We start from the raw sequence: 56,154 nt of genomic DNA, 5'->3' as shown, positions 1-56,154 counted from the left end.
TTGGCGTGGGGGCGGGCTAGTCGACATCGGTGGCTTCTTTCCCCTCATCGTCGGTGTCGTCGCCGTGGTTCAGTCGGGTGGTCGACAGGTCCAGGTATTCGCTGTTGAGGTCGATCCCGACGTAGGTGCGGTGCAGGGAGAGGGCGGCGATGCCGGTCGTGCCCGAGCCGTGGAACGGGTCCAGTACGGTGCCGGCCGGTGGGCAACCGGCGGCGATCGCGCGTAGCGGGATGTCGATCGGGTAGGCCGCGCAGTGGATGTGGCGGGTGGGCCGAGTGGCGATCGACCAGACGGTGCCAGGGTTCTTTCCCTGCGGGTGGCCGTAGGTGTGCCGGCCACCGACGTTGAGGCCGGCATAGCGGTGTGCGTGGGGCAGCTGTGGGTTGCCGGCACGGTATTTGCCGGTCCGTTGGCGTGGTGGTTTGTCGCGGGTCTGGCCGGGGCGCGGGGTGATACCGGCGCTCCGGTGCGGCACTCGGATCGCGTCCAGGTCGAAGTGGTAGTTCTTCGCTCTGGTGAGCAGCAGGACGTATTCGTGGGTGACGGCGAACCGATCGCGAACCGATTCGGGCATCGCGTTGGGTTTGTGCCAGATTGCGGCCGACCGCAACCACCACCCGTCCTCTTGCAGGGCGATCGCCAACCGCCACGGGATCCCGAGAAGGTTCTTCGCCGGTAGGCCGGTGCGGGTGTGGTGACGACGATCGCGGCGTTCGGGTTGGGTGTCGGCGAGGCTGGGATAGTGGCTGGCGGCATCGACGCGACGCGTCCGGTCTCACCGGAGGCGTAGGAGTCGCCGATGACGATCCACACGGTGCCGGTCTCGCGGAGCACCCGCCGGGCTTCGGCGAACACGGCGACCAGGTTCCGCACGTACTGCTGCGGGGTGGGTTCCAGCCCGTACTGCCCGGTGGTGGCGTAGTCACGGAGCCCGTAGTACGGCGGTGAGGTGACGATGCAGTCGACTGACGTGTCCGGTAGGCCGGTGAGGACTTGGGTGGCGTCCCCGGCGTAGAGAGTGACGCCCGGCCGCTGCCAGTACGGCGCCGGTTGGATCGTCACAGTGACACCTCCACGGTGCTCGGCGTTCCTGCCTTCGATGACCCAGGCGCGCTCGGGCTGAGTGGGGCCGGAAAGGGCGTCGAGGAGGATCCGCAGTGCGGTAGCCGCCTGCTGGGGCACGACGCCGTTGCCGAGGACTTTCAGCTGCGCGCTGCGAGGCAAGGCGGTCCCAGTGACATGGCCTTCGGGCAGACCCATCAGCCATTCCACGAAGACCGGATTCAGCCGTGGCCGCCCGGTGGGGCCGATCGAGGTCGGATCCGGCGCGAGCCGCCCGAGGACGTTTTCCCAGCGGCGGATCACGGCTTCGTATGGTCCCCAGTGGGTGCTGGCGTTCGGGTCTGTTTGCCAGGCCGGCAGATTGGCAGCGGCGGTGACGGCTTCTCGGGGCGGGGTGCCGGCGGCGGCGATCTCGATGGCTTGTTCCAAGCGCGGTCCAGAGCCGCTGACCTCGATCGCATTCCGGCTGGTGCGGCCGGCGCCTCTCAAGGGGGTGGGCATGACCCGCATCGCGGCGGCGGACAGGGTGTCGTCGTCGCCGCGGGAGCCGGCTTGTTTCGGGGATCCTTTCGCGCCGTCGGAGGCGCGGGGGGTCGGCCATAGCCGCGCCTTGTGTTGGCGGCAGGTACACGGCTTGATTCCGGCTGCGCGGGCGTTGATCTCGACTCCGGGCGGGGCCAGCTGGCAGCGCCACACGTCGGTCAGGTTGACCTGCTGCCGAGGCTGGTGGGCTCGTCGCTCGCTGACGCATCGGCCGCCGGCGACCACGGCGTCCACGGTCTGCGGTGTGGGCAGCATTTCGTGTCGGGCGAGGTGGTCCAGGCCGGGCCTGACGTGCGCCCCCGGGGTGGGTGAGGCGTTGCTGCCGTACGGGCTGGCGGTCGGTGTGGGCAACATCAACTCGATCGCCGCGGGCAGGTTGTTGGGAATGGGAGTGTCGGGGTAACCGGCTCCCTTGCCGTCACGTGCCAGCGGCGTCGGCAGAAGAATCCTGTCGGCGGGCGGCGAGGATGAACATCCGGTCGCGGTGGTGGGCGGCACCGATGGCAGATGCGCGTAGGCATATCCAGCTCGTGTCATACCCTGCCGCGGCCAGGTCACTCTGCACCCGGTCGAGTCCGCGAACTCGGAGGGCGGCAACGTTTTCCACGAACACGAGGCGGGGGGGTCGAGGACGCGAATGCCGTCGGCGACGGAGATCCAGAGGCCACTGCGGGTGCCTTCCGTGAGGCCGGCGCGGGTGCCGGCGTTGGAGACGTCTTGACAGGGGAAACCAGCGATCAACACGTCCACCGGCGGCACGTCGGCCCAGTCGACGAGCGTGATGTCGCCGAGGTTGGGTACGCCCGGCAACCTGTTGGCCAACACGGTGCCGACGTGCCGGTCGGGGTCGGCGCACCACACGACCTGACCACCCAGAACCTCGACGAGGCCCTGGTCCAGACCGCCGAACCCTGTGCACAACGAACCGATCCGAAGCCGCGGGTTCGGGCGGTGCAACCGGCTTCTCACCCGCGCACCGCAGGCGCCCGGCCGGCCACTGTCGAGCCCGTGGCAGGCGTGCCCGACACGAGAGCCGCCGCATCGGCCCACTGCGGTATCTGCAGGTCTTGGTCCGGCGGATCGGTGATGACGCTGTCCATGTGCGGCAGGCGCCACCAACGCGGCCACCGGTACTGGTCGATGATCGACGCGACCAGAGGCGCCGGCGCGGGCCCGGGCGCGACGTAGGCGTACGAGGATCCGGCGTCGTTGATGGTGGGTACTCGCTGCCACTGCCACCGAGCGGCCCGCAGGGCGGTGTACTGACCGGCGCGAGTGAGGACGCGCGCTGGTAGCCAAGCGCGAACGCGGCCCGTCGAGCGGCGGCGTAGAGCATCTGCGCGGCGTGGTAGTTGTCGCCGATGTAGGTGTCGACCAATTCGAGGGTGACGGCGTCGCACAGGCGTTGCCCGGTGCTGGGCTGGCCGGCGATGGTGGCCGCGATCGGGCGCGCTTCCCACTGGCCGGTGTGGGCCTGGGTGGTGCGCGTGAAGAAGGGCTGGTTGTCGTCCACGTCAAACACGGCCAACGCGAAGCGAGTATCCCGGTCGGGCTCCGAGTGCGGGTAGTACCGGCGACCGGTCGAGGGCACGAGACGCAGGAACGCGCGGGCGTCACGGACGGTCACGGGAACGAGGGCAAGACTCATGGCAGATGTCCCTTCAGGACGACGCCGGGTGACATGCGGGAGCGAGGGTGACGGGGCACCCAGGGGGGGGCGGTCGGTCAGCCGCTGGTGGGCGGTTCGACCACCGGAAGCTGGTTCCGCAGCGCGACCACGATCACAGAGCCGCGGGGCATCGGCGCATGCGGATCAGCTGCCTGCGCAGCGGTGTGCGTGCGTGGCGGGGGGGGGGGGGACCCTGACGGTGGCCAGGTAGCCGCTGGGCCGCAGGACAGCGCGGATCGCCGGCAGCAGTCCTGTGCGGTCGGCGGGGTCGGCGCGGCGGGTGCTGGCGACCACCAGCGTGGCGCGGTCGGTGACCCGGGACATGTCTTCGGTGAGGATCGCCGCGACCTTCTCCGGGCGGACAAAACCGGACCCGCATTATGGCGCGGCGAGTGCCGGGCAGGGCCGACTCGCGTAGGCGGCACAGCGCGTTCAGGTGCGCCTCGGTGGCGGCAATGTTGATGCTCCGCCGGCCGAGCCGGCCGGCCGCCGCGGCCAGCGCGGTGATGCCGTCGAGGTTGACTACCAGGTCGCCGGGCTGGGTGTACTCGGCGATCAGCCGCTCGGCCCAACCGGGATCGGTGGACAGGGTCCGCAACGGTGGTCCCGGGCGGCCAGCGGGCACGGCTTGGCGCGGCAAGACGTCAGGGTCCAGGTCGGTGACGAGGCCGCGGTCCGGCGCTGGACGTCGAACGGGAAGGGCAAGGGGCGGCGGCGCGATGTAGGTCATGGCGGGGCTCCACGGTCGGCGAGGGAGTCGGTGAACTGCTCTCACCTGACCAATGCCTTTTTTGGGGCCCTGACCGAACACCGAAACCCGGAATTCGTCCGCCGCTATGACCGCCAGGCGGGCTGAGCACTCGCCGGATCCCGCGCGCTGTGACCGCGACCGGGACCGCAGAAACACCCACCTCCCATCAGGGGTGACCGGAGTCACATTCGCGGGGATGTGTGGTGCTTCGAGATGTCGGTGCTTGCAGCGACTGCGGCACCCGATGAGTTACCTAGGCATCGTTGCATGACCTTGTACATCCCCGCTGACCAGCGGTTTCGCCGACGGGTGTCCCCGACGGGACGGCGTGGACCAGGCGGCGGCGCGGTTCCGGTGAACAACCTCCGGGACCGAGTAACAGAGCGCGTACCTGGGCGGGTAGCTCACCGAGTACGTCCGCTTCCGGCGCCGCCGGTACCCGCGCTGTCACCCGCCGGGCTACCCGCGGTCGGCGCTTTCTGTGCTGCGTCCCCGCCGCCGTCGGGACGTACCGGCAGCGGCTCCCGCATCGCATTGAGGTGACATCACATGTCCGCATCACCGGCCCACAACGAGGCCGCCGACAGCGCCTACGCGTCGACTGCCGCAGCGCCGCCCGAGTCCACTCCCAGCTCCCCGCGCAGGCCGCGGTCAGGGTCGCCGTCCGGGTCGTTGTTGGACGAGATCGACGCCGCTTTCCGGTTGCTGGTGACCGGTCCTTCGGCGTTGTCGATCGACGGTCGCCAGGTTGGTCTCGGGCTACCGGCGCGCCCGATCCCGCTGTTGGAACTGAAGGCGATGTTGCTGCACCCGTCGTGCTCGCCCCAGACCCGTGACGCGGCGTGGGCGGTACTGGTGACCCGAGCGCAGAGCGGTGACCCGAGTTGGGTTCTCGGCGCGTTCGGGGTCGCGATCCCCGGCCTTCGCAAGATGGGTGCCCGGCTCACGCACGGGCACACCGGCCGCACCGTCGACCTGGACGCCGAACTGGTGGCCTCGTTCCTAGAACACCTCAAAACGATTGACCCGGCAGCCACCGACCTGTGCGGGCGGCTGTGCTGGCACGCCTACAAGGCGGCGGCGAATCTGCGGCGCAGCGAGTCCGAACATGCCGACCGGCGCGCGCCTCACTTCCCGGTTCGTCGGCCCCGCGAGTGCCGTGGGGGCATCCGGACCTGGTGCTCGCCCGCGCTGTCGAGGCGCGGGTGATTACCGCGCAGGAGGCGGATCTGATCAGCCGCACCCGGGTCGGTGACGAGCTGCTCATCGACATCGCCGCGACCTTGGCGACCAGTCCGGACGCGCTGCGGATGCGGCGAAAACGAGCCGAGGCCCGCCTCGCCGCGGCGATCACTGACGGTGATCTTTGAGCGAATTCCGGGGCGCCGTGTTCGGTCGAGGCCTCTTTTTCGGCATTGGTATGGGTGAGGGGAACATTCGCCCACCCGAACCCCGAGCGGATGTCGCCCCCACACACCCCGGAGGCCGGACGAGGCCTGACCCTCCGGCCTCCGGGGACCAACACCCGCACGAAGCCCCCAGCACCGCGACCGCCTTTCTGGGTCGGCGCCGCGCGCCCCGGCACCGCGAACGCGCGGCCGGCCGCGCCACAAGCCACTCTCTCTCTCCTTCTTCCTCGGTAGGTGACCTGTGTCCACCGTTGTCCACGATCGTCGCGCGCTCTGCGACCCTCCACCCGCCTCCGCCTCGTCCGGTCTCACGCCACCACCCCCTCCCTCACCTCCGGTATCGCACTCACCGGTGTCCAACCCCCCGCCGGAGACTCCGTCCGGCGGCGGGCGGGTTCGAAACGCGGTACGCGTGGCGGTGGTCATCGCGGTCGCTGTCGCGGTGCTGGCGTTGGTGGTCTCGCCGCTGCTCGCGGCGACCGTGGCCAACGAGCCGCTCGCCGCAGCAGCGGACATGGCCACGGTTATCGGGCGAGCCAAGACCTGGTTGATCGGCCTGGCCGCCGCGGTCTTCGGAGCGATGTTCGCCTTCGGAACGATCCTCTACATGGCCTCGGGCATCGGCCAGAAAGAGATGGGCAAGAAGACGATGCGCGACGCCTGTGTCGGCATCTGCCTGTCCGGTCTCGCGACGCTGGTGTTGGCCATCCTGCAGAGCTTCGTGGCCTGAGATGACCACGATCCCCACATCCACATCCGGGCCCACTCACGCCGCACGGCGCCGGGCCGGTGGGCCGCGCCGGGCCGTGACGCTAGCGCTCACCGTGGCGATGCTCGCTGGTGGTCTGGTCGGCGCGAGTCTGGTCGTGGGGATCGGACCCGCGCGGCCGGCCGCGGCCGCGCCGTGCGTCGGCGGCGAGCCGGTGATGCCCCCCCGCCCGGGGTTCTTCCCTCGCCGTGGCCGGAGCAGCCTGCGCCACCGCCGGGAGGCTACTGCGCTCCACATCCAACCGCGTCGCCCACTCCGGTGTCGCCCAGCCCACAGCAGAGCTTCCCCGACGCGCCGCCGGAGGTCACAAACCCGGTCACGGGGTGGATCACCGACGCGATCTCCCAGTGGCTGGCCGGCGTCATCGCCTCCGCGATGACACCGGTCCTGACGTTCATGGGCCAGACCGTGCTGATCACTCCGGACCCCACCACACACGGGGGCGTCCTCCTGCAGTTGTGGGAGGCCACCCGGATCGCGGCGAACACCTGCTTCATTCTGCTGATCCTGGTCGGCGGGTTCCTGGTGATGGGCCGCGAGAGCATCCAGACCAGGGTCGGGATCCGCGAGATCGCGCCGCGGATCGCGATCGGGTTCATCGCCGCGAACACCAGCACGATGCTGATCTCCAAAGCCATCGAACTGGCCAACGGGCTGACCGCGGCCATCGCCGGCCAGGGCGTCGACACCGCCGCAGTCAGCGCCTCACTGCAGCAGATGATCACCAACCAACTCAACGGGCTCGGGTTCCTGGGCAGCCTCCTGGAGCTCGCGCTGTTGGTGATGGCGGTCATGGTCATCGTGACCTTCATCGTCCGGATGGCCGCGATGGTTCTGCTGGTTCTGGCCGCGCCGATCGCGCTGTCCTGCCACGCGCTCCCGCAGACCGAACGGATCGCGTTCACTTGGTGGCGAACCTGGTCGCGTGCCTAGGCTCCCAACTCGGACAGGCGCTGTGCCTGGTGGTGTTCCTGCGGGTCTACCTGTCCCCGGCCGGCAGGACAGTGCTCGGGTCCCCGGCCACCGCCGCCGGATGGGTCAACGTCCTGGTCGGTGTCTGCCTGCTGTGGCTGATGGTCAAGATCCCGTTCTGGGCGCGCCGCGCCGCGTTCGGCGGCGGCGGTCATTCCCGCATCGTCGGCATCGTCAAGACCATCATCATCGCCAAAACCCTCGGCGTCCTGGGCGTCGGCCGCCACGCCACCAAAGGCGCCAAGGCCGCGAAGGGCGCTCAGGCCGCAACGACCGCGGCCGGCGCTCACGCCAGCAAAGGAGCACGCGCCACCACGGCCGGATCCCGTGCAGCCGGGAAACGGACCAAGGCGGCCGCGACCGGGGCGGGGCGTCCCACGGGCGCCGCCGCTGCGGCGACCTTCTCGCACGCACCCATCCATCAGGTTCCGCTGGCGTCCCCGAGCGGCACCAGCGGCGCCGCAGCTTTCAGCCACGCTCCCGGTGGCACATCCGCGCGGCAGACCGGTACGCGTCCGGCGCCGCCCACATTCTCCCATCCACCCACACCGGGACGGCCCACCGCGGCGACCGGGAAGCCACCCGCGCCCACCTCTTTCAGCAACTATCCCGGACCTGACCGTGCACGCCGCACACCGCCAGTGGGATCCCTGCGGGCCACGTTCAGTGACCCGCCCGCACCTCACGCAGCACCCAGGCGACCCGGGTACGCGGCGCGACCGGCGTTCTCCGACGACCCCCACCGCACACCGCCGAAGGCACCCGGAAAGCCCGGCGGCGGTACTCCGCCGCGACCGCCACGACGGCGGCCAATCCCACCGACGGGAGGTAAAACGTGAGCGACTACGACCCGTATGGCAGCACCCGGCTGCCCGCCGACGTGGACCGCCCGGACACGCTGATGTTCGGCCTCACCGCCCGGCAGATCCTCGTCGTCGCGGTCGTCGGCGTGGGGCTGTGGGTCGTGTGGATGCTGCTCGCCTCGCCGCACGTGCCGCTGCCGGTGCTGGCCGTGATCACGGTCCCGATCGCGGCCGCCGGGCTCGCGGTCGCGGTCGGTCGCGCGCGACGGACTCCCGCTGGACCGGTGGATCGCCGCCGCGCTGCTGCACCAACAACTGCGCCGCAAACACCTCGCGCCCGCCGGCCGGCACGGCCCGGCCGCCCAGGACCCGGCATGGGTCCGCACCACCGCCAGTCGCCGTGGTGGCCCGGCGCGACCGGCGGCGCCGGGGTTGCTGCGGATGCCGGTGCGCGACATCGCCCGCGGCGGGGTGATTGATCTCGGCCGCGATGGGCACGCCGCGATCGCGGCCTGCACGACGGTGAACTTCGCGCTGCGTACCCCGGACGAGCAGGCCGCGCTGGTCGCCGGGTTCGGGTCCTGGCTCAACGGCCTGGACTCACCCGCGCAGATCGTGGTCCGCACCCACCGCGTCGATCTGACCGGCCTGGCCGACCTGATCACCGACACCGCCCCCGCGCTCGCGCACCCAGCGCTGGAAGCCGCCGCCCGGTCGCACGCCGAGTTCATCCGCGACCTCGCCGACACCCACGAGCTGCTGCTGCTGCATCGCGGTGTCCTGGTCGCCGTGAGGCAACCCGGCACTGGCAGCCACACCGCCGCCCGCGCGGCGCACACCGCCGAACGCACCGCCGCGACGCTGGCGGCCTGCGCGAGGTCAACGCCCGGGTCCTGGACGGTCCAGCGACCCGGCGTGTCATCGCCGACGCCGCCGACCCGTACCGCACCGACCACCCCCAACCCCGACGACGACGACACCGCGTACGCGCCACCGGACGCCGTCATCACCGCCAGCCACAACGCGCCACCGATCTGGCAGCAGCCCTACCCGGACGAGCAGGAGGTGACCCGCTGATGTCCCCACCACGGTCATGGAGCCCGCTCGGTCTGCTGCGGCGCGGCACCCCCCCGGGCGACGACGGCCAACCCGATGCGGCGGTGCGCGGATCGCGCCGGATGGCGTGCAGGTCGCCGCCCGGCATGTCCGGGCCGGGAACGGGTATGCCGCCACCCTCGCCGTCACCGGCTACCCGGCCGAGGTCCCCGCCGGGTGGCTCGAACCGCTGTTGGCCTACCCCGCTCGGCTGGACGTGTCACTGCACATCGAACCGATCCCGACCCTGACCGCCGCTCGGCAGCTCAAGAAGCAACGCGAACGGTTCGAGGCGTCCCGCCGGTACGCCGCCGAGCACGGCAACCTCGACGACCCCGAAGTGGAGGCCGCCGCGTACGACGCCGCTGACCTCGCCGGCCGCCTGGCTCGCGGCCACGACCGGCTGTATCGGGTCGCGCTCTACCTCACCGTGCACGCCGAGACCGAGGACGCGCTGCACCGCGACCTCGCCGAGGTCCAGGCTCTGGCCGACTCGATGCTGCTGCAGGCGACACCGGTGACCTGGCGAGCGCTGCAAGGCTGGTCGGCCACGTTGCCGGTGGCCGTCGACGCGCTCGGGTTGACGCGCACCATGGACACCTCGGCGTTGGCCTCAGCGTTCCCGTTCACCTCCGCTGACCTGCCCGCGCTCGACCCCCGACCCGGCCCGCCCAGGTCGGCGACGGGATCCTGTACGGCACCAACCTCGGCTCGCCGGGGGTGGTGGTCTGGGACCGGTGGGCGTGCGACAACGCCAACATGGTCATCCTCGGCCGCTCCGGCGCGGGGAAGAGCTACCTCACCAAACTCGACCTGCTGCGCAACCTCTACCTCGACGCCGACGCCACCGTCATCGACCCCGAAGACGAGTACGTCGACCTCGCCGCCATGGTCGGCGGCACCACCATCCGCCTCGGCCGCACCGGTGTACGCATCAACCCCTTCGACCTCCCCCAACCCGCCACCCACAACGTCGACATCGACATCGACATCGACATCGACGCGGACCCGGCCGGTGGATCGGACGGCCTGACCGGGCAGGCGCTGTTCATCCACACCCTGCTCGGCGTACTGCTGGAGCAGCCACTATCGGCCGAGCAGGCGGCAGCGGTGGACACCGCGATCATGGCCGCCTACCGCGGCGCGGGCATCACCACCGACCCGCGCACCTGGCGCCGCCCAGCGCCCGTTCTCGCCGACCTCGCCGCCGCGTTACGGCAGCGCGGCCTGGTCGGGACCTCGATCGCCGACCGGCTCGCGCCGTATGTCACCGGAAGCCACCGCGCGATGTTCGACGGCCCCACCACCGTACGAGCCGGCGGGCACCTGACCGTGCACTCACTGCGCGGGCTGCCCGAGGAGTTGCACGCCGCCGGCACCCTGCTCGTCCTGGACTCCGTACGGCGCACCATCACCGACCCGACACGGTCGCGACGCCACCTCGTCTACGTCGACGAAGCCTGGACCCTGCTCCGTGACGGACACGGCGCACGGTTCCTCTACCGGATGGCCAAAAGCATCCGCAAGAACAACGGCGCCCTCACCGTCACCACCCAGGACGTCGACGACGTACTGCACTCCGACCTGGGCCGCGCGGTCCTCAACAACGCCGCCACCCACATCCTGCTCGGACAGTCCCCACAAGCCCTCGGCGCCGTCGCCAACGCATTCACCCTCACCGCCGGCGAACGCACCTTCCTCGCCACGGCCCGACGCGGCCACGCGCTCCTAGCAGGCAGCAACCGCCGGGTTGGCTTTTCTGCCCAAGCCTCGCCCGAAGAACAGCGTGTCATTCGAACAGACCCAGGCTTCACCTCCAGCCCCCACCAGGGCGCGACCCACTAACCAGCACCCAGCGCCACGCCCGACGCCAACCACACGTACCCCGACGCACTTGGTCGGCGGCGACTCAGCTCCGCCATGCCTTCACCGCTCTCCAAGGAGGAAACCATGCACCAGCACCCCTCGACCGGCACCACACCGCACCGCGGCACCGCCCAGGTCCACCACCCGCACAGCGAGCAGCGCCGCGCCACCGGCCTGCCGCTCTTTTCCCACGAGCAGCTGCGCATCGTGGTCGGCCTGTTCGTGCTGACCGGAATCTCGGCAACGTTCGCGATCGGCGTGACCGCCTTTGTCGTCCTGTCCTACCTGCACGCCGCGCTCGCCCCGGCCCTGTACACGCCGTGGCACACCGGCTTCCCGTTCCTTCCGTAGAACACCTGCTGCCCGGCCCGGTGCGTCTACCCGAACGCACCGGGCTGCGCTTGCTCATTCGCCTCTGCCCGCTCATTCGCCGTCGGCGGTGCTGTCGTCGACCGGACCTTCGAGGATCGACATGCGACCGTCATCCGCCCCGCGCGTACCCACATCCGACCGTCCAACGTCCCGCCGGTGGCGCCACCTGCCTGCGACGGCGGCGGTGACCGGGTTCGCGGCCACGGTGGTGGCGGCGAACACGCTCACCGCGCGGATCGGTGTGCTGCCGGTCGGATTCGGTTTGCTCGCTCCGGCCGGTGTATACGCCGCCGGCGCTGCAATGGCCTTGCGCAACACCGTCAGCACACCCTCGGCGCGCGCGCGCGCGCGGGGGCGGCGCTGGCCGCCGGGACCGTGCTGTCCTACCTCACCGCCAATGGGCACGTCGCGACCAGCAGCGCGATCGCGTTCGGCGCCAGCGAAACCGTCGCGATCGCCTTCTACGGCGCCCTCGCACAGTGTCGCGTTCGGGGGCTGCTGGCCAACGTCGCAGGGATCGCGGTGGACAGCGTCGTATTCGTCTGGCTCGCGTTCGCGACCCTCGCCTTCGTCCCCGGGCAACTGGTGGGTAAAGCGTGCGGGCTGCTGATCGCGCCGCTACTCATCTCCTGCTGCCGGTGCCTGCCTGACCCCCGCCGCGCCGGTGCCGGCCCCGTGAGGTTCTTCCTCGGCACCCACCACCCGCACTGGCTGCGGCATTTGACCGTGCCGCTGTTCGTGTCCGACCGCACCCTGCGCCGCTATCGAACCCTGCCGGTCGCGACCTGCCCGTGGGCGCTGGACTCGGGCGGATTCACCGAACTGTCCACCCACGGCAGCTGGGCACACGGCCCCAGTCCGCGCGCCTACGCCGACCGGGTGCGCCGGTACCGCGACCAGATCGGCAACCAGATCGGCAACCTGGCCTGGGCGGCGCCGCAGGACTGGATGTGCGAACCGTTCATCACCGCGATCACCGGCCTGTCGGTCGCCGAGCACCAACGACGCACCGTGCAGAACTACCTCACGTTGACCACCATCGCCCCGGATCTGCCGTTCATCCCTGTGTTGCAAGGGTTCGCTCCGCCCGACTACGGGGCATGTGTACGCAGGTATCAGGACGCCGGGGTGGACTTGACGACCTGCCCGGTGGTTGGGGTCGGGTCGGTATGTCGCCGGCAAGGCACCGCCGAGGCGGCCGAGGTCATCGCGACGATCCGGGACGCCGTTCCCGGTGTGCGGTTGCACGGATTCGGAGTGAAGTCCACCGGGCTACGTCGGTACGGGCATGAACTTTCCAGCAGTGACAGCCTTGCCTGGTCGATGGCGGCCAGCGAGAGGCACCGCTACCGGGCTGCGATCGGCATGCCAGTTGCGCGAACTGTCCCCGGTACGCGCTGCGCTGGCGCGACAACTTGCTCTCCTCCCTGTCTCCCAATACCGCCGGCCCCACGGTCCCCGTCCGGTCCGAGTCGAGAATTCCGACTGTCCGCGCACCGAAGCAGCGCCCGAGGTCGCCGCTGCATGGTTCCTCGCAGGTGCGACACGCACTGCGGTGAGTGGACACGTGGCCCGGTCTTTCTCTTCCATTCCTAGAAACCGTGGGGTGCTCTCATGTGGACCATCACAGCTCCGGCGGGTGCCATCGAGCCAGCTATCGGAGCCACCGCCCACACTGACGTGTCCGGCTGCGGGCGGGCGCTGTGGACCGGAGTGCTGACCGGCGACTGGCGTACGCCCCGCAGATGGCCGCTGGCGACACCGTCGCCGGGCGTCGTTCTGGCCGTGGCCGCGGCCGTGGTCGCGATGGTGGCGTTGTGGTGGGTCGCTCGGGTTGGTGGCGACCCACCGCGCACGGCAGCGTGCGTGCTGGTTGGAGATCGCTGTTCCGGACGGGTTGGGTGCGCGGCAGATCGCGGGTTTGTGGCGGTTGGTCGCGGGGATCCTGCCCGCTGCCCGGTGGTGGCGGCTGACGCCGAGGCACGTCAGCTTCGAGGTGCACGCGACCCGGGACGGGCTGCGGTGCGGGTTGTGGCTACCGCCCTCGGTGCATGCCGACCCGACCAGCCGGGCGATCACCCGGGCCTGGCCGGGCGCCCACGTCACCCACACCATGACGCCGCAGTTGCCGGTCGATCGGCCGGTGGTGGGACGGAGGCTGCGGTACCGGCGCACCGCATGGGACCCGATCCGGGACGAGACCACCCTGGACCCGCATCGCGCCGGGCAGCCAGGGTGGGCGCCGTCCAGGAATGAGGAGACCCACGCGGTCTTCGACGCTCTGATGGCCGCGGGAGAGGCCGGCTGCGGCCTGCTGCAGATCGCGATCATCAGTCGACCGAGCACCAGCCAGCTCGCCGTCCTGCGACGTGCCGCCGACCCCACCGCTCCGACCGGCCTCAGCCACTGCGTCGCGCGACTGCCGCTGACCATCGTGCGCGTCGCAGTGGGCACCATGCTGGACATTTTCGGGCCGGACAGCCCCCGCTCCGCCGGCCCCCTACGGTGTGGCCGGCGACACTGAGCCGCGGCCGATGGACGTGGTCGCCGCGCGAGCCGCGCGGGCGAAGCTCGCGGCGGCGCCGCACTATGTCGTCGAGGTCCGGGCCGCTGTGTCCAGCCGTGGCCGTCGCGGCGCGTCCGCAGTGGCCGCGGACATCGTTCGCGGGTACGCGCTGCTGACCAACGCGCTGATCCCCGCACCCTGGTGGCCGGTACGCCGCTCCGTGTCCACCCGCCGCGCGCCGGGCCGGCACGCCGTTCTCACCACTGCCAGCGAGGCCGGCGCGCTCACTCCTATACCGACCGAACCGGCGCTCTACCGGATGGCCACAGGCCCCAGCCGCCACCGCCCGGCCACGGCCGACCTGTGGACTCCGGAAGCCGGCACTTGGAGCGAACCCGCCGCCGACCAGCGGCTACCGTCTCGGCCCTTTCCTACCACCGACGAGGATCCCCGACGTGCCCACTCCCGCACCGCGCGCCCGACCGCCCGCCACCGCGCCCGACACCACGGATAAACACGCGCCCCGTCGAGGGCTGCGTCTCGTCGCAGCCGGCGACCGAACTGGACCGGCCGGCAAGGTGCTCGGACACACCACCATCGGCCGCCGTACACCGGCCGGGATCTCCCTGGCCGACGCACGTCAGCACCTGCAGGTACTGGGGCCGACCGGAACCGGAAAATCCACCCTGCTGACCCACATGGCCGTCGAAGAGGCCAAGGCGGGGCGCGGGATCGCTGTGCTGGACCCGAAAGGTGACTTGGTGCGGGGAATCCTGGACCAGTTGCCCGCTGACTGCGGCGACCGGCTGGTGCTCATCGATCCCGACGACGAGGAGGCGTGGCCGGCGATCAACCTGCTCGACCTCACCGCCTCCCCGCCCAACAGCGGCGCGGCGTACCGGGCGGCCGGATCAGCAACAGCCGTCATGGGGCAGCTGTGGGCAAGATGGTGGGGACACCGTTCCGCGGACATCGCCTACCACGCGGCACTCACCCTCGCCCATGACCCGAACGGCACGCTCGGTCAGATGTCCCGGCTGCTCACTGACCACCCGTGGCGCCGCGGCGTCGTCGCCGGGGTCCGGTCCCGGCTCGGTCCGCTGCGAGAGGGCACGCTGGGTGAGTTCTGGGGAACGTGGGACCAGATGCCCAGCGGCGCCCGGTTGGCGGTCGCCGCGCCGTTGCTGGCCAAGCTGCGCGCGGTCCTGGGGCACCCGCTGCCGGCCGGCCTTTTCGGACTGCCGCGTACGACTTTCCGGTTCGAGCAGATCCTGGATGGTGGCATCCTGCTGGCGAGGTTGCCGAAGGACGACATTGGTCTGGACACACCGCGCGGCTGGTCGGCTCGATGCTCACCACCGGCCTCATCCACGCCGCGGGGGCACGAGCCAGGCAACCTGAATCCGCCCGGCTGGACGCGACCGTCATCCTGGACGAGGCGCACAACTTCCTGCATCTGCCGATCGGCGTCGACGACGCGCTCGCCGAATTACGCGGATTCCACGTGTCCCTGGTACTGGCTCATCAATACGTCAACCAGCTCACCAAACCCATGCAGGACGCGGTGGACGGCAACGCGCGGAACAAGATATTCTTCAACCTGGGTCCGCGGGATGCCAAGGAGATGGTGGGGCACGTTCATCCGTACCTGGATGAGCAGGATCTGCGGCGGCTGGGCGCGTACACCATCGTCCTACGGGCGATCGCCGACTCCCGCCCCATCCCACCGGTCACCCTGCACACGTTCCCGCGCTCACCGGTCATCCCCGGCCGAGCCGACGCACTGCGCCGCGCGGCGCGCGCCAACACCGGCATCCCCGCCTCGATACGGGAAAAACTGTACGTCCCGCCCGCCGTCGCCGACCTCCTCGCCCTTGACGACACCCTCGATCAAACCGACGAACCGCTGGCACCGTCAGCACTGTTCTCGGCCGACGGGCCGCCCTACGGCGACACCGTCACGAACCCATCCACGGCTTGGGACAGTGACACGGAACCCTGGTAATCCAGGGGACAGCCGGTGGCTCAACGGGTGGCTCACTGGGTGGCTCATTGGGTAGCCCAAGAGAAAGCCACTAACGAAAGGGCATCCGCGCAGGTCACGAAGAGCGCGCGGCGTGCGGGATGTTCCTGACTGGTCTACGACCAGGGAGTGAACGGCTGAAGGCGCGGACAAGGAGCCTTCCATGGGCAGGCTCCAAGCCCGCGCCTTCAGCCGTTCACTCCCTGGTCGCACGTTTGCGTTCGTCCGGCGCGAAGGCCGATGGCCAGATCCCGACAGGCGCGCCTCGACAGCGCGTGGAACGTGCCGGAAGGCGAAACGCGCGTGCGGCGCAGCGGCAGCTCGCAATCGCGCGCCAGCGACCCGGATAGACGGTGCGTGTAGGTAGACATGAGTGCGACCCTCCTTTGGGGGTGAATTCGCGTGCGAGCTGTGGGCACCGCACGACGTTTCACGTCTAATTCTAGCGAGCCACATGCACGGTGCCAAGAGACGCACGTTCCGTGTTTTCCTTACTGTGAGCCAAGAGTGGTGGCACATAATTACGTCACCTCAGGTCTTGGCAACTGTGGGGTGAGTCGGTAGCTTTTCATTAGTCGGAGCGAACGGGGAACCGCAAACCTCGTTCGCACCGATTCCCACGAACCAACCGAATGAAGGATGTGGCGCGACATGTCCACAGATCTGTACTGCCCGGATGTCGACAGGTACTGCATAGCTGTCGACAGCGGCCAGACTGTCCGAGAGGTGCTCGACGCATTCGAGACCGACTCCGACTCGAGTGCGGCATTTACCGAGGTTCTGGAATGCTTCCCCCAGTCCGAATCCGCGCTGTACTTGGTTCCTCTGCTGCACAGGATCCACGTGGACGACTTCGAGCCGAGGGGCGACGATCTCCCGTCGGTCGGCCGGTACGCCGAGCGTGGGTCGAGACTGTACGAACTGGAAAAACTCGGCATCATCACGGACGTCCGTACCGAGTGGACCGAAACCTCGAGCGGCGCGTACCTGTCCGACGGTCGCGCGCTGACCACCCTACACGTCCCGAAGACCGTGATCCCTGTCGAGGTGCGCTACCGTTTCCCGGACCGCTGGGACAGTTACAGCCACAGCTACGCGTCACACTGGGAAGTCACCGACCAACTCGACCCCGTACCGGCCGGCTGGTATCTGATCGGCGAAACGGGCGACTACACCGCGAAAAAACTGTCGGTGTCGCCTACCTCGGGGATTCATTCGGAATGAGTGACGATTTCATGTGTCACGTTGCCGAGGTAGAAGGTTTCACAGCTTCACGATGCGAGGCGCAATGCGATGCCTGCGAAACGCGATGGTTCGCCGAATCCGGCTCGTGGAGGTTTCAGCCCGAATACGGATTCGATGCCGACCCGTGGAATTTTGACGACGCTGCAGGGTTCGAGACCGACAATCGAGTCTCCTGCCCACAATGCGGCACGGGGCGCGTCGGATTCATGGTCATCTGAAGGCTTCAGAGGCTAGTACTCAGATGTGGATTCGGTAGACCCCAAGGGATTCTCAACCGTCCGAGAGAGCGCCACCTCGGTCCGCTGACCCCACGCCGACGACTGCGACCGACGCACGTCGTCACCCTTTCAGGCATATGCCACATGAACCTTTCATCAGAGTACGGAGTTTGTCATGCGAACCATGGTTTTCCGCAACAAAAAGGATGAGTGGCCGGTACTGGCGCGGTTCCTTAGCGACGGGTGCGACTTCCGGAACAGCAACGGATCCATGCGCGGAAGCGCCCATCCACACAATGAAGCGGCCGGTTGGGGCAGTGGCACGGGGAGATTGTGCCAGCGCTGGCGCGAGGTTTTCCTCACCTTGCTGCGAAGTGGTGGCCCGCAGGACGCGATGGTTTACGTCGTTTACTCCTATCGGACCCCTATCGCGTGGTACACGCCTACGCAGGGCTGGACAGTACCTGCCGAGCACTACTCCCAAACCACCACCGGACACCAGAATCTTGTGCGCCTCGCTGTCGATACCTACCGGGACCGACTCCACACGAAACGGCACCAACCATCGCAATCCTGATCGCTTCCTGAGCGAGCCACCCCGTTCATCTGATCAACAAACATGCTTACGCCTGAATACGTCTGGAGTGCGCCTGATGTCCACGAAACTCACCTGGCCACAGCTCGGCGCCGAATGCCTACACCTCGACAGCCATCGGTCCATCCAATCCCTCATGAGCGCACTGGACACGAATCCTCAGAACACTGAGGCATTGCGAGACGTACTCGGATATATACCGGACACCAATCTCTTCTTTTCCGGGTTGGCGGATCCTGACCTCGTTCAGTTCGATATCGCCAACCCGAACGACTGCGAACCGTACTCAACATCCCAAGACTCCGGCACCGACTGGGAATACAACCTTACGCGTCTCGGAGTCGTGACCAACGCGCGGACCGAATGGTACGACGCACCAGAGGACGCCTACGTCAGCGGTTGGCGTTGCCTGACGAGCGTACTCGTTCCCATCTCTGTCCGACCTACAGAGATAGCCGTCTATCAAATGGAAGACTCCGGATGGTGGCAGGGGCAGGTCGGGCGCCGATTCGACCCGATCCCAGCAGGCTGGTATCTCGTCGGCAGCAGCGGAAATGATAGAAACGATGGAGACGTCCAGTACACTTGTTGTTACCTCGGCGATGGCGGCCGGCGCGATCTTGTCGACAGCATTCGGCAGCGTATCAACGACATTACCGCCTTCCACGCTTCGCGCTGCGACATTGAGTGTTCCAGCTGCGGATCCCATTGGTACGCCGACAGCGGATCCAGGGATTTTCAGCAGCCAACGACCATCGCAGATCCACTGCATTTCGGGGAAATCGAATTCGAGCGGCCGTACTCCCTATACGGCGACGGCAGAGCACGTTGTCCGCGCTGCGACCAGTGGACCCTGACCTTCGCAGTTTCCGCCACCCCACCCGTTACTCCCCCGCAAACCGGCATCCCCTGCGACGCCACCCCGACAGAGAGCGCTTCCTCTTAGAGAACGCCAACCAATCGTCACCCAATACAGCACTCGATCTGGCCAGACGTCCCGCGCGCGGCCCGAGAGAGCGCCACCACATCAAACCTACTTCCCCTCTGAAAGAGAGTAGCCAAACTCATGAATCGACAGGTCGCAGAACCGGAGGACGGCGAGAATGTTGTGGTCCGCACCGACCACGACGAACCCGAGAAATTTCCGGCTCTTATTTACATAGACGACGCTGGTCAGTACCGGGCGGATTTCAGACCAGAAATCGCGTCAGCGATCGTTGAGTGGATTAATGGCGAATATTACGAAACGCGGAACAGGGCAACATGCTGAGTGGGATGGGGACGCGATCGTCGTGCAGTCCACCTGGCCTGGTTACGATTTCAGTCCCGAGCGCTACGAACCGCGAGACGATGGCCGATACAGCCTCGGTCACCGCTACTGGGACTGGGTGCCGGTACCCACACCCGCAGACGACGCCAAACACCCGTGGTCGATCCCTGAGTCACACAAAGGCGAACTACCGGTAACCATGTTTTTTCATCACGATGGAACCGATCCCGCCTTCCCCGCGCTCATAGCGGATGGAGCCTCCGGCGCCGCTTTCCGGCCTGAGGTAGTACAGGTAGTCATGGATTGGATCAACGCGGAGAACGCGGCCAGACCCGACATTGTGCGTGAACGCGCGCGCTGGGACGGCAACGCCGTCGTGACGACGGACAACTCAGGTCAGGAAACAGAGCGCTACGAGCTGGGATCCGACGAGGACGGTCGATACGCTCTCAGGGTGCTCGGCTGGGGCTGGGAGAGCTGGGATCCGCAACCCCAGTCCCGTAAGTCGGATTGAGAGAGCCACCCATTCATCCAGAGCCGACCCCAAAATAGGAGCCGACATGGCACAGGGAATGGTGCGCTACGCAGGGTTATCTGGTCGCCTCGGCTTGGACCGCAACGGTCAGTCGCCAAAGGGAGACCCACATGCTTGACGACGGCGGTACGAAACAGGGTTTATCCATTCCGGAAGCACAGGATGGCGAATTCGCGCTCACGATCCGGTTTCGTAACGACGGAACCGATCCACTTTTCCCGACACTCGTGGAGTGGATCAATAGTACACAAAGTCAGGCGCAACCAGGCGTCGTCGGTATGCGCGCACGGTGGGACGGTGAGGTGCTGGTGCTGACCGACAGCCACGGACACGAGCGGGAACGATGCGCAGCTGACACCGAAGCCGAGAATCGTTACCACCTCACGCAGCTGCGCGGTTGGGAATGGCGGCGGCGGCAAGATGGAAGCCCCACCGGTACCCGCGATTAATCCCTGCAATGTTTCTGAGAAAGCCCCCTCCCAAAGGGGCCGGCGCAGCCCATTCCAGGCCGACGGGCTTGTAGCCGGCATGAAACGACACGCATACACGCACCCGGGTGCCCCCTCGTACAGGGCCGCCGGGTGCGCGGCCTGACGTCTGCGTCCACCCCTGCCACCCTCGTTCGTGGCGGAGATTTTGGCTGTGTTCAAGCAAGGGAGACAACAGGATGCCCGACACATGCACGACCACGACCCGGAGTGTTGCCGACGAATTGGTGCGGATCACACCCCGGGATCTGTGGCTATTGGAGCTGCTAAGAGAGCACCGCACCCTCACCACCGAACATCTCACGACCCTCGGTTTCCTCAGCGGCCATCGAGCCCGTAAACGGCTGCTGCTGTTGCATCGCAGGGACGTGCTGGACCGGTGGCGGTATCACGTACGGCCAGGTTCACAGTCGTGGCGGTGGACGTTGGGTCCTCTAGGCGCCGCTATTCTCGCTTCCCGAGACGGCCGCCCCGTCCCGCGGCCGGCGTCGGTGCGCGCGGCGACCGATCGGCTGGCGGGTTCTGGCGCGATCCACCACCTGTTGGGCTGCAACGGGTTTTTCGTCGCACTGGCCTTTTACGCCCGCGCGCATCGGGGGGGTACGAGCTGGGTCGGTGGTGGTCGGAGAAGCGGGCGACCGCCGCGCTGCATCGCGTGGCGCGGCCCGATGGGCACGGTGTGTGGGTATCCGGTGATACGAGGGTGCCGTGGTGGTTGGAGTTCGATACGGGCTCGGAGGGACTGCGACAGGTGACGGAGAAGCTGACCGGCTATGCCCCGCTGGTCGGGACACAGTGGAACTTCCCGATCCTGTTCTGGTTCCCGACGCCGGCCCGCGAGCGAGCGGTGCGGCATGCACTGCACCGCCGGGTGCCGCCTGGTCTGGTGGTCGCGACCGCCTCCGGCCGGCCTGAGACCAGCAACCCGGCCGGCGCGGTATGGCGTGTAGTCGGCGATGAGGGCGCCGTCCGCACGCTCGCGGATATCCCAGTCGCGGATGAGCCAACGTCCACGATCGGTGCCCGTCCGGGCCTGCTGGGGGCCGCGGTGGACCGCGAGGGGATGGGGACTGAGACCGCGTCTATGTCGTCATCCACCGAGCCGGAGTGGCATCACCAGATGCCGGTAGGCAGCAGAGGCGCGGATACCGTTGGGCTCGTCAGTCAGCAGGATCGGTTTGATCGGTGAGGTGACGTGCAGGACGACCGTGTCGCCTTCAAAGCATCGCAGTGCGTCGACGAGGTAGGCCGCGCGGAACGCGATCGGCTTCTGGAGCTCACCGTCGATCCGCGCCGGCTGCGCCGGCCCCGTCGCGCTGTTGGCGTGCTGGTCGAGCATCGGGAAAACCGTCAGTGTGTCAGTGGCGAGCGTGAGCCTGAGTTGTTGGGTTTTGTCTACCTTGGCGACGCAGATCGCTGCCGCGCGCTGCACATCGGCCAGCAGTCGGGCGCGGTCGGCGACCACGGTCACCGTCGCTGTGTCGGGAAACAGTGTGTCGATCCTCGGGTAGTCGGCGTCGATCAGCACGTTCGTCACAATGGTCACGAGCCCGCAGGTGAACCCGACTGGGAAACCGTCACGATCATCCATCCCGATCCGCACGTGGTCGCCGGTCAAGCGCGTCGGCAGCATGGAGAGCACATGACCGGGTACCAACGCTTGGGTTCTGCGGGGCAGGTCCAGCGGTGTGGTGATCGCCGGGACGGTCGCGAGCGCCAACCGGTATCGGTCGGTGGCGGCGAGAGTTGCGCGACCGGCCCGGACTTGCATGCGTACGCCGGTCAGCATCGGCAGGGTGTCGTCGTCGCCGACCGCCGGCAGCACACGTGAGAGTCCGTTGGCGAATAGGTCGCGATCGACCCGCGCGACCAGCCGCGGCGCGGTGGCCGCGGTGGGGTACTCGTGGTGCGGGTAGGTGGTGACGGGTACTCGGTATCCGGCGAGATTGATCGTCGCATCGCCTGTCGCGTTCGTGGAGAGGGTGACCGGTTGCGCATCGGCGTCGCGTTTGCGGGCGCCTTTGGTCATCGCTGCCAGTAACCGGGTCAGCTCGCCGTGGTCGACCAGCAGCCGCCCGCAGGAGGTGGCCGCGCCCGGCACGCGTACGCGGATGCTGGTCTCGTAGTCGAAAGCGCTCACCGTCAGCTCACCATTGGGCGCGCCCTCAAGGAGGACACCGCTGAGCAGCGGGACCGGCGGACGGTTCGCTACCGCCGGCGAGACGACGCGCAACGCCTCGACCAGTGTCGCGCGGTCGGTCGCTACCGACAACAACACGGAAACGTCGGCCGCGTGGCCTTGGCCGCCCCGGTTGCTGTCGATTTCGTTAGCATGGATGGTGATTGCGGACATAGTCATGACACTTTCTCCTTACCTGATTTGGTTTCTTTCGGTGGGGGGGCGATTTGCGGAATCGCGTCGCACCCGATGAATGAAAAGCTACCGACTCGATATATTGCGCCGCCAAGAGCCTGCCGCCGGTAATTATGTGCCACGACCCATGGCGCACCGTGAACCACAGAATCATCCCCCATAACTGGCTTTTCCGTCGTCACGGTGCGCCAAGGGTCGTGGCACATAATTACCGCCGGAAAAGTCTTGGCGGCGCGCAGTGCGGTCGGTACCTTTTCAATCAGTCGGCCACCGGGAACCGCAAACCCGCCGCCGGACTATCCACGAAACCAACCCGAACGAAGGTGAACCGGATGCCCGCCAGACACCATTCCTCCCCCCGCCGCCATAGCGCCGGAACCGACGCCTACACGAAGACAGCGGCAACCGATGAGCGAGCGCGAGAGCGCCACCTCAGGCCCGGAACTTCGTCGAGCGAGGTGCGCTCTTCATCAGCGCGCAAGAGTTTCGTTGTGGCCGGAGACACAGACCGGCGGTGGCCTGACTGCGAGGGGGAGACAGGCCGCCGCCACCTTTGCACAACCTGGTCTTCTCGGTCGTCAGACGGAAATACGAACGCGGAGGAGAAATACGCATGTCCACGTCGATTCAGCCGCGTCCGCCGCTGCACGCTACGTGCTGGAAGACAACGCCAGCCGCGGACATACGCCGCCTTTGACCGCCTCAAGTGGGCGGAGGCAGAGCTCGACACGGTGCGCGGCGCCGCCATCTGGCCGCACTGCCCCGACCGCTCCTCATCATCTTTGTCCTATGAGTGAAGAGAAAGTAGACACCGCCGTGAGCAACACCGAACTGCCACCGGTCATCGCAGGTGGTACGGATCATCTAACCGGTCTCAATGGACTGGCCGGCCGGGCGATCCAGGCGGCTATGGTCGCCCGGGCGACGGATCCGGGTTTCGCGCGTCGCAGGGAGAACTGGCAGCTGTGGCAGCAGCGCACGGCCATCGCGCGGCAGGTGGCCGTGGCGTTCGATACGCCGGTCGCCGCCATCGTCGTGATCGATGACCCCGACCGCCGATATGGATGGACTGTCCGGTCAATCCGGGCACGCTGGTCGTGCTCACCGATCCGGTCGCCGGCAAGGAATGGCGGTTCATTCCCTCCAGCTCCGCGCCTTTGACGGCATGGTGCCTCCTGCAGGAGTGCCCGCAATGTGCCGGCGTGGTGCCGGTGGCGGACGTGGCCAGTTTCGCTGATCTCGGCGACTATCTCGACCGCCCCGACCCTGTCCTGCGCCCGTTCGAATTCAACGGCGACCCCGCCCACCACTACGACTGCCCGAACGGAACCACAAGGCAATAGACGAAAGCGAAGATCCAAATCCCGCTGTCCGGTCGATCCGGACCCCAACTTCGCTACAGAGAAAGGCCATCCGCCATGACCACCCTGCAGGACAAGGTCCGCGACTCGCCACGAACCGACACCGTAGAGAGCGCCACCCCCCTTCCTCCAGACATCGCCGATCCGCCGTCCAGGCTGGTCGAGGACCGCCCACCACGACGCGGCCGAGCAGACAACGGGCCGACGACACATATCCCGACGCACGCTGCCGCGGTAAACGGCGACCCGGGCTTCGAATCAGTCGGACACAGCAATTTCTGGACTAACGTTGGAATCCTGACTGTCGGCCTGACTTCCGGCACGATCTCCTGGACAGCCTGGTCGCACATGGCCGAGATCGTCGGCATGACCGGCTCCCTCAACCTGTTCGGTCTGCATGTCCAGCTGGCGTGGCTGCTGCCTATCGCTGTCGACGTTTTCCTGGTCACGACCACTGGTGTATGGCAGTCCCGGAGCCCACGAGCCGATCCGGACATGGACTGGATGGCCGACGAGGACGGTAACGAATATCCCAGCAAGTTCGCGGACGACTGGGAAAAGGTGGATCGGGAACAGACCGACCCAATTTTGACGTTCGCCCGCCGCTGCGCGCTCGGCGCGATGGCCGCATCCGTCGGCGCGAACGCCGCCTATCACCAGCTGACCCTCACCGCCGGCGTCAACGGTGTCTGGTCGTGGATCGCGATGGCAGCCGCCGCGCTCCCACCGGTGATGTTGGCGCTGGTCGCGCATCTACGGGCGCTGCTGACCGCCGACCGCCGCCATACCGACCAGCGCCGGGCCGCTCATCGCCGCGCCGTTTTGCGTTGGCATGCTGAACAGATGCGGTCGGTGCCGCAGGATGCCGGTCCGGACGAGGATGCCAGCGAGCTGGACGACACGGATCCAGACTGCGAGGAGAGAACGGTCAAGGCCGACCTGATGCGGGCGTACTTCCGCGCACATGTCGCCCACGGGCACATCCCGACCGGGCAGGAAATGGCCGACCATGCCCACGCTTCGGGCAGCCATGCCCGCACTGTCCGTCGAGACCTGCTCGAAACCCTGTCACCCGACCGACCGATGACCACGCGCGCGTCAACACCAGGCGGCCCTCCGTCCGCATCTTGAGCGAGCCAGCCCTGCCTCACCTGGCGTCGGTCTCGAACCCAGTTGTCACCAACGGCCGCCCAGGCAATCCCGCCGACACCCGATCTAAGGCAACTGGCGCTACGGACGGCGACACCACCGTATTGCGGCCGGTCCCCGTCGGCTGACCTCTCGCACCTCAGGCCAGCTCGGGAGTTCGTGATGGACGGTGGCCGGGGCGGAACGCCCTCAAAAGGGCGCCGCAAACCGCCTCGGCCACCTCACCCACGCGCTCCCACGCGGCCCAACGCGAACGCGAAAGCCGACAAAGCACGAAAGGCGTGCTGTCGATCTTACGGACACAGGGCACATGCGGAAGCACCCCGTACGTACTAACCATTTCCACGTCAGGAGACGGACATGGCCCAAAGAACGGTCGCCGGCCGGCTGCTGTTGGACCGTGACGGTGTAGCTGAACGCCTCGGCGTCTCCCCAGGCACCGTGTCCTACTGGCGCTACCGCCGTAGCCACACCCATTTCCCCATGCACCTCCCGGTCGATGACCGCTCGCACTGGTGGGACGCCGAGGACATCCGCGTCTGGTGGCACGCCCACCAGGCAGCCAAACGCGCTCGCCTGACCCCGGTCGATCGCACCGGCGACCCCGATGACCTCATCGAATCCACCGAACTCGCCCGTGTCCTGGGCTACCACGGCCCACGCAGCATCCAACCGGACCTGCTGATGCTCGCTGACGACTGCGAACCGACCTCCAACGGCGGATCACGCCGCCGCTGGCTACGCAAAACAGCCTGGCACTACGCCGACACCCGAGCCACCACCCACAGCACCGGCCGCCCGCGATCGCCCGTCCCTCACGAACGCAACGCCGACGACCCAACATCCTCCCGCGATCAAACAGAACGGTGAAACCCCATGCCCGACCACTGCGGCAGCAGCCGCCACGACACCCCGCCGCCAGACCACCACAACCCCCACCCCGATCCACCCGTCATCCAGATCACCCATTCGCACGCGACCGGAACCCGAGTCGAGGGCTCCGGTAAGGGAGACGGAGTATGGGAAATCGCACGCGAGCAAGGGTTTCGCTACAGCCGCGATGTCGGAATCTACCTGCGGCTCAGCCGGGACAAGAACGCCAACGAACCGAAGATCAACGCGCTCAAGTACGCGCTCGAACGAGCCGGGTTCGCCGTTCAGGTCGACATCGACAACACGTGGCGCGCGGCTGCGGACCGCGAGGCTGACCGCGGCGAACGCATCGCCGCCCATGCCGACCGGCTCCGCGATCGCGCCGACCGCGCCACCGCGCGCAGCTCACGCGCCGAGGACCGCGCTCAGCGAATCACAGACCTCATTCCGCTCGGCCAGCCGATCTTGGTTGGGCATCACAGCGAAACCCGCGCTCGCCGCGACCAGGCGCATATCGATGCCGCGATGACCACCGCCAGCAGCGAAGCCGAATACGCCTCCAAACTGGCTGCTCGCGCACACGGCGCCGCGGCCAACGAAGCCGCCAAACACGCCGGCCCGGCGATCATGCGACGAATCCAACAGCTCGAATCCAACAAACGCATCCTGGAACGCCACCTCGCCCTGCAGAGCGCCAGCGGCGACGCGCGCCAGCGTACGCAGGACAAGATCGATCGACTGGCCGACGACATCACGCATCAACACACCGTGCTTGGCGCGATGGCCGACGCCGGAGTGTTCGTCGCATGGACGACGGCCGACTTCCAGCCCGGCGACCAGGTGTGTGTGCGCGGCTGGGAGTGGCGCTCGGTGTCCCGGGTCAACAAGAAAACGGTCCGCGTGGACAACCGCGACCAATGCCAGCTGGTAGAGATGGACCGCATCACCGGTCTACGCCGGGATGGCCAGCAATGGGACACCCCGCACGGCCAACCGTGGCCGGTCGAACTTGCCGTGCGCGTCGCCCGGTGGGAGCACCTGCTCGCCGCGGCGTCGGTACCGTCCAACGCATACTCCGACACGACGCGCCACGTCCGATGGGCACAGCGCCTCGTCCACGGCCTCGACTTGGACGCCGCCGACGCCGAACTCGCCGCGTTCCACCCTGAACGCGCCACCCTCGACGTACGCCGCGCCGCGGCCCTCGCCTCCACATACCTGGGCGCCTACAAACGCCTCACCGCAGGGGAACCCATCCCTGACGTCACTGAGTCCCTGCCGGCTGTCGACCTCACACCGGACTGGCGGCTCCCTGACACCCCGGCGGTGGACCGGCGCGTCGACCAGCTGCGATCCGGTGACCTCATCAAAGGCATCTGGGACCTCACTGGCAACGCACGCATACTCCACAGACGGTTCGCCGGCCCCGTCGACTCCATCAGCGATCCCCTCAACCGCCACGAAAGCGGCACCTGGATCGGCGTCCGACTGCGGGACGGCGAAGAGGAATGGCTGCAAACGCACCGGTGGCTGTCCACCTACCCGCAAGCCGCACAGGATCCGCCGTCTTCACCGGCAACGTCACCGTGCCGTTCTGGACGAAACGGTTCCTCAAAGCAAACGATAAGACCGTAAATCCCGGAACCAAGCTCACCCAGCAAGCGCGCATCCATTACGCCCGCGATGTCACCGCATGGGCGCGCGCGCAATGTCTGCGGATGAGATCAGCGTCCAACAGTTCCCGGTTCCGGATGACCCCAACGATCGGAAAGTTTGGGATGGAACGGAGGTCGGTCGGGACCCGTACGAGATCCGAATCTGGTGGGACTAACAAATCGACGGACAGCCAGGGCTCGTTCGTGACCGGCCGCGCCGCGGCTGTTCGTGACTGGCGATTGTTCGTGGCCAAGACGACGCTCACCGCGGTTCGGCGATTACTTGCTGCGGCGGTTGGCTTGGCGCGGGAAGAGCTAGCGTCATTATCGATGAGTTGGCACGGGGTTTGCGGCGTCGGCGTAGAGGTTGTCGGCGAGGGCGATGCTCTCGCGGGACGGAACAACGCCAAGATCGTTCATCCTGGCGGTCAGCAGGTCGCGCACGCCGCGAAGTGCTGCCGGTTTGCCGGCGTGGGCGCGCAGGAGCAGTTGATAGAGGGATTCGTTTTCTGGCGTGACGTCGATCAGTGTTCGGGCGATGGCTGCAGCGAGGTCGTGGTCAGCGGCCAGGTATCGCTCGGCGAGCCGTCCGAACTGGCCGACGAGGGTGGAAGTGAGGTGCTGGTCGAGTTCGGGTAACCATTCTGGACTGGTGTCACCGGTGTCCAAGCGGCCACGGTAGAGCTGCAGGGCGCGGTTGGCGGCATCAGCGTTGTTGGTACTCGCAGCGGCGTCGGCGAGCAGCCGGTGAATCTCCCACAGGTCGACCGCCCACAGCTGGGAGTCGAGCCGGTAGCCGAGTTCGCTGTGGACGATGCCTGTTCCGGCCGCTGCGTCGTCGCCGCATCCAGACGCGGGCGTGGAGAGTTGGCGGCGGGTGCGTCGCAGCAATGTGGACAGGTTGTTGCGGGCGCTGTTGCGTGGGTGGTCGGGCCAGAGGGTTGTGAGCAGGTCGCCGAGCCGCACGCCGTCGGGATAGACGGCGAGCAGGACGAGCAGTTCGGCGGCTTTACCAGTGACAAATACCGGCTCCCCGGTGGTGTCGCGGACATCGAGCCGACCTAGGACACGTAGACGCAACGCGGTTGGCGGGTCCGCAGATGGCCGTTCGTCCGTCGCGGTCGCGTCGTGTTCGAGCGTCGATGCCGTACCTGACGGGTTCGAAAGGGGAGTTGGCGCGACAATCTGTGCGGCGACGTTCGATGGCGTAGTTTTGGCCATGCTCGGCCGATCGATGTCGGGAGATGTCGTCGATCGCAACACAGGCGGGGGGGCTTTTATTGGTAAGTCCGGCAACTCGGCGGAGATCACGTCCAGGTCATGGTCGTGGTGTGCCTCTTTCTGCGTTGCGTTCGTGGTGAGCTGAGTCGACAGCGGCGGTGCCGATCGTGAAGGAGAGTGGCTGCCGGCAGCCTTGCTTGCTTGGTCTTGCGCGGAGTCGTTGCCTGCCGGCCGCGGATGCTGGCTGGACTGATCGCCGGCGAGATCTGGGGTACGGGGAAAAGCCGGACAGGCCGGGATGTTGGTTTGGACGGCGCCGTCTTGTTGTTCCGCCGAGACTGGCGTATCAGTGAGTTGGTGGAGCAGGTCGGCCAGATGCTGGGGTGGCAGTGTGCTGGCCCGGGCGCCGTCGAGCAGGGTGGGGCCGTTGGCGGTGATAGTGAGGTTGCCGTCGGAGTCGACGTGGCAGGCGCGCGGATCCGGGTGGTCGTCGAGGAGGACTCCGATGATGCCCAGGTCGCGGCGGGCGGATTCGCGCAGAATGGCCGCGAGCCGCGGATCGCGGGTGGTGGGTGTGTCGACGAGAGCGATCAGGTAGCGCGTTGTCCGCGAGGTTACTGCTGTTGGCGCCGTTGTAGGGGTGGAGAACGTTGTGCGGCGGCGGGTGATTAGCACTTCTTCTAGCCAGTCCACGAGCTGCTCAGCGGTCGGCCAGAGTCTCATGTCACCGATGCCCAGACGGACACTCTCGGCGCGGTCGTTCCAGGCGTCAGCGAGATTGGGGGCAAAGAGGTCAGTCAAGGTCGCGTTGGTCAGTGCGAGGTCCGCGCCGCCGGAGGAGTCATGGGGGTTACCGGTCGCGGCGGTGATGGCAATGATCGCTCGCGCGGCGGCCCGAGCACCTGGACCGCGAAGCTGTAGTACAGGGGTGTACTCGAGACCGACGAGCTGGCCGCTCGCGCGGACCGCGAACGGAAGAGCGGGTTGAGCCGCTGCCGCGGGTTTGGGTTGGTGTGCGGGTGATGTGGGCGCGGACCAGCGCAGCGTCCCCGCTGGGTTTGGTGCAGTGCCCGGACAAGCGGGGTCGTGGCTTCGCCGGTGGTGGTGTCGACGTTGCGGTAGTGCACCGATCGGCGGCGGCGGCGGTAGGCGAGGGCGAGTGCCGCGCTGAGCGCGCCGGCTGCGGCGAGGGTGAGCCACCCGCCACCGGGCAGGTCGACCATGCCCGTGTCGGCCGGTCGATTGGCTGCCGGTGTCGCGGGATGAGGCGGTGAATCGTGGCTGCCGGTGGATTCCTGCGGTGCCGACGCGGGGGGGGCGTGTGGCGACGCCGCGCCGCGTAGCGACGTGCTCGCTGAGGGTTTGGTCGCGGGTGAGTGGTCTGTTGTGGGCGGCAGCGCAGGGAGGGCCGCGACGCCGGGCTGTCCGGATGTCGCCGCCTTGGCAGTGCGACCGGGGATCCAGAGTCGCCAGTGCGGCTCGATGTGGTTGGGGTTCAGGAAGACGTTGCCTTCTGGTTGCCGGTGTCCCCGGTTCGCCTGCCAGATTTTGGTCCAGAGCCGGGGTTTCCCGTATCTTTTCTTCGCGATTTTCGAGAGGTTGTCGCCTTTGTGAACCTCGTACCACCCACCATTAGTGCTGTCTGCCTGGTCCTGTGGTGCGGCCGTCGCGGCGGCGGCGTTGACGGGTCCGCGGCCCGTGTTCGTTGGGGCGGGCGGCGCGGTCACTGCTGGTCGGTCGCGCAGCAACTCGACAGTGGCGCTCGGGTCTGAGGCGAGAGCGGCGCGGGTCATCAGCCCGGCGATGATGAGGCCGACCAGGCCGGAGATCGCGGCCCGTAGTGGGCCGCCGGTGTTGCCGCGTGGGCTGTGGTCGTGAGTCCGAATCGCGCGGAGTTGGTCAGCGCCGTCGCGGATGGAGGTCGCGATGATGTAGCTGGCGAGGGCAGCCCAGCTGACCCAGCCTATGCAGGTGGCGGCTCGCAGGACGAGGGTGGAGACGGACAGGTAGCTGTTCCACGCCACGATGTCGTCCCAGCCGATCGCGTGGTCGGGGAGGGGAACACTAGTCAGGGTCAGCAGGAGCCACGGCGGGGCGATGACCAGCGTGATCAGGACCGCGGCGGCGAGGATCGCCCGCACAACGCGTCCCAGTCCGGTGAGGAAAGTCGGCTCCCACTGCCTCTGCGTCATTACCCTGCGCCTCCCGGAAGGGGGACGACGTAGGGGCGGGCTGTCGCGGTGGCCGTGATGGCGTCGCCGACCAGTCCGGTGAACTGCAGGAACCGGGTGTGGGTGGTCACCACCACGGTGACCGACACCTGCGAGGTCGTGGCGGTCACGGTTCCCTGTGCGTTGGAGCTGCGGAGGAATTGGTATGCGGCGGTGCGCGCGCGGCGGTCGGGTCGAGGGTCAGGACGCGGTTGCCGCCGCGCAGCTTCGCCAGCGAGATCTGCTGGGCGCCGGCGCGGGCGGCGGATTCGGCGACGCCCAGGGCGCGGTCCTGGGCGTTGATGGTGATCGAGGACTCCCAGAGGAAGCCGATGAAGATGATGATGCCGAGGGAAAGAACGGCGATCAGCGGGCTGATCTGTCCGTCGTCCTGTGCCCACAGCGCACGGTTGTGGACGCCTATGCCAGGAAGGTTGGGGGCGTTGTTAACGGCGAGCTCGGGTCGCTTGGATCGGGCCCGGGCCGCCCCACGACGTGCCAGCGAGGAGTTGGGCTTCATCCGACTGTCCTGAACACGTCAACGCCGCTGACGGAGCTGGCCTGGAATGTGGCCGTGCCTGGGACGCCGGGCAGGCTCAGGTCGGCCAGCTGGATGGTGCAAGAGATGCGGACGCGGACCGTGCCGCCTGGGCGGAAGTTGGCCAGGTCGACCTGCACCTGCCTGCTCGCGCACAGTTTTCCGCGTTGGTTCAGGGTTTGGTCAGCGAGCGCGGTGGCTTGGCCGCGGGCGGCGGAAACTGTACGGGTCAAGGTCGCGGCGGGGGCGGCAGCTTGGGCGGCGGACTGCACGACGTGTCCGGCGGACCCGGCGCGGCCGACGGCGAGGACCGCTCCGAGGAGCACGACGACGAACACCAGCATCAGTACGGCCATCTCGGCGGCGGCCGAGCCGTCCTCCGAGCTGGAGCCGTCCTTGCCTGCGTGGTGGGCGCGTAGCTGGGCGGGTTGGGTGGCCATCAATGCGCTATCTGCAGAGTGGGACTGGCCGCGACGTACCGTTCGCGGGGTCCGACGGCTTGCGCCCGCACAATGGCGAGGGGACCGGGTAGCAGGGCGAGGACACGGGCCTGCACGGTGACGTTCACGGTGTCGGCGTTTTGGGTAATGGTGACCCGTACGTCGCGCACTGAACCGCCGCCGATCTGCGTAGCCGCGGCGTTTCCGGCCGCGATGCCATCGGCCGGGGTGCCACCCAGGAGGCGGGCCGCTACGAGGGCGTGGCTGGCAGTCACGTCCGCGATCTGTTGCCCACGCTGGTAAAGGCCGACCTGGACGATCCCGATCGCGACCAGCAGCGCCAACGGGACGACGATCGCCCACTGCACGACGATCGAACCCTCCTCGCTCGACAAGCCGCGGCCGGCCCACGTCGGCGGGGGCACCGGCTCAGCCTCCGCCGATGGACGGGAACTTCAGGTTGCCGGTGACCCATGCCCTGATGGCCAGTGCGATCAGGAGGGCGGTGCCGGCACCGATGACGGTCAGGATGGCCGTTTGGGTGGTGTCGCCGGCCTCTGGGTCGCGGGCTCGGAGCGTGGTGATCCAGGCCAGCACGGCAGCCTGCGCCCATGCGAGCGCGGCGGCGCATCGCGCCCTGGTTTTCCTCAGAAATGTGGTGGTCATGGCTCAATCCCGTTTCTTCCGCTGTCGCCCGTGGCTGCGCCGATTCGTCGTAGAGCCTGCCTTCGGGCGCCGGACGCGGGCGGTTGGTCGTCACTGGTCATGGTGAGATCCCGGTGGTGGTGAACTGGGTGAGGGCGGGATAGATCGCCAGCGCGAGGACCCAGATGGTCATGATCGAGGCGGGGACCCAGATGCGTTCGGTGGCGGCCGTGACCCGTTCTTTGGCCGCCGCGCGGCGGGTCCGCCGCAGGGTCGCGGCCTGGTCGCGCAGCGCGGTTTGGACGCGGGCGCCGTCGGTGGTTCCCAGTTCGAGGATCGCGGCCACGTCGATGCAGGCCAGGACCCCGGTGCGCTCACCGAGTGCGCGGATCATGCGCCATTGCGCGACGCCTTGGTTGCGGGCTTTGATCACCGCGTCCCGGATCTGGTCGGCCGACTCGCCGCGGATGTGGGCGCTGGCACGCTCGACGGACTGTTCGACACCGGCGGCGCCGCGGGTTGCCATCGCGACCAGATCCAGCCACACCGACAGTGCGTGCCGCAGACCGTCGCGCTGCCCGGTCGCTGCCGCGGTCACCTGGCGGCCGGTCCACCAGACGCCGCCGACCGCGGCGATACCGGCTACCGCGGCGGTGACGAGCAGGGGTGCCGCGGCCAGGACACACAGGACGGCCGCGCCGAGCGCGCACCCGGCAGCCGTCAGCGCGCAGCGGCCCCCAGGTGCGTACGGACAGGCCGCCTCAGCAGTCGTAAGTCCGCTCTCACGGCCGGACCGAGCAGCCGCAGACTGGTGGCGAATCGCGTCAACCAGCCGTCGTCGTCCCACCAGCCGCGGGTCGGTGCGGTAGTGCCGGTCGCCGCGGCGATCACGTCAACCAGCGGCGGACGGCGCCGCCACACACCCCGCACAACCAGCAGGACACCCACCCCGATCAGTGCCCCGTACCCACACGCGACCACGATCGCGGTTGTCGCGGTCGGGACCTGTCCCGCCCACCGCGGCGGCTAGGAGGGGGATAGCTGGGACGCCGAGAGCCTGCGACCAGGCGACCATCGGCGTCACCTCGTCCAGTCGCCGCGCCGCGCGCTGACCGCCGGACCCTGGGGTGGGCCCGCTGACCAGGATGCGTGGCTCGTCGGGGATGTCGGCGACCCGGCGAATCCACCACAGACACGCCGCGTAACCGGCGGCGATCACCACCAACGCCAGCTGTCCGGCAACGCTGCGGTAGGCGGTGAGGTAGCTGGGGAACGCGAACAGCATGATCGCGACCATCGCCGCCGACGAGCCCAACACCACCCGCACCGCTGTGCGGGCGCGGGCCCGGTTCGCGTGGGTGTCCCGGCGCAGGTCGGCGTCATCGCGGGCGACGACACGGATCTCCTCCAGACAGTCCGCCAGCCCGTCGGCGTGCTGAGCTGCCATACCCAGCGCGATCATCACCAGATCACCGGTCGCGTCGTCCAGATCGGTTTGGGCGTGCCGCAGCGCCTCCTGCGTACGTTGACCGGCACGCAGTCGGGCAGCCAGGCGGCGTACGACCGGGGCGATCGCGGCCGGCGCGAGCGGCGCGGACCGCACCAGCGCCTGCTGCAGGCCGCTGGCCGCGCGGACCGAGCCGACCAGGTGTCCCGTCCACGTCGCGATCGCGTCCGACCGTGTGACCCGCTCCTCGTGCTGGCGGGTGCCGCCGACCATCAGCGGCCAGAACCACACGGTCAGTGCCGCCAACGGGCCGGCGACCGGCCAGCCGGTGATCAGCCACCCGGCCACCGCCGCTCCGACCGCCGCGACAACCGACCAGCGGCCCCGCGCTCCCCTACCGGCACCCGGTTGGCCATCGACGGCACCAGGGGCGAGGTCGTCATCGTCGCCGGGCGCTTCGACCGTCTCGCGCGGGCGCCGAGCCAGCGCGACCAACACCAGCAGCGCGCCGATCCCGACGACCGCGCCACAAGCCACCACCAGCCACGTCGTCACCGAACCGGAAAGCTGGTCGCCGCCCATATCCGGTCACCGCCCCGGCACAGCGAGCGTCCGCGGGTCGAACCCGGCCTCGACCAGTTCGTCATAGGTTTGCTGCGACGGCGGGTACGCCGGACAGGCCCGGCGGTCCGGACCGGGAGCGAACAGCTCGTTGGAGACCACCTGTCCGGCCTCGTCCACGCCGGTGACCTCCCTGATGGAGGACACCACCCGCCGCCGAGGGGATCCACTGGTGAACGCCAGGTGCACCACCAACGGCGCCGCGGTACCGGTCAACATCACCGCGGTAGGTGCCATCGCCCCGCCCGCGGGCCCGAGCTGGGCGTAGACCACCAGCCGGGTCAGGGCGTCCTGACTGGTGCGGGCATGGATGGTGCCGATTGATCCGTCCCATCCCTGGCTCATCGCCAGGAGCATCGACACCACCTCAAAACCTCTCGCCTCGCCGACCAGCAGGCGGTCGATGTGCATGCGCAGGCCCCAGCGCAGCAACTCCTGGATCTCGACCGCGGCCACGCCCTCGGCGGTCGAGTCGCGAGCCTGGAACGCGATCGCGTCCGGATGCCGTTCCTCGTCCAGGTCGAGGTCGAGTTCGAAGACGTCCTCGATGACGCCGAGCCGATCGTCCGGCGACATCTCCGCGGTCAGTGCGCGCACGAAGGTTGTCTTGCCGACCGCCTGGCCGCCGGACACGAGAATGTTCTTCCGGCCGCGCACCGCCGCCGCGAGCAGGCTGCGGATACACGCGTCGACAGTGCCCAAAGCTTGCAGGTCCGCCAGAGTGGTGTTCAACAGCCGGAAACACCGGATCGCCACCGATGGACGACGCGCCACCCAGCCGACCGCTTCCAGCCGCTGCCCGGCGGGAAGCTGCAGCCGCAGCTCCGGGGACGAGGGGTCCCAGCGCCGCTCCTCACCGCCGTCGCGGCCAGCTCGTGCCGCCGCCTCCTGTATCAGCGCGATCAGGTCGGCGTCGCTGTCCGCGACTGGCGCCCCGGGCCTTGCTGCCGTCGGCGTACCTGAGCCACACGTTGTCGTAGCCGTTCGCGCTGATGTTCTCCACCCGCGGATCGGCCATGTACTTCTCGAACTCACCCAATCCCAGCAGCCGGTCACGGACCGCGCGCTTGGCCGCCTCCTCCGTTGCGTGGCTCATCGCCGAGGTGCCGGCCCGCATCGCCCGCCGTACTTCCACCTCGCACGCTTGCGGCAACAGCTCAGTGACCAGCTTCAAGCGGTCCTGTTCGGACAACGCCTCTCCGGTCTCGTCCGTGCGCTCGCTGATCCGCTCGGACACCCAGGCCCGCATCCGTCCGGTCACCTCCGGCGGCGCCACCTGAGTAGACGCGCTCAGTGGGACGACGGCGCGGCCGACAGCGCCCGCACGCGGATCTCCGTGCCCGCCGGAGACCTCGGTGACCGCATGCCCGTTGACCGCAGGTTGCTCCCCACCGAACCCCGGTGGGAGCGCGGTCGGGCCAGTCACGGCGTCTTCCACATCAACGGCACCTCACCAGTCGCGCCCGCCACGGACGGCGGCGCCGAAGAAATCGGGATAAAGGGAGCCTGTGCGGTGGGCAGACTATGAACTGGTGGATCCGGATACGGGGATGCATAGGGTGCGTGCGACGGCACAGCGTCCAATGCCGATCCCTGCGGCGCCACCGATGCGACCACCGCACCGGCGGCCTGCGGTTCCCGCGCTGCCGTCGGTTGAACGACGTACTTGGCTGCGAGGTCATCGGAGATGCCACGGACCAACTGGCGTACCGCGCGACCAAGCCGCGTACGCACGAGGGTGTTGGGGCCATTCGGGCGCAGCAGTACCACCCCGCGCGGATCATGCGGGATCATTCCAGCGACAGGGCAGGCGACAGCATCGGCGATCTCCCTCGCCCCGTACGGGCCGTCGTCGATCACCAACAGGCGAAGCCGACTACCGGCCGCGCTGAGAAGGTCTTCTCGCAGTGCGTCGACGTGGCTGAGCGCATCGGCCCGCGCCGCGGTCACCAGCAGGACCAGGTCGGCTTCCCGTAGCAGCTGCCAGGACGACTGGCCGGACTCGACGCCAGCGGCCTGTGGTCGTGTGGTGTCGCGACGGAGGTCCGGAGCCTGGAGACGTCCCAAGTCCGTGATGACCGCCGCATCGCGGGTAAGCGCGAGGACACCGCTGGCCACGGCCGCTCCGACGGCGCTGTGCGCCTCGCGCATCCCGACCGGCGCGGCAACGACCCCGATCAGGCGGCCACCGATCCGCACCGGCTGCGCGTGCGTGGACAGTCCGGCCGTCGCGACGCCGTGCCGCGTGGCTGTGGCGAGGGATGTGATGCCGTGCTCCGGGCGCAGCGTCAATCGCGGTACCAGATCACCACCGGAAGCATCGGCCTCGACCAGCAGTACGTCCTGGTCAGCCGGCCAGAGGGCGGCCACCGCCAGCGCCGCCGAGGTGACTCCCGGCGCGCCCGTCACCGAACAACACACACCACCAGGGCATGCCTCAGCCCCCGTCTCCGGCGACGGCGATCAGCCGAACTCCCGGCGCGGAGGCCACCAGCACCGCGCCGTCCTCGGAGGTCTGCAACTCCACGACCGCACCACCAGCCCGCCGCCGCACCACCCCCACCGTCCTGCCCGGCCGCCGGAGCACCGGGAACGGTGTCCGTCCCCGTCACCGCGATCACAGTCGCGTCGACCCGCTCCCGTGCCTGCGGGCCTGACGCGGCACCGCTCGTTGACCCGCTCGGGCCGGTCGCCGGACTCGACGCTGCAGGATCGACAGAGCCACCAGTCTGCTGCTGCGGGTCCAACAGCACCGCGACGTGATCCCCTGGCGCAATCCCCGATGGGTAGCGGCCCGCCTCGACAGCGACGCCCACCACGCCCTGACGGGCCGCCGGCCACGCGGGGGCACCGATCTGGCGGGTGGTGAACGGTGCGCCCGCCTGTACGGCCACGGCCAGCCGCGAACCGATCACGGTGGCCCGATGGCTCGCAGGAATGAGGGGAACACCGGCGTCGGTGGCGATCTGGATGATCCGCAGGTCCTCCGCCGCGATCGCGTGGCCGGCCGGGAGGTCGCGGGCCGCGGCCAACACCGGCTGCCGTTGGTTGCTCGCGCTGACCAGGATCGCCGTGCCAACCACGCCGAGCGTGATCACCAGCACGCCAACCAGCAGCCATGGCAGCTGCCGCCGCCACCCCGGGCGTCGCGGTGGCCGGCCATTAGCCTGCGGCCCGGCCGTCATCCCGACCGGGCTGTACGTCGGCCCGTCCCGTACCGCCATCGCTACGTCCCCTTCTTCCAGATCTCGACCAACCGGATGCGGCTATCCGTTCAGGACCGGTGCCTCCGACACGACCAGTCGCACCGACGCGTTGGTCGTCAACGGCGGCCCGACTCCCGACAACGTGCCGTCCGAGCTCCTCCACGTCACGCGCCACGAGACTGTCGCGGACGCAATAAAAGCTCCACCAGCGGCGGCGTTCGAGGCGTGTAGATACGTGTGCCCGCACGTAGGCGATGATCGGCGAGGATCGGTCCCCGCCCCCGCCACGGTGTACCCGGACCACGGCATGTCACCGCGACGCCGTCACCCATTCCCCATCGAGCCACCTGTGGCGTCGCGACAGCGGTCACGCTGAACCCCGGCACGGCAGCTGTCGCTGACTGAGACGACCACGACGCGGTTGTGACCCACATCCAGGTAGGTACCGAGACCAGCTGGCGAGCGGCTACCGGCGGGCTCGTCACAATTCCGAGTTTTGGCAGCCGCAGATTCGCCGCCGCCTGTGCACCCAACTGTGCTGCCACTACCGGCAGGGGTACCGGCGTCCCACCGCCTGGTCCGCCCTGACCGGCCATATTCGCCAGGCACACCGGCGGGCCGCCGGCTGCCGGTACGCACCTCACGCCATTCGTCGCACCGCCTGCGGATGATCCTGAGCCGCTGCCTCCCGACGAGCCTTGACCGGTCCGACCTCCGTGCGCCTGATCGCCTGGCGTTCCTGCCGTTACGCGACATCCGGCTGCCCCACTATCGGAACATCCAAGGCCGCCAGACCCACCCGCGTACGCAGCTCCCGACGGCAGCGCAACGAAGAGAGCGCAGATTAGAATGAGGATCGCGCGTTTCAGCATGAGCCGACTTGGTCGTCCAGGGCGAAGCTCGTCACCCGCCAGCCGCCGAGATCCTGGACTACCGCTGTTGTGCGGTGCCGACCGCCAGGTGTGTCGTCGAGTTTCCCAGTGTCCTTCCGGTATCGGAGCCATCGCGTATCGTCAAAACAGTCTCGCAAATCCACCTTCGTCGGTGCAGTCAGAGGAGCAACAGAGGTGACCACCGGGTTGGTGGCATATGTTCCGCGTGTTACCCGTCCAGAGTTCTTATCACTGGCTAATTTTTTGGTGATCACCCCAAGCGCGGGGTCGGCGGCATACTTTGCCAAGGTCGGATCCGCCGCGTTCGACGACAGGCCTGCCGCTGCAATCGCAGCCCACATGTCCCGGTAGGCGGCCAGGGCACTCCTCTCGGCCGCCTGCCGGGCCGTCTCGCGCGGGCTCGCCGGCTTTGGGTGGTCAGGCTGCGCGGGCGAGGCATTGCACCCCACGAGGACGACCACGGCAGCCGCTGCCGTCACCGTTCTGGCCATGATCTGCGCCGCCGTCACCACGCACGCCCCTCTACCGCTCCGCCGCACCCCGGGTTACCGCCTAACGATCTTGATTACACCGGTCACACATGGTGAGACAAGAACATCGGGGTCCGGACCTGCGCGTCCGGACCCCGAGGGCCGTCGGCGGGGTGCACGTGCAGCTACAGTCAGTGACGGAACCGCGCCGCGGCTCAATGCGGCGCCGAGGTGGCTAACCTGCGCGAAGGCCACAGCGCTCCGACAAGGATGCGCGATCAACAATGCGCGCTGTCATATTTTGGAACGCAATGTCGCAGGTACCCACCATGCGTGCGATCAGGAAAAAATCTTGCTGACCAGACCGACGATAATCAAATCTTCAAGAAAACCCAGAGGTCGCGGGAAGACTTTTCTGTAGAGTGGCAGATGTCGGTACAAAGCGGACGAATCTACAGTCGGAGCCGCAGGGGTGGAGCCAATCATGGACCGTGAGCGTGTTCGCGGTGTCGGAGCGATTTTGAATCGCACTTGGGCGCCGGTCATTCTTCGCGCCCTGGACAATGGTCCGCTGACCTTCACGGAGCTGATCGAGGCACTACACGACCGAGCCGAGCCACACATCTCCGAGAGAATGTGCAGCAAGACGTTGCGTGCACTACACCAGGAAGCTCTCATCGAAAGACGGCCCGGACCTGCGGCTCGAGGACATCAGTATGCCCTCACCCCACTGGGTACTGAATTCATCGAAGAGGTGGGTGGGTTCGTTGATGACTGGCTAGCGCGGCACCCGATGTTTCCTCCGTCCGCCTGACCAGCAAACTCCTGCAGTCCGGACGGCTCCGCATTCCAGTGAGATCAGTTCAGTTGCAGCCCTCTGGCTCATTGGAAGGCGACTTCCAGACGTACTCGATCGCGCCTGCCTCGTCGTGGATCACGATAGCGGCCTCCAGAATCGTGCTCACCAACCGGCGGAGTTTGCCAGGATCCGCGCCCGCCCAATGATCTCGGATCCCATCCTCGTCGAGATCGTCCTCGCCAACGGCCTGCCGAATGTCGTCGATCGTGGCCTCCAGCGCCGCTGCGACCACCCGGCCCTCGACTGTGGTGGCGTCGATCCCACCGCGACCCGCCACACAGCCGCAGGCGTACTGGCGAGGGGCCGACCCCACCACCGGAAGGAGACGCTTATCGCAGGATCCACACCGGAGCAGGGCCCAAGCCACCCAGACATTGACTGACCGTTCACCCATGACCGAATTGATTCCCTCCATCCGCTCCACCTCTGAACTTGTGGAAACATGAGCCCATTCCGTCAAAGGTCACTCCACGGCTCGCGCCGCCGCCGTGGGATCGGAGCCGGGAGCTTGCTTTATGTCGCCTTGGTGACACGAGTAGGGCAGAGATTTCAATGACAGAAGCGAGAAACAGCGGCAGTCGGTGATGGTCCAGCCCATTTACTGTGAGCACGTGCACGTCACTTTGGAGTAGCGAATAGCGAAGTACTGATCTCGGGTTCGATCTCGATCTCGATAATGTCGAGGATCGCTTGGAACGCCAGCGCCTTGCCGACGAAGTGATCAACTTTGCGCTGGTCGCCTGAGCGTCGCGCCGCCTCGACAGCTATGGTTGCATCCCTCTTCGCCTGCACAACTTGTTGTCGCACATTGAGCATTGGTCCGCTGTGGCTCGTCATATTCACCTACCTGACTGGCGTCAGCCGTGCGGCTGACGATGCGAGTCCTGCACCGATCTGGTGCCAAACGTCGCGATCCCGGCTACGGGTGATGCTGAGCCGTCCGGCGCAGCCGCGGCCAGTGGCTTTCAAGGCCGTACTTGAGGGCGTGGCTTGGTTGCCGTGGGAGGCGTCCGGCCGTTCATCCGTGCTACTCGCTCGGCGATGGCATCGGCGTCATGTCGAGAATCGCTTCCAGTTGCCGCTGGACGTCGCTGGTCTCGACATCCTCTTCTGTGGATGCCCCGCCGTCACATGGCGACCATTCGATACCGAGCTTCTTAGCTCTCCCGCGCAAATCTGATAACCATTGCCAAAAAGCTATTTGATCGGGCTCAGTGGATGGCAGCGGTGATCGTCCCTTCGCGGCAAGCTGCGTAAATACAGCCCGGACACCCTCGCCGCTCAACGGCCAGTCGAGTTCATGCGTATGCGCCACAAAAATCATCCCCCTGAGTGGACACGTTTGGATCAGGTTTGGAGGAAATCAATACGACTTCCCCCGCGCTCAACCTGACCGCCCCGCTTCATCGCTGAGCACGAATGATTTCCGCCACTGCTGCGACCTCACGGAAGTGAAGGTGGTGAGCCGGCGATGGTGAGACAGTGCTCGCAGACGCCGGGACGAGGCAGGTAAAGGAGCCTCGTTGCACCGTCGTGGCCGTGCACGGCGATAATGTCCTCGGTGCGGTCCCATTCGCTGGTTTGCCAGATACCGCTGCGAGGCCCGTTCCATTGCGTGGTGGCGCGACCGTTCGGCCACTCCACACCCCACGACACCAGGCCACGCCCTGAGACGCCGCTAATGTCATTGACGCGCCACAAATAGAACAATCGCGGTTGATCGGCTACCGTCCGCGCCGCCGACGTGACTGTAAGCGGCTGCTCGCGCGTGCCGGGCTCAGTACTCACCGCAGTTCGCTCCGTACCGCGTCATCGTCGTGTGCCGTCGCCAGATGCGCACCGCTGAACACCGGCATCTCCACGCCCACGCGCGCGGGTTCGAGGCGCACGATCACGTGCTCCCACGCGTCGTGCGCTGCCCGGTAGACGATCGGCGTCCTACACGAGGCGCACTCACCGCGCGCACCCTCGATCGGCGCTGAATCCGCCGCCGCTGTTGGTTCGGCCGGCATTGTGGCGGTCACCCCGATACCTTCCGTGTCCGGGGACGCGGCTTCGGACGGTCATCGACCGGCCGGCCGCGGCGTGCAGGTGACTGCTGAACCCATCCGTGAAGAACAAACGCGACCCGATACACGTCCTGGATCACGCCCTCGCTCGCGTTCTCGGCTGTGGTCTCAGACGGGTTCTGGGCTCGGCTGGGCGGCGAGACGCATCGTTGGAGGCGGGTGGGCACATCAATTTCGTTCACTGGCTCCGCGTTCGCGATCGTTTCGGCAATCACCGTTTACTCCTTGCTCGATGCGAAGAAGGTCATCAGCCGGTCGCGGATCAAGGCCGCGGACTGTTCTGCTGGTCGCTGGTTGCAGTCCACCCGTAGCACGTCGAATCCGGCTTGAATTAACCGCTCGGTGGCCTGCCGGTAGAAATGGACTTCGGCGTGACTGCTGCTGGGCGAGATCTGGAAGCGGTTATGCGGCCCGCGCTCCGTAAGTCGTTCGGAAATCACGTCGGGGTCGGCTTCGAGGATCACGGCTAGGTCGGGTCGGTCGGCTTCGGCGTTGATTTGCCAAAGGAACGCCGGGTCAATGCCGTCGAAGCGTTGCATGACCAGCCCTGAAGGGACATAACGGTCGGAGATGACGAAGCGGCCGGCCTCGGCGTGCGGGCGGATCTCCACCTCGAGGTGGTAATAGCGATCTGCCGCGTACAAGCAGGCGAGCGCGTGGCCGGTAATCGTCTCGGTTAAGTCACGACACATCGCACCAATCGGGCCAGTGGATGGCTCGGCGGTGATGTACACGTCTTCGCCAGCGGCGACAAGGAGTTGCGCCAGGTGGCGAACAATCGTTGATTTCCCGGCCCCGCTCGGTCCATCCACGCTGACGAACACGCCGCGCGCCGCTCCGCTCAGAAAAGGCCGGAGCTTCATGTTCGTCCCCTTCTGACGGATGGCCACGGAGTTTCTCGAGCGTTGCCGCCTTGCCCGCGCGAGCAGCACGAACAGGCGTGCCGCGACCAGCGCGTCGTAGGTGGCGCGGTGCGGCGACAGGTCATCGGGCAGACCGTCCGCGAGGCCAAAAGACTCGACCAATCTGCCAAGCCGGTAGCTGTCCCGCCCCGGCACCAAGCGGCGGGCGAGCTTGAGCGTGTCGAACACCTCAGGCGTCTGCCAGTCATCGAGCTTGCGGCTCAGAACGCCGACATCCACGTGTGCGTTGTGGGCCACCAGGGCGTCAACGTTCAGGGCGCCGAGCACGTCGTCCTTTACCGCGTCGAATACCGGCGAGTTGGCCAGGTCTTTGTTGGTCAGGCCGTGAATCCGGGTCGCGAAGTGCGTGATCTCCTCGTCCGGGAGAACCAGCCAGCTCACCGGTTCCCCGATGGCGCCGTTCACGATCGGCACGGCGGCCAGTTCCACCAGGTCGGGCGGCTGCTGGCCGTTGCCCTCCACGTCCACGACCACGTAGCTGAGGCTCGTCCAGTCAGCCATCGCGTTTGTCTTCCTTCCAGCCGATATCGGCTCGACCGTGCCGACGCTCGACGTGCGGGTGACGCACGTCGTGCACCTGAAAGCCGAGCGCATGTTGCAGGTAGTAGCGCGGCTGCTCCGTCTCCAGCCCGGACACCACGGCTGCGCGGTCGGTGATGTCCACGACCACCAGACCACGAGCCTCTGGCAGTGTGCCGGAGGCATCCCGTATCTGGCTGGGTGACGGCACCCGGTGAGCACTGGCGCACAGGTCAAGCTGACTCAGCGGGCAGATGTCGCACAGCTCTCGGATGCCGTAGTGGCCGTTGTAATCGGGCAGACCATGCGCGTACGCCACGGCACACGAGGTCTTGCGGAACAACGGCGTCGTCGTGTCGAAGGCGGCCAAGACCCGCCGCTCCAAGGTTTCCGGCACGATCTTCCGACGCGCGGTGTCCTCGTACGGCTCGGGCAGGCCGTTGGCCTTGTAGTACTCGGCGATTTGGTCGCGGTAGAACAGCAGTGAACACTGTCGCATCGGCGTGACCCGCCAGCCCGTATGCCTGGTCAAGGTGCTCGTCGGTGTCGTTCAGACCCGGCACCAGCGGACGCCAGTACAAAACCGTGCGGTACCTCCGGCGATCCGGCGCGCTCATGAGCTTCAAGGACTCAGCGGCCACGTGCGAGGGGTAGGGCTCGATGTCCTTATTGTCGATCCCGGAATAGGTGAACAGCAGCGTCACCTTGAGGTGCTTGAGTGCATTGAGCCGGTCGATGTCTGCCGCCTTCATCTGATGGCGCGTAATGACCAGGACGTGATTGGTCATCCCGCGGCCGTCGAGGTCTTCCAGCACGGCGAAGGTGTGCGGCCGAACGGCGGGAAGGAACGGGTCGGTCGCCCGGTTGAACACCTGGACCGGCGTCACATGCGGCTGGAAGTAGCGATGGTTGACCAACTCTTCGACGGCCTCCGCGTCGGTCATCAGGGCACGCGGCACCCGCTGATCCCAGAGGCCATAGGTGTGTCGGATGCAGTACGCGCAGTCCAGGGGGCAGCCCTGGATGTGGTTCAGGCTGAGTCCGCTCTTGCGGTACTCGACAACCTCGCGGGCGCGTGCGGGAAGTCGGTCGATCTGTTCCCTGCTCAGCAGGGCGACACGTGTCGTCACCTGGCTCACTCCCAGTCCCAAAAGGGGCGAACGCGATTCACCGTCCGAATGGCAGCGTAGAGCCGAAACTGACACCTGAAAAGAAAGTTTCTCAGTATTTCTAGAAATGAACAAACCATGCGGGCGCTCTAGAAATCAGTCGCCATCTTCGGATGTTTCCGGGGCAAGATCGTCTATGACGCGATTAATGAGGGTCCGCGCGCTACGCCCGTAGCTGGCGACTGCCGCGAGCTGTTTCGAAGGCGTTCCCGTACAGCTCGATCTCCTGCGGCTGACGCAGGTCAAGCGCCGCGCTGAAGGTCTCGACCAGTACCCGCTCGTTGTCGTATATCCAGAAGCCATGCCACGGCGAGGTGGCGTACTGGGTCTCGAAGCCGACGATGCCCAGCCGCACGTTCGGTAGTTGCGAAAAAGAGATCAATCGGTCGAGCTGGCCGAGCATGACGTCCGTGGGGCACAGTCGGAACCTCAACGCTGCCTCTGTCAGCACGAAGTGGAACCGCTTGTCGGTCCGATACAGGATCTCTTGGCGCCGCACGCGGGCAGCTACCGCCTCGTTGATGTCATTCGGGAGCTTCAACCGGCGGATACCTTCAGCGAACCGAGCACGGGCATATTCCGCGGTTTGGAGGAGACCAGGAAGCACTGTCGCTTCGAACACCTGGAAGAGCCGCGTCTTCTGATCCCACTCGATGTGTTCTTGTTGCCGGGGTTTCAACCCGGTACGCAGGATCCGCTGCCACTCGGCATGTTGCACCTCAAGCGTGTGCAGCGAAGCGAGCAGAGCCTCAGCCTCAACCTCGGCGTTGGTTGCGCGTGTCCATGCACTGATGTCGTCGTCGGTCGGCGTTGCCGGCCGTTCTCCAGTTTGGAGATCTTAGACGGCGGCCACGACAAAGACTCCGCGAGCTGCCGACCGTTGACGCCAGCGGCTTGGCGTAGCTCGCGGAGTCGTTTGCCAAGGGCATTCCGTGCCTCGTGGACGTTAGACGCCCCGGAGCTGCTGTTCAGTGGCAAAATCGTCCCGTCCGGTGGCATGATGCCAGGCAGCATCACGCCAGTAGCTGTGCTTCACGATCTCGTTCGCATCTTCGATGACCTCGCCACCAAGGAAGGCGCCGTTGTCGTCCAAGTGCATCCGTACCAGCTTCCGAGAATCGAAGAGCCAGTAGTCGTGGTTCGGTAGTCCTACGAACTCGGCCTTGTCCCGCTCCAGGTAACGGATATCTTCACCCGCCCCATTGGTGAACTGCGCGCACCACACACCAAAGCGGCTGTAGTCGGTGAGCGGCATCGTCACCACGCGGACACGGGCGAACCGGCGGCCCTTGGCCGTGGCCTCGCGCAACATGTCCAGCCAGCTCTGCATCCACGGCAGGTCATCCGGTTCCCCTGCGAGGAACTTGCGCAGGGACTCATTCTCGTAACTGGCGTCGTACTGATCGCGAGCTTCGAGCCGGTACGCCGTGTGCTCGAAGGAATGGAAGAGCTGCCGGAACTCCGGACCGGGCTTGATGAGGGAAGTCAGCGTTCACCCTCCTGCTCCAGGTAGCGGCGAGCGTAGAACGTCAGCACGTCTTCCGGGATCTCGATCAGGGTTTCGTGGTCGGGCACCTGCCCGATGTCCGCGAGCGCCTCGGCGTCGGTCACCTTCCAACCCTGCGCGATGTAGGTCACGCGGTCGGTGCGGTCCGTGGCGAACAGGGTGGGCGAGTTGTCTACCTGCGAGTTCGGGTCTTTGCCGAGGAACTTGGCGCGCATCTTTCCTCCTTGCTAGAAACTTTGTGAAGCATTCTCAACGATGATGTCTTATGAGCTACCTGAGGTCAACGGCGTGCGGCTGGCGGCACCGAGTCCAACCGGCGCGGCGGGTCTCCAAGTTGTCGTTCGCAATGTGACCGGCGGCGATTGGGCCGTGCTCGCTAAGCAGATCTCGAGGACGAGCTTGCTTCGGAACTCGTCGACCATCGCAGTCCCGCCGACCGGCCGCACCACGCCGCGACTCCGCCTACAGCGCTGTAGTACGGCGCTGGCGTGAAAGCACCTGCCTGACCGATGGTGGCCGGATGGTCGCGTGCGTTGAGCAACTGGAGAACCCCTACCGGTGGACTGGTAATTGGTGCGCGAGTTGCTGGAAGTGTGGCAACGGTGCCCATGCTGTGTGGTGTCGATGACGTTTGGCGCGACTGACGACGACGTTGAGAAGGTTCGGTCTGGCGGCGGCCCTAGCCTGACTCCGGTGGTCGTGCGGCCGAACCAGTCAACACGTACTCCAAGCTGCTCACCCAACCCGCGGCGGCCGATAGCACGAGTGGGGAGGTGAGCCGACAGTAAAAAGATCACTAGCGCTCACGAGCTCGACATTCGATCGCTAGCCAGAGCCGACACCGCAGGCATCCATCTCACTCGCGTACGATGCACCGCTCCAGCAAGGTGGTGAGCGACCAGCGTATGTGAGGTTCAGGCCGTGTTCATCCATCACCGCGAGCCCGACCCACCGCCGTGTTGCCGGTTCAGGAGGCGTCTTACTTAGCCCACCATGGCGCTAGTTGAGCGAGATGTTCGCAGACGGCCTCTATGTACGCATCCTCGGCTGGCCGGAGCGAGCTGAGGTCGACGATGGCGGGTGGAATGTTCATTTCCTGGTCGGAGCTGATAGGCGGAGCTATCCACGCGTCGTGCATGGCGCGGCCGGCTGTCGCGCGCAACTGCTTGGCAAGGCTGGCGTACGCCGCGCCGACGATGAGTGACTCCGCGGCAGTCCAGGCGAGGTGATAGGCAATATCGGCCTGAATTTGTCGGAGTTGCTCGGACAGTCGGACGCGTTCCTCGGCGGGCACATCGGCGCGGCGTCGGTGGATGGCATAGGGAAACTCTTTGTAGGCACTATAGGCGGCGAAGGCTTCGGCGAAGGCTGAGCGGATGCGACTGCGTTCTTCCTCGCGGCCTTTTCGTCGCGCGAGCCAGATGTTGATGCCAGCGGTGATGAGCGCGGCGAGAACCGCTCCAGACAGTACGGTCGCCAACAGCAGGTTCGTTCCAGTGGCCGGGGTGTCTGGAAGCGCCGCCCTTGGATTGCCAACGAGTCCGACGGCCTCGGCGCCGAGCGATGCCCCGTGTCCAGCGGACAGAGTGAGTAAGACGATCATGAGTCGGTCCTCACGCTGCGTTTAGCCACTCGTCGGGTGCAGCCATACCGGCTTGTAGGTGTGGGTACTCTTCTCCGGGCCACTCACCCGTACGACGCCACCACTGTTCTCGCAGCAGGTGGGCGATGACGTGTCCCAGCAGACTGGTTCCACCGTCTCTCTGGGTCCAGCGGAGACTGGAAGGGTCGTCGTCTGGATGCCACATGCACAGCGTGCCGTCCCGGTATCGGTGGGGAGAATCGGCAGGGCCGGTGGTATAGACGGATGGAGCGAGCGGCGCAAGAGGGCTGAAGACGATGGTGATGGTCTGTTCAGGCAGGTGATCGACTCGTAGCTCGACGGCGAGCGCGAATCCGCCCCGATGGTGCCGCGGTGGGCGTACCGGGCGGACAGACAAAGTAGTGGCTGCGAGTTGCCTCTGGAAGAGGATGCGCGCCGCCGGCGCGGCGTACCAAGCCTGCGGCCGCCACCTGATGCCTCCTCGACTCACCGGTCGTACCGTGATTCACCGTATGCGCGGGTCGGTCGCACGACCGCCGACGTGCCGGCGAGGCCTAGCAACGCGGTCGAGATCGGTTTGTTCCTCCGTAGGGCGGCTACCGCCCGCTCAACACCAACAGCGGCCGGGTCGTCAAGATACTTGAAGAAGACCTTCGACAAGCCAGAACTGACCGCGTCACGGTCATCGTCGTGCCTAAGCGCCATGGCTAGCCCATCAGCTGCGACGCGCAGACGCTTGACGGCCACATTGCGCGATTGAAGGAGACGAACGTTTGGTGACACCCCGGCCGGATCTGTCGTCGCGGCACCGGAACTGACCCGCTCGGCGGCGTCGGACAGTACCGTGCTGAAAGCGCGGGCCAAGCCGGTGCCGCTCTGCACAAACTCCCAGGCCCACACGGTCAAATTATGTGATGAGAAGGCTGGGCTCGCATACTGCTTGTTCCATGCCTTCAGCAAGCGGATCACGCGTCGGCGAGTGCGCCGAAGCGACTGGCCTCCCTGAAATGAACAGCTCAATGTGCCGCTCTGGATCGGATGCCTCCCAACGATTGGTATTCAAGTTCGGAATCCATAGGCCCGTTCCGTCCTTGCGGGTGAGAGCAAGGACGAGGTCGACTGTGGGGTCCTGGCCGTCGACCGGCTCGCCGAAGGAAATTTTCGGCCCGCGCTTGGACTTGCCGCATCGAGCACCTGGGGACCTCTCTCGGATCTCGGGGCCGAGATGGGAACATAAATCTGGAATGATCGTCTGAGGTGTTTCGCCGTCTCCATCCGGACCGAGTTTCGGGTAATACCGTCGATCTAGCACCAAACCACCATCGCCGTCACCGACCGGGTGGATGAAGGTGTGTTGCGGCAGGGAGCCGCTAGCATATGTTCGGTTCGCGCCTGGGAATCGGAGCGCGATCTTACGAGTGAGTTCGAGTCGTTGGCGGGCTTCGGCCACCGCCTCAGGGTGAGCGTCGATCTGGGCTCGCACGTAATTGAGGATGTCCTCGGTGTGGCTGGTCATATGGTTCGCCTTCGGATGTCAGGGCTGGAGGTCGCCCGCTATGGCGCGCATCAAAATGCTGCGCGGAGCGACCTTTTCAACCGCTCACTACAGACTGACGACATACCTGCGTGATTGTCCGGTCTTGGCGCGACCGTAAGTCATCCGTAGTTTCAAGCACAATCGAGGCAGGCTAAGCTGCTGCCCTCGAAACGAGTCGGCGCCAGTACAAGGAAACAGCTGTTGCATCGACGGTCATTTTGCATACGGGTTGTCGTACATCCGCAATGGCCATCCTGACATTCCGGCTGCCGGCAGGTGACACACGGCGGACCAGCCACCTTGAAGCCCTCGTCGCAGGTCGCGCAGGTCCACCAACGCGGGGATCCTGGCGTACCGGAGAACGGCCGAGAGGGGGCGAAGGAGTGCCAGCCGGCATTGTCCAACGCCAACACAGCAATCAAATACTGGACGTCACACCAGACCGCGTCCCCGTACAAGTCGTCGCTGGTACTCCCGTTGCGATACGACACGAACGTGCGGTCGCGGCGCGCTGTTCGGCCGCTGAGCAGAGCGGCCTCGATCAGCGGTGTGCCGGACTGATCCGAGCGGCGCGCGGGAGGGACAAAGGTCCGCGCTGCGGCAAACAACACGGTCCCGCGACCATCGAGGAGAACGACGGCGCCGGCTCCGGCGAGTCGTTGCGCGGCCCACACACAGCATGCTTCTCGGGATGCTTGCGTGCGGCTGAAGATCTCAACTACGTCCTGTGCGGTGGGCCCACGCGCGCCAATCAGCCCTCGTAGTTCTTCGTCCGCGAGTAGTACATGCGCAGCGAAGGCATCACACGCTTCCTCCTGGAACTGATTCGGATCCGAATACTCAAATGTGCGCTCCCCAAGCAACGGGTCTGTTTGTTGGAGATGATGCCCGAGCTCATGCAGGGCTGTGAAGCCTCGGCGGCGGTGCGACGCGGCGCGGCCAACGCGCAGGGTCGGCGGTGGCGGCGCCGGGTGGTAACTACCCGCGACGGAACAGCGGTCTTCCCCAACCGACTCGTCCACCATCTCCACGCAGACGTCAGGCCAGGTTTCTAGTTCGCTGACTGCCGCATACCGCAGACGGCTAGTAACGCCCGGCCGGTCACGCTCAAGGAAAGCCAGCATCGCCTCTGCTTGTGTCTGGGCCTCCAGGGTGTATTGGCCAACACTACGAGTCCTCATCGGCGCGACCGACTCGATGCTCCACCACATGCCGAAGGCGAGCTCCCCAATCTGGTGCCTGCCCTCCGGTTTGCCGCGCGGCCATCACGAACGCCCCATATCCTGCTTCGATCCTCACAGCGGCTTCGTCGACACCTGATTGGTCGGCCCACGTCTTCCAGACCGATCTCCATCGAGGGTGGTCGATCTCTGCCACTAGCCCAGAAGGGAGCGGCAGCACGGCTTCCGCGACTTTCTGGGCTGACAGGCCTGTCACATCAGCGACTGATCCAACCATGGCCGGCGTCAAAGGCTTCTTGCCGCCCAGAAGAGCCATCACCTCGTGCTGAGGGATTCCAAGCGCTGTAACCAAACTCGCGAGATCGAGTGATTTGCCGAGCAACCGACCCAAGGGGACCGCCGGCCGATCGCTAATTGCTATGGGAAGTGCCGGCGCATTCCGGAGATATACAAGGTCATCTTCCAAGTCAGCGCGCGCGAAACGCTGCGGCCGGATCCAACGGTGAGTGAGTACCTTCACCGCGCCGCGTACCCGCTGGAGGCACCTGGTCAGGCGATTTCCAGATGGCGGCTGTCCACCGGACAATGTCAATAGACCAGATATCGATCGGGCGTTCCAGGACGCGTAACGGCAGAGGCCCGAGCTGGTCAACCCAAAGGGTGGATTCAACGCCAAACACTGCCGAGCCCCTATCCAACACCAAGCAGTTGTCGTCCTCGACAGGCGGATCAACCGTCACTGGCGCTCCCATCACCCCGTCCTCACAGAGAGCCACGACAAGAACGAGAAGGCTGATGTCGCCCCAGTTTGACCGCCATACCTGGCCGACCTCGATCTTCAACTCGTTGGGTTCGCCGAAGCGGCGCCGGAGCCCTTCGCGCGTCAATGCCTGCGGTCCTCGGGCCTGGCGTGTGAGGTCAAGAAGCCGCTGCGACATGGGGCGGTCACTCATGATGTCCTCCCGCAATCGTCAACCAGGTAAGTTGACGTTTCAGTTTCAGCTTGACGACGCAGCTCCGGACTCGTCCGGCGTCTACGTACAGCATGCTCATTTCACTTCGATGACACCACACAACCGGATCACCTCCAGCCCCACTGCGCGCACGTCATCGCCCTCCCCCACGAGTTCAGCCAGCCTCTCTTTAAGACACCTCATCTGGTGATATGCCTGGCTTCGCCCGCAGCCGACAAGCCGCCGCACCTCCTCGGCATTCTCCAGGTGCGGCACGAGCAGACGCTGTAACGGCGACAGCATGCCCACGATGGAAAGAGCGGTCGCGGCGGCATCTGCCTCATCCTCGGCAGCGATAAGTTGTTCCTCCGGAGAGAGGACATCTGCGGTCAACTCGCCAACTGATTCATCGGTCAGAGACATCTCGATCGGGTCCAGAACCACCGGAAACCGCCGAGCGAACACGACCGTCAGCTGCCCGATCTCCAAGCTTCCAGATGCCGCAGAGAGGACTGCGACGGCAACAGACCCTAATGACGCTCGGTCCGCAACCGGTGCTCGGGACTCGCCCGACCACTTCGGAATCCGCACACTGCGCACCATCCGCGCTGCGACAACAAGATCATCGGTCCTTCCGGACCACGGTGGGTCCGACGTGCCCACCATCCGCCATCGTCCGGCACCCGGCTCATGAGCCGGAACCTTCTCAATGCGGTCGTCCTTCGACAACACATCCTCGAGAGTTCGCCGCAACGATCCGAGACGTGACTTACGTGCCCGATCGATCAGCCAATGTCGGATCGACACACGTAAGTATCTGCCCAGCGCAGCGTCGTCGCTGACTTGCGCCAGCAGCGTGGCCACAAGGCCGTCCAGACGTTCGACGAGAAAGCTGTGGAGCAGGTCCTCCCTGACCGCCGGCTGCCACCCGCCTGGTGGCCGGAGCACGGGAAATCGCTGAACCTCCTGCCAAACCAGCTGATCAATCAACCCAACTGATATCGGGCCGAGGTATCCGAGGTCGTGTAGCTCTCTCTCATAAGCGGTGATGGGATACCCCCTCAGCAGGCGCCTAGAATACGTCGAGTGTGTTCCCGATCATGACCAATCAGCGTCGATCGAACTGACTGGCCGATGACACTCCAGTCGTTCGGCCACGAGGCCAGAGGCTGATGCCCTTGTTCGCCAAGGGTGGCTGCCGGCGACGAGGCGCTGGCCAGCAGGAGCCCAGAGCGGAAGACGAACTGGGCCTCCTGTTGCCCAGAGTGACAGCCTCAGGATGGTTTCTCAACGCGGCGCGCAGCCAACAACGACCGACCACGCCGAGCGCCGACGCGGGTTCGAACACCTCTGGGCACGCTCTGGGCACGCAACTTGATCAACATGCAGACTCATGCACGCTTTTAGCACCTCGAACGAAGATCACGAAATGACGAAACCCCAGCCCACAACGTACGAGCCAGGGTTCGATGCGATAGACGTGCGCAGCAACGTTCAAGCCACAAGCAACGTATTACGAGTGCGTCGCTCTGGCCAACTGAGCTAAGGCGGCGTGGTACCAGGTGCTGTCGAGGAGTCTACGTGAGTGCCAGTCTGTGCAGCCTGCGCGGGTCGGGGTGGCTCTCTCAAGTCAACTGCCTGTGTCAGCCCGTACCAGGCTGTATCGCCTGGTTATAGATCCTCTGGGCACACACTGGGCACACAATCCGAGGTCCCCCACTCCTGGAGATCGTGACTCTGAGTCACGGTGGAGCGGGGAGACTGATTTGCGTCGAGCCTCAGTGCCACACTTGAGGGGTCCTCTTGGCCACTGTGAGGATCATGCCGCCAGAGCCGAGATCGACTGTTGTTGATGTCCGCGATCTAGTTCCGCGCAGTCGATCCCGAGTCTCTCCTGGGAGGCGTTGCGTCGTTGCGGAGATCGTGGCCGGCGATCGTGCCGATGACGCGGTTCGGTAGACCTTGCCGGCTCGGGCGTGCGCCTCTGTCCGGGAGAGCAGGTTCCCGACCTCATCCAGAACAACTGCGTCGGCGGCTGATGGGGTAAGTGCCACCGCTGCGGAGCAGAACTGAGCCCGCAGGGTGCGTATGCGGCTGATTGGTGGCGAGACGGAAACCCAGCTCGTGTTGACGTTACGGTCTAATCGACGTCCTCGAAATACTGGGCCACGTCGTAGTTCGCGATCAGGTGAGCCAAGCCGACAGGTGTTTGTCCGGAGGCATTTTCTTTACGGGGGTCCGCTCCAGCTTTACGGAGCAGGTCTATCATCTCGCCGCGGCCTTGCGACGAAAAGACGGCGACGCCCAGTGGTGTGTTCCCGAATTTATTGACGGCATCTACCGATGCTCCACGGTCCAGAAGGACAACAGCGACGGGCACGTTTTGCTGCTGAGCCGCTAGGTGCAGTGGACTGAACCCGTCCCTGTCCTGCAGGTTGGGATCCTCGCCTGCGTCGAGCAGAATAGCGGCGTCCGCAGAGCTCCCGGTAAGGGCGCAATAGTGCAGTTCGGAGCGGCCTTGCCGATCAGTCACGTCAACTCCTATGGCTGTTCATACTTATGGCTCATATTATTGTACGGATCTTCGATCCAGTAGTGGCTCGGGTCGTTCTCGAACTCTATGAACTGACTACGTGACCAGTTGTTCGCCCGCGCCATGTCTCGATTGCGCCAGTATTCAAAGCCGGGCCGATGACCAAAGTGAAACGGGCCGTCCGCGGGAATGATTTGAAATGTATTTGGATCGATATAGTTACCGTCGGCATCTTTTGGGTGGGCGTCGAGGATAGCCTGTTTTGTCGAGTTACGCAGGGTTACTCGATCATACCTTGAGTCGGCCGCGCCGGATGCGTCAGCTGTTGAGACGAAGTGTCCGCCGGCGTCACGGATAGAGCCATCGCCTGAATAGTAGTAGGTTCCATCACCCAAATCGTAGCGTTTCGTCACCACTGGTTGACCCGAGGATGGTTGACCACCGGACGGGGAGGCGTACGCAACTGGACCTACAACTGGAACCCGTCCGTCAGGTGGTTTCAGGCGGGAGCGATCACCTGGTCCACCGGTGCCGATGGGACCTTTGGGTGGAACAAGTTGGGCGGTGGGATCCGGTGGCGACTGAGGGGTGTTCGGGCTGGTGAGGGTGTAGCAGGTTGCGTTGCAGGTGGTTGTCTTGGTGGGGTCGGTGGTGGTGCCGGCTTGGTTTTGGAGTTGTTCGCTGCCGGGGAGCAGTTTGATGGTTTGGCCGCGTGTGTTGGGTGCTTCGGTCAGGGGCGCGCGGGTGATTGATGTGGCGAGGTTTTTGAGGAGTTGCCATTCGTTGATCAGCCACTGCGGCGGGGGTGGTGGTGGGCCGTGAGGGGCGCCGCCGCTTCCGCCGTTGCCGAATCCGCCCCAGGCGCCTCCTCCGTAGCCGCCCGGAGGATCGCCGAAGGTCGTGCGTCGTGGGCCGTGGTCGAAGTCGAGCACGCTGTAGTCGTAGCCATTGCAGGGGTCGCACTCAGGGCCGTAGGCAGCCTCTGCTGGGAATGCGAAGAACCACCCTATGGCAGCAATGCCGATGATGGCCCCGCCAACGAGCAGGCCACCGACTCCGAGCGCGGCGCCGCCAACTTCGGCAGCGCCCCCGGCAAGGTCAGCTTCCCAGGCTGCGAAGTCTGATTCCGCCCCATCAATGATGCATTGGATGCCGCAATGGCCTGTGGGGTCGGAGCCGTTCAGCGGGCTGGCGTCGCCGTATGTGTAGCGGTTGGTGGAGTTTGTGGTGGGATTGAGGGTCCAGGTGTCACGGCTGGTGAAGCCGCCGGAGGTGGGGTCGTACCAGCGGGAGGCGGTGTTGAGGAGGCCGTCGGCGGACCAGCTGGACTGGTAGCCGACCGCGGGTGTGGTGCCGGAGTTGGCGGTGGCGACGCCGAAGGGGTCGAAATTGGTGCTGCCGGTGAGGGATCCGGTGGCTGGGTCGATCGCACCTGTGATGTCGGTGTGTTGGTCGGCCAGTAGCAGTCGGCCGGTGGTGCCGGGGCGGTCGCTGATGGGGTTTCCGCCGGGGTCGCGGTTGACGGTGGACGTTCCGCCGCTGGCGGTCGGCAAGGTGACGGGGGTGTTGGTCGGGTCGTCGTAGCCGACGAGCGCGTTGTTGACTGTCGCCGCTCGGTTCAGGCTGTCGTACGTGACTGCTGTGGTGTTGGTGTTCGCGCCGCCGCCGGTGTCGGTGATGGAGGTCAGTCGTTCGAACGCGTCGGTGGTGTAGCTGGTGGTCGGGGATCCGGTGCCGCTGGTGGACATGCTGGCGCGGGTGCCGCGGGCGGTGTAGCTGTAAGTGGTTCCATCGGATGTGGACGTGAGTTCGTTGCGCGCGTCGTAGGCGGCTGTCGTTGACGTGGTTTGGGACGCGGTGTGCGAGCGACCGCGGTGCGGTTGCGGCGTCGTCCAGACGTGGTTGTTGCGGTGGCCCTCCCCGGTGGTCGAGCCGGTGATGCGGTGGAGGGACATCCGGCGTGGACCTGGCGGGTCAGACGGACACCTGTGATGTCGGTGTGTTGGT

61 protein-coding genes and 5 pseudogenes (1 of these 66 only partly in view) are annotated in these 56,154 nt (G+C 66.5%); 28 read left to right on the top strand and 38 right to left on the bottom strand.

Features of this window, described 5'->3' with window-relative positions; all coding sequences use genetic code 11:
* The 3 genes and pseudogenes from GNX96_RS33675 to GNX96_RS65470 all read right to left on the bottom strand — a co-directional run.
* Positions 1-27 carry the beginning of a DNA-binding protein gene (locus tag GNX96_RS33675; protein WP_163571975.1) on the bottom strand. It extends 216 nt beyond the left edge of the window, so the window shows 27 of its 243 coding nt (coding positions 1-27); the start codon lies at positions 25-27; its stop codon lies off the left edge, out of view.
* Positions 17-610 (bottom strand): DNA-methyltransferase, encoded by a 594-nt coding sequence (locus tag GNX96_RS57180; RefSeq protein ID WP_279582171.1) that lies wholly within the window; start codon positions 608-610, stop codon positions 17-19. The genes GNX96_RS33675 and GNX96_RS57180 overlap by 11 nt, the downstream gene beginning before the upstream one ends.
* 230 nt (positions 611-840) lie before the next feature.
* Positions 841-1,260 (bottom strand): annotated as a pseudogene (locus GNX96_RS65470) (hypothetical protein); the annotation flags it as partial.
* A gap of 175 nt (positions 1,261-1,435) precedes the next feature.
* On the opposite strand from GNX96_RS65470, the gene GNX96_RS65465 reads away from it, so the two are divergent.
* Entirely contained in the window at positions 1,436-2,008 is a 573-nt protein-coding gene (locus GNX96_RS65465; protein ID WP_390624204.1) for a hypothetical protein, read from the top strand.
* A 15-nt stretch (positions 2,009-2,023) separates the two neighbouring features.
* Here GNX96_RS65465 and GNX96_RS65460 read toward each other — a convergent pair whose 3' ends face one another.
* The 3 genes and pseudogenes from GNX96_RS65460 to GNX96_RS33660 form a co-directional block, all read right to left on the bottom strand.
* A complete protein-coding gene (locus tag GNX96_RS65460) occupies positions 2,024-2,170 on the bottom strand; it encodes a DNA cytosine methyltransferase (protein WP_390624203.1) in 147 nt (48 codons plus the stop codon).
* Between the two features lie 71 nt (positions 2,171-2,241).
* Positions 2,242-2,574: pseudogene (locus GNX96_RS65455) on the bottom strand (DNA cytosine methyltransferase); the annotation flags it as partial.
* 812 nt (positions 2,575-3,386) lie between these two features.
* The gene (locus GNX96_RS33660; protein WP_163571974.1) at positions 3,387-4,004 is read right to left on the bottom strand and encodes a hypothetical protein; all 618 of its coding nucleotides are present in this window, start codon (positions 4,002-4,004) and stop codon (positions 3,387-3,389) included.
* A 570-nt stretch (positions 4,005-4,574) separates the two neighbouring features.
* Between GNX96_RS33660 and GNX96_RS33655 the strand changes: the two genes are divergently transcribed.
* The 9 genes from GNX96_RS33655 (at position 4,575) to GNX96_RS33615 (ending at position 11,290) form a co-directional block, all read left to right on the top strand.
* Positions 4,575-5,234: a hypothetical protein gene (locus GNX96_RS33655; protein WP_163571973.1), complete on the top strand. Its 660-nt coding sequence runs from the start codon at positions 4,575-4,577 to the stop codon at positions 5,232-5,234.
* A complete protein-coding gene (locus tag GNX96_RS33650) occupies positions 5,231-5,395 on the top strand; it encodes a hypothetical protein (RefSeq protein WP_163571972.1) in 165 nt (54 codons plus the stop codon). Before GNX96_RS33655 ends, GNX96_RS33650 begins: the two co-directional genes overlap by 4 nt.
* A 451-nt stretch (positions 5,396-5,846) precedes the next feature.
* The gene (locus GNX96_RS33645; RefSeq protein ID WP_163571971.1) at positions 5,847-6,164 is read left to right on the top strand and encodes a hypothetical protein; all 318 of its coding nucleotides are present in this window, start codon (positions 5,847-5,849) and stop codon (positions 6,162-6,164) included.
* A gap of 297 nt (positions 6,165-6,461) precedes the next feature.
* Positions 6,462-7,136 (top strand): hypothetical protein, encoded by a 675-nt coding sequence (locus GNX96_RS33640; RefSeq protein WP_163571970.1) that lies wholly within the window; start codon positions 6,462-6,464, stop codon positions 7,134-7,136.
* A complete protein-coding gene (locus tag GNX96_RS33635) occupies positions 7,112-8,014 on the top strand; it encodes a hypothetical protein (protein ID WP_163571969.1) in 903 nt (300 codons plus the stop codon). The genes GNX96_RS33640 and GNX96_RS33635 overlap by 25 nt, the downstream gene beginning before the upstream one ends.
* On the top strand, positions 8,011-8,457 hold the full coding sequence (locus tag GNX96_RS33630) for a PrgI family mobile element protein (RefSeq protein ID WP_163571968.1): 447 nt from the start codon (positions 8,011-8,013) through the stop codon (positions 8,455-8,457). The genes GNX96_RS33635 and GNX96_RS33630 overlap by 4 nt, the downstream gene beginning before the upstream one ends.
* Complete coding sequence (locus tag GNX96_RS33625) at positions 8,420-9,055, top strand: hypothetical protein (RefSeq protein WP_163571967.1); 636 nt, start codon at positions 8,420-8,422, stop codon at positions 9,053-9,055. Before GNX96_RS33630 ends, GNX96_RS33625 begins: the two co-directional genes overlap by 38 nt.
* 777 nt (positions 9,056-9,832) lie before the next feature.
* The gene (locus GNX96_RS57170; RefSeq protein WP_279582164.1) at positions 9,833-10,918 is read left to right on the top strand and encodes a VirB4 family type IV secretion system protein; all 1,086 of its coding nucleotides are present in this window, start codon (positions 9,833-9,835) and stop codon (positions 10,916-10,918) included.
* Positions 10,919-11,023: 105 nt separating this feature from the next.
* Positions 11,024-11,290, top strand: a complete 267-nt coding sequence (locus GNX96_RS33615) for a hypothetical protein (protein ID WP_163571966.1) — start codon at positions 11,024-11,026, stop codon at positions 11,288-11,290.
* A 72-nt stretch (positions 11,291-11,362) separates the two neighbouring features.
* Here GNX96_RS33615 and GNX96_RS33610 read toward each other — a convergent pair whose 3' ends face one another.
* Positions 11,363-11,629 (bottom strand): hypothetical protein, encoded by a 267-nt coding sequence (locus tag GNX96_RS33610; RefSeq protein ID WP_279582163.1) that lies wholly within the window; start codon positions 11,627-11,629, stop codon positions 11,363-11,365.
* Positions 11,630-11,686: 57 nt separating this feature from the next.
* On the opposite strand from GNX96_RS33610, the gene GNX96_RS57165 reads away from it, so the two are divergent.
* The 11 genes and pseudogenes from GNX96_RS57165 to GNX96_RS33565 all read left to right on the top strand — a co-directional run bounded on the left by GNX96_RS57165 (position 11,687) and on the right by GNX96_RS33565 (position 21,380).
* A complete protein-coding gene (locus GNX96_RS57165) occupies positions 11,687-12,907 on the top strand; it encodes a deazapurine DNA modification protein DpdA family protein (protein ID WP_279582162.1) in 1,221 nt (406 codons plus the stop codon).
* 241 nt (positions 12,908-13,148) lie between these two features.
* Positions 13,149-13,835, top strand: coding sequence for a hypothetical protein (locus GNX96_RS33600; RefSeq protein ID WP_163571964.1), 687 nt, complete (start codon positions 13,149-13,151; stop codon positions 13,833-13,835).
* Positions 13,819-14,331 (top strand): hypothetical protein, encoded by a 513-nt coding sequence (locus tag GNX96_RS33595; protein WP_163571963.1) that lies wholly within the window; start codon positions 13,819-13,821, stop codon positions 14,329-14,331. Before GNX96_RS33600 ends, GNX96_RS33595 begins: the two co-directional genes overlap by 17 nt.
* Positions 14,273-14,572, top strand: a pseudogene (locus GNX96_RS65450) (helicase HerA domain-containing protein); the annotation flags it as partial. The gene GNX96_RS33595 and the pseudogene GNX96_RS65450, both read left to right, overlap by 59 nt.
* Before the next feature lie 593 nt (positions 14,573-15,165).
* Positions 15,166-15,822, top strand: coding sequence for a type IV secretory system conjugative DNA transfer family protein (locus GNX96_RS57160; protein ID WP_279582161.1), 657 nt, complete (start codon positions 15,166-15,168; stop codon positions 15,820-15,822).
* 861 nt (positions 15,823-16,683) lie between these two features.
* Positions 16,684-17,064 (top strand): hypothetical protein, encoded by a 381-nt coding sequence (locus tag GNX96_RS33585; protein WP_279582160.1) that lies wholly within the window; start codon positions 16,684-16,686, stop codon positions 17,062-17,064.
* An 892-nt stretch (positions 17,065-17,956) separates the two neighbouring features.
* Positions 17,957-18,844, top strand: coding sequence for an SH3 domain-containing protein (locus GNX96_RS33580; RefSeq protein ID WP_163571960.1), 888 nt, complete (start codon positions 17,957-17,959; stop codon positions 18,842-18,844).
* Positions 18,845-19,190: 346 nt separating this feature from the next.
* On the top strand, positions 19,191-19,682 hold the full coding sequence (locus GNX96_RS33575) for a hypothetical protein (RefSeq protein ID WP_163571959.1): 492 nt from the start codon (positions 19,191-19,193) through the stop codon (positions 19,680-19,682).
* A 131-nt stretch (positions 19,683-19,813) separates the two neighbouring features.
* Positions 19,814-20,152 (top strand): hypothetical protein, encoded by a 339-nt coding sequence (locus GNX96_RS33570; RefSeq protein WP_163571958.1) that lies wholly within the window; start codon positions 19,814-19,816, stop codon positions 20,150-20,152.
* 218 nt (positions 20,153-20,370) lie between these two features.
* Positions 20,371-20,778 (top strand): annotated as a pseudogene (locus GNX96_RS65445) (replication-relaxation family protein); the annotation flags it as partial.
* Positions 20,739-21,380 (top strand): replication-relaxation family protein, encoded by a 642-nt coding sequence (locus GNX96_RS33565; RefSeq protein ID WP_390624205.1) that lies wholly within the window; start codon positions 20,739-20,741, stop codon positions 21,378-21,380. The pseudogene GNX96_RS65445 and the gene GNX96_RS33565, both read left to right, overlap by 40 nt.
* Here GNX96_RS33565 and dnaN read toward each other — a convergent pair.
* Positions 21,282-22,550 (bottom strand): DNA polymerase III subunit beta, encoded by a 1,269-nt coding sequence (dnaN, locus tag GNX96_RS33560; protein ID WP_163571957.1) that lies wholly within the window; start codon positions 22,548-22,550, stop codon positions 21,282-21,284. The two genes, GNX96_RS33565 and dnaN, sit on opposite strands and share 99 nt — an antisense overlap.
* A gap of 1,079 nt (positions 22,551-23,629) precedes the next feature.
* Between dnaN and GNX96_RS33555 the strand changes: the two genes are divergently transcribed.
* The 4 genes from GNX96_RS33555 (at position 23,630) to GNX96_RS33540 (ending at position 27,583) form a co-directional block, all read left to right on the top strand.
* Positions 23,630-23,908 (top strand): hypothetical protein, encoded by a 279-nt coding sequence (locus GNX96_RS33555; RefSeq protein WP_163571956.1) that lies wholly within the window; start codon positions 23,630-23,632, stop codon positions 23,906-23,908.
* 75 nt (positions 23,909-23,983) lie between these two features.
* A complete protein-coding gene (locus GNX96_RS33550; protein WP_163571955.1) occupies positions 23,984-25,057 on the top strand; it encodes a hypothetical protein in 1,074 nt (357 codons plus the stop codon).
* A 378-nt stretch (positions 25,058-25,435) separates the two neighbouring features.
* Positions 25,436-25,945, top strand: coding sequence for a helix-turn-helix transcriptional regulator (locus GNX96_RS33545; protein ID WP_163571954.1), 510 nt, complete (start codon positions 25,436-25,438; stop codon positions 25,943-25,945).
* Positions 25,946-25,951: 6 nt separating this feature from the next.
* Positions 25,952-27,583, top strand: coding sequence for a DUF3560 domain-containing protein (locus GNX96_RS33540; protein ID WP_163571953.1), 1,632 nt, complete (start codon positions 25,952-25,954; stop codon positions 27,581-27,583).
* A gap of 344 nt (positions 27,584-27,927) precedes the next feature.
* On the opposite strand, the gene GNX96_RS33535 is transcribed toward GNX96_RS33540, so the two are convergent.
* From GNX96_RS33535 to GNX96_RS33470, 14 genes are all read right to left on the bottom strand, one after another.
* Positions 27,928-29,625, bottom strand: coding sequence for a hypothetical protein (locus GNX96_RS33535; protein WP_163571952.1), 1,698 nt, complete (start codon positions 29,623-29,625; stop codon positions 27,928-27,930).
* An 11-nt stretch (positions 29,626-29,636) separates the two neighbouring features.
* Entirely contained in the window at positions 29,637-31,016 is a 1,380-nt protein-coding gene (locus tag GNX96_RS33530) for a LysM peptidoglycan-binding domain-containing protein (protein WP_163571951.1), read from the bottom strand.
* Positions 31,016-31,165 (bottom strand): hypothetical protein, encoded by a 150-nt coding sequence (locus GNX96_RS33525; RefSeq protein WP_163571950.1) that lies wholly within the window; start codon positions 31,163-31,165, stop codon positions 31,016-31,018. Before GNX96_RS33525 ends, GNX96_RS33530 begins: the two co-directional genes overlap by 1 nt.
* Positions 31,162-31,554, bottom strand: a complete 393-nt coding sequence (locus tag GNX96_RS33520; RefSeq protein ID WP_163571949.1) for a pilus assembly protein TadG-related protein — start codon at positions 31,552-31,554, stop codon at positions 31,162-31,164. Before GNX96_RS33520 ends, GNX96_RS33525 begins: the two co-directional genes overlap by 4 nt.
* Positions 31,551-32,012 carry a TadE/TadG family type IV pilus assembly protein gene (locus GNX96_RS33515; protein WP_163571948.1) on the bottom strand — a complete coding sequence of 154 codons (462 nt, stop codon included), beginning with the start codon at positions 32,010-32,012 and terminating at the stop codon, positions 31,551-31,553. The genes GNX96_RS33520 and GNX96_RS33515 overlap by 4 nt, the downstream gene beginning before the upstream one ends.
* A complete protein-coding gene (locus GNX96_RS33510; protein ID WP_163571947.1) occupies positions 32,012-32,437 on the bottom strand; it encodes a TadE/TadG family type IV pilus assembly protein in 426 nt (141 codons plus the stop codon). The genes GNX96_RS33515 and GNX96_RS33510 overlap by 1 nt, the downstream gene beginning before the upstream one ends.
* A 4-nt stretch (positions 32,438-32,441) precedes the next feature.
* The gene (locus GNX96_RS33505) at positions 32,442-32,678 is read right to left on the bottom strand and encodes a hypothetical protein (RefSeq protein WP_163571946.1); all 237 of its coding nucleotides are present in this window, start codon (positions 32,676-32,678) and stop codon (positions 32,442-32,444) included.
* 97 nt (positions 32,679-32,775) lie between these two features.
* The gene (locus GNX96_RS33500; RefSeq protein ID WP_163571945.1) at positions 32,776-33,504 is read right to left on the bottom strand and encodes a hypothetical protein; all 729 of its coding nucleotides are present in this window, start codon (positions 33,502-33,504) and stop codon (positions 32,776-32,778) included.
* Between the two features lie 45 nt (positions 33,505-33,549).
* Positions 33,550-34,686 carry a type II secretion system F family protein gene (locus GNX96_RS33495; protein ID WP_163571944.1) on the bottom strand — a complete coding sequence of 379 codons (1,137 nt, stop codon included), beginning with the start codon at positions 34,684-34,686 and terminating at the stop codon, positions 33,550-33,552.
* Positions 34,687-34,692: 6 nt separating this feature from the next.
* Positions 34,693-35,499 (bottom strand): CpaF/VirB11 family protein, encoded by an 807-nt coding sequence (locus GNX96_RS33490; protein ID WP_163571943.1) that lies wholly within the window; start codon positions 35,497-35,499, stop codon positions 34,693-34,695.
* A gap of 79 nt (positions 35,500-35,578) precedes the next feature.
* A complete protein-coding gene (locus tag GNX96_RS33485) occupies positions 35,579-36,151 on the bottom strand; it encodes a hypothetical protein (RefSeq protein ID WP_163571942.1) in 573 nt (190 codons plus the stop codon).
* On the bottom strand, positions 36,148-37,134 hold the full coding sequence (locus GNX96_RS33480; protein ID WP_163571941.1) for a MinD/ParA family ATP-binding protein: 987 nt from the start codon (positions 37,132-37,134) through the stop codon (positions 36,148-36,150). Before GNX96_RS33480 ends, GNX96_RS33485 begins: the two co-directional genes overlap by 4 nt.
* Positions 37,131-37,949, bottom strand: coding sequence for an SAF domain-containing protein (locus tag GNX96_RS33475; protein ID WP_163571940.1), 819 nt, complete (start codon positions 37,947-37,949; stop codon positions 37,131-37,133). The genes GNX96_RS33480 and GNX96_RS33475 overlap by 4 nt, the downstream gene beginning before the upstream one ends.
* An 847-nt stretch (positions 37,950-38,796) precedes the next feature.
* Positions 38,797-39,336: a hypothetical protein gene (locus tag GNX96_RS33470; RefSeq protein ID WP_163571939.1), complete on the bottom strand. Its 540-nt coding sequence runs from the start codon at positions 39,334-39,336 to the stop codon at positions 38,797-38,799.
* 442 nt (positions 39,337-39,778) lie between these two features.
* On the opposite strand from GNX96_RS33470, the gene GNX96_RS65440 reads away from it, so the two are divergent.
* Positions 39,779-40,108, top strand: coding sequence for a winged helix-turn-helix transcriptional regulator (locus GNX96_RS65440; protein WP_163571938.1), 330 nt, complete (start codon positions 39,779-39,781; stop codon positions 40,106-40,108).
* Positions 40,109-40,157: 49 nt separating this feature from the next.
* On the opposite strand, the gene GNX96_RS33460 is transcribed toward GNX96_RS65440, so the two are convergent.
* The 6 genes from GNX96_RS33460 to GNX96_RS57150 form a co-directional block, all read right to left on the bottom strand.
* A complete protein-coding gene (locus tag GNX96_RS33460; RefSeq protein WP_279582159.1) occupies positions 40,158-40,466 on the bottom strand; it encodes a hypothetical protein in 309 nt (102 codons plus the stop codon).
* Between the two features lie 305 nt (positions 40,467-40,771).
* Entirely contained in the window at positions 40,772-40,990 is a 219-nt protein-coding gene (locus GNX96_RS33455; RefSeq protein WP_163571936.1) for a hypothetical protein, read from the bottom strand.
* A gap of 190 nt (positions 40,991-41,180) precedes the next feature.
* Entirely contained in the window at positions 41,181-41,477 is a 297-nt protein-coding gene (locus GNX96_RS33450; RefSeq protein WP_163571935.1) for a hypothetical protein, read from the bottom strand.
* Between the two features lie 460 nt (positions 41,478-41,937).
* Positions 41,938-42,177 (bottom strand): hypothetical protein, encoded by a 240-nt coding sequence (locus GNX96_RS33445; protein ID WP_163571934.1) that lies wholly within the window; start codon positions 42,175-42,177, stop codon positions 41,938-41,940.
* Between the two features lie 263 nt (positions 42,178-42,440).
* The gene (gene tmk / locus GNX96_RS57155; protein WP_279582158.1) at positions 42,441-43,646 is read right to left on the bottom strand and encodes a dTMP kinase; all 1,206 of its coding nucleotides are present in this window, start codon (positions 43,644-43,646) and stop codon (positions 42,441-42,443) included.
* Positions 43,639-44,163 carry a hypothetical protein gene (locus GNX96_RS57150; protein ID WP_279582157.1) on the bottom strand — a complete coding sequence of 175 codons (525 nt, stop codon included), beginning with the start codon at positions 44,161-44,163 and terminating at the stop codon, positions 43,639-43,641. The genes tmk and GNX96_RS57150 overlap by 8 nt, the downstream gene beginning before the upstream one ends.
* Before the next feature lie 4 nt (positions 44,164-44,167).
* Between GNX96_RS57150 and GNX96_RS57145 the strand changes: the two genes are divergently transcribed.
* A complete protein-coding gene (locus GNX96_RS57145; protein WP_279582156.1) occupies positions 44,168-44,854 on the top strand; it encodes a hypothetical protein in 687 nt (228 codons plus the stop codon).
* Positions 44,855-44,996: 142 nt separating this feature from the next.
* Here the strand turns inward: GNX96_RS57145 and GNX96_RS57140 are convergent, their stop codons facing one another.
* From GNX96_RS57140 to GNX96_RS57135, 6 genes are all read right to left on the bottom strand, one after another.
* A complete protein-coding gene (locus GNX96_RS57140) occupies positions 44,997-45,551 on the bottom strand; it encodes a DUF5753 domain-containing protein (RefSeq protein ID WP_279582155.1) in 555 nt (184 codons plus the stop codon).
* The gene (locus GNX96_RS65435) at positions 45,509-45,832 is read right to left on the bottom strand and encodes a helix-turn-helix domain-containing protein (RefSeq protein WP_390624202.1); all 324 of its coding nucleotides are present in this window, start codon (positions 45,830-45,832) and stop codon (positions 45,509-45,511) included. The genes GNX96_RS57140 and GNX96_RS65435 overlap by 43 nt, the downstream gene beginning before the upstream one ends.
* Positions 45,780-46,310 (bottom strand): DUF6879 family protein, encoded by a 531-nt coding sequence (locus GNX96_RS33420; RefSeq protein ID WP_344306715.1) that lies wholly within the window; start codon positions 46,308-46,310, stop codon positions 45,780-45,782. The genes GNX96_RS65435 and GNX96_RS33420 overlap by 53 nt, the downstream gene beginning before the upstream one ends.
* Before the next feature lie 8 nt (positions 46,311-46,318).
* Positions 46,319-46,555 (bottom strand): hypothetical protein, encoded by a 237-nt coding sequence (locus tag GNX96_RS33415; protein ID WP_163571932.1) that lies wholly within the window; start codon positions 46,553-46,555, stop codon positions 46,319-46,321.
* 764 nt (positions 46,556-47,319) lie between these two features.
* Positions 47,320-47,820, bottom strand: a complete 501-nt coding sequence (locus GNX96_RS33410) for a hypothetical protein (protein ID WP_163571931.1) — start codon at positions 47,818-47,820, stop codon at positions 47,320-47,322.
* 609 nt (positions 47,821-48,429) lie between these two features.
* On the bottom strand, positions 48,430-48,912 hold the full coding sequence (locus GNX96_RS57135; RefSeq protein WP_279582153.1) for a hypothetical protein: 483 nt from the start codon (positions 48,910-48,912) through the stop codon (positions 48,430-48,432).
* 868 nt (positions 48,913-49,780) lie between these two features.
* Here GNX96_RS57135 and GNX96_RS57130 point away from each other — a divergent pair.
* Entirely contained in the window at positions 49,781-50,041 is a 261-nt protein-coding gene (locus tag GNX96_RS57130; RefSeq protein ID WP_279582152.1) for a hypothetical protein, read from the top strand.
* Between the two features lie 125 nt (positions 50,042-50,166).
* Here GNX96_RS57130 and GNX96_RS65430 read toward each other — a convergent pair.
* The 4 genes and pseudogenes from GNX96_RS65430 to GNX96_RS33380 all read right to left on the bottom strand — a co-directional run.
* Positions 50,167-50,505 (bottom strand): annotated as a pseudogene (locus tag GNX96_RS65430) (ImmA/IrrE family metallo-endopeptidase); the annotation flags it as partial.
* Between the two features lie 1,205 nt (positions 50,506-51,710).
* Entirely contained in the window at positions 51,711-52,478 is a 768-nt protein-coding gene (locus GNX96_RS33390; RefSeq protein ID WP_163571927.1) for a hypothetical protein, read from the bottom strand.
* Positions 52,479-53,754: 1,276 nt separating this feature from the next.
* Positions 53,755-54,147 (bottom strand): ankyrin repeat domain-containing protein, encoded by a 393-nt coding sequence (locus GNX96_RS33385; protein ID WP_163571926.1) that lies wholly within the window; start codon positions 54,145-54,147, stop codon positions 53,755-53,757.
* An 8-nt stretch (positions 54,148-54,155) separates the two neighbouring features.
* On the bottom strand, positions 54,156-56,102 hold the full coding sequence (locus GNX96_RS33380; protein ID WP_163571925.1) for a GH-E family nuclease: 1,947 nt from the start codon (positions 56,100-56,102) through the stop codon (positions 54,156-54,158).
* Positions 56,103-56,154: the final 52 nt, after the last annotated feature.

It is taken from the genome of Fodinicola feengrottensis (assembly GCF_010993775.1).
Lineage (GTDB): Bacteria > Actinomycetota > Actinomycetes > Mycobacteriales > HKI-0501 > Fodinicola > Fodinicola feengrottensis.
This window is presented reverse-complemented; position numbering and strand designations above follow the sequence as displayed.

Coding starts and splice junctions, on each gene's coding strand:
- GNX96_RS33475 (WP_163571940.1), bottom strand. CDS start 37,949: ATGGCGGTACGGGACGGGCCGACGTACAGCCCGGTCGGGATGACGGCC.
- GNX96_RS33450 (WP_163571935.1), bottom strand. CDS start 41,477: ATGATTTTTGTGGCGCATACGCATGAACTCGACTGGCCGTTGAGCGGC.
- GNX96_RS33625 (WP_163571967.1), top strand. CDS start 8,420: ATGCCGGTGCGCGACATCGCCCGCGGCGGGGTGATTGATCTCGGCCGC.
- GNX96_RS33505 (WP_163571946.1), bottom strand. CDS start 32,678: ATGACCACCACATTTCTGAGGAAAACCAGGGCGCGATGCGCCGCCGCG.
- GNX96_RS33660 (WP_163571974.1), bottom strand. CDS start 4,004: ATGACCTACATCGCGCCGCCGCCCCTTGCCCTTCCCGTTCGACGTCCA.
- GNX96_RS33570 (WP_163571958.1), top strand. CDS start 19,814: ATGCTTGACGACGGCGGTACGAAACAGGGTTTATCCATTCCGGAAGCA.
- GNX96_RS33415 (WP_163571932.1), bottom strand. CDS start 46,555: ATGCGCGCCAAGTTCCTCGGCAAAGACCCGAACTCGCAGGTAGACAAC.
- GNX96_RS57160 (WP_279582161.1), top strand. CDS start 15,166: ATGCTCACCACCGGCCTCATCCACGCCGCGGGGGCACGAGCCAGGCAA.
- GNX96_RS33380 (WP_163571925.1), bottom strand. CDS start 56,102: ATGTCCCTCCACCGCATCACCGGCTCGACCACCGGGGAGGGCCACCGC.
- GNX96_RS33520 (WP_163571949.1), bottom strand. CDS start 31,554: ATGAAGCCCAACTCCTCGCTGGCACGTCGTGGGGCGGCCCGGGCCCGA.
- GNX96_RS33550 (WP_163571955.1), top strand. CDS start 23,984: ATGACCACCCTGCAGGACAAGGTCCGCGACTCGCCACGAACCGACACC.
- GNX96_RS33540 (WP_163571953.1), top strand. CDS start 25,952: ATGCCCGACCACTGCGGCAGCAGCCGCCACGACACCCCGCCGCCAGAC.
- GNX96_RS33515 (WP_163571948.1), bottom strand. CDS start 32,012: ATGGCCACCCAACCCGCCCAGCTACGCGCCCACCACGCAGGCAAGGAC.
- GNX96_RS57170 (WP_279582164.1), top strand. CDS start 9,833: ATGGTCATCCTCGGCCGCTCCGGCGCGGGGAAGAGCTACCTCACCAAA.
- GNX96_RS65435 (WP_390624202.1), bottom strand. CDS start 45,832: ATGCCACCGGACGGGACGATTTTGCCACTGAACAGCAGCTCCGGGGCG.
- GNX96_RS57150 (WP_279582157.1), bottom strand. CDS start 44,163: ATGCGACAGTGTTCACTGCTGTTCTACCGCGACCAAATCGCCGAGTAC.
- GNX96_RS33495 (WP_163571944.1), bottom strand. CDS start 34,686: ATGGGCGGCGACCAGCTTTCCGGTTCGGTGACGACGTGGCTGGTGGTG.
- dnaN (WP_163571957.1), bottom strand. CDS start 22,550: ATGACTATGTCCGCAATCACCATCCATGCTAACGAAATCGACAGCAAC.
- GNX96_RS33615 (WP_163571966.1), top strand. CDS start 11,024: ATGCACCAGCACCCCTCGACCGGCACCACACCGCACCGCGGCACCGCC.
- GNX96_RS33530 (WP_163571951.1), bottom strand. CDS start 31,016: ATGACGCAGAGGCAGTGGGAGCCGACTTTCCTCACCGGACTGGGACGC.
- GNX96_RS33580 (WP_163571960.1), top strand. CDS start 17,957: ATGTCCACGAAACTCACCTGGCCACAGCTCGGCGCCGAATGCCTACAC.
- GNX96_RS33555 (WP_163571956.1), top strand. CDS start 23,630: ATGGACTGTCCGGTCAATCCGGGCACGCTGGTCGTGCTCACCGATCCG.
- GNX96_RS65440 (WP_163571938.1), top strand. CDS start 39,779: ATGGACCGTGAGCGTGTTCGCGGTGTCGGAGCGATTTTGAATCGCACT.
- GNX96_RS33655 (WP_163571973.1), top strand. CDS start 4,575: ATGTCCGCATCACCGGCCCACAACGAGGCCGCCGACAGCGCCTACGCG.
- tmk (WP_279582158.1), bottom strand. CDS start 43,646: ATGGCTGACTGGACGAGCCTCAGCTACGTGGTCGTGGACGTGGAGGGC.
- GNX96_RS33455 (WP_163571936.1), bottom strand. CDS start 40,990: ATGACGAGCCACAGCGGACCAATGCTCAATGTGCGACAACAAGTTGTG.
- GNX96_RS33545 (WP_163571954.1), top strand. CDS start 25,436: ATGGCCCAAAGAACGGTCGCCGGCCGGCTGCTGTTGGACCGTGACGGT.